This is a genomic window from Buchnera aphidicola (Cinara cf. splendens/pseudotsugae 3390), assembly GCF_900698845.1.
GTDB lineage: Bacteria > Pseudomonadota > Gammaproteobacteria > Enterobacterales > Enterobacteriaceae > Buchnera_F > Buchnera_F aphidicola_AM.
Genome location: NZ_LR217692.1, coordinates 403701 through 444777 on the forward strand (window position 1 = coordinate 403701; position 41077 = coordinate 444777).

A 41077-nucleotide genomic window follows, 5' to 3' on the forward strand; every position below is an offset into this window, starting at 1 on the left:
ATTTTTTTGACTTTTATCAATCAAAGATCGTACTTGTTGAATTTTTTTTAAAACATACGTCAAAAATTTTTGACCACCAAAACCGGGATTTACAGCCATTACTAAAATTAAATCTAATTCATCAATCACATAATCTAAAAAATGCAATGAAGTAGATGGATTTAAAGCTAAACCAACACCACAATCTATTTTTTTGATTAGTTGTATAGTTCTATCTAAATGATTAGTAGATTCGGGATGAATCGTAATAAACTGTACGTTTAAATTTGCAAATGAAGAAATCAACGAGTCAACCGGAGAAGCCATTAAATGAACATCAAAAAATACTTTCATTCCGCTATTTTTTATTGATTTTAATATCATAGATCCCATTGTGAGATTAGAAACATAATGATTATCCATAACATCAAAATGAATTAAATTACATCCTGCTTTAAGAACTTCCTGTATTTCTTTTCCTAATCGACAAAAATTTGCAGACAAAATAGATGGAACCACTACAACACGTTTCATGAATTTCCTTAATCATTACTATTCTTATATTTAAATAAACAATTCTATTTTATAAATAAAAAATAAAATTTATTTATATCAATTAAAATAAAAGTTTTATATTATATAAACAATACTAATTATTAAAATTAATGCTTATCTTCTTGAAATTTTTTTATAAATCGTAATATACTAGTGTTTTCAATAGAAGAAAACAATTGTACTTTTCCAATAGAAACAGGAAGAATTAATCGTATCTTTCCAGATAATACTTTTTTATCTCGTAACATAAATTCAAGATAATCCTGTGGCAACATACCTTTGGGACCTTTAATTGGTAAACCTATTCTATAAAAAATAGTTTTTATTCTAGAGAAATAATCTTTATGTAACATATTTAATTGAACAGATAAATATGCTGAAATTACAATACCTACAGAAACTGCTTCTCCATGTAACCATTTACCATATCCAATATACGCTTCAATAGCGTGTGCAAAACTATGTCCTAAATTTAAAAACAATCGTAAATTACTTTCTTTTTCATCAGCTTCAATAACCAAAGCTTTTAATTCACAACATTTTTTTATACAATATAATAAAGTGTCTTTTTGTAATTGTAATATTTTAAAACAATTTTTTTCTAGCCATATGAAAAATTCATGGTCAAAAATAATAGCGTATTTAATAATCTCTGCCATTCCAGAAATTATATGTTCTCTTGGTAGAGTTGATAAAAACTCAATATCAATCAGCACTCCTTTAGGTTGCCAAAAAGAACCAATCATATTCTTACCTAATATATGATTAACTCCTGTTTTTCCTCCAATAGAAGCATCTACTTGAGCCAATAAAGTAGTCGGTACTTGAAAAAAATTAACTCCCCTTTGATAAATAGAAGCAACAAAACCAGTAATATCTCCTACTACCCCTCCTCCTATTGCAATTAATATTACATCTCTTCCATATAATTTTTTTAGTAAAAAAGATATAATATTTTCAACTTCTTTTAAATTTTTATAACACTCACCATCTGGAATACTAAAAATAGGTATATTTTTTATATTTTTATTAATACTATAATATTTATTTTTTAAAATTACATTTTTAATAGTATTATTTGTAATAATAACACTATTTGTATTATTCAAAAAAATAGTCGATATAAAAAAATTTTTTAATATATTGAAACCAATGCTGATATCATAACTACTATTCATTAAATTAACATGCACTTTATCTACCATACTTACCAACCTATATTACACTTAAAAAAAAATAAAATTTAATTGATTTTGTTAAAACCATAAAAAAATCGCATGATATTCGAAGCTATACATGGAATATCATTATTAACTGTATCAACAATAAAATCAGACATCTTTTTATATATTGGATTACGAATAACTGATAATGATCGTAATATATTCTCATTATTATTACTGTTTAAAGATAGCAAAGGTCTTTTTTTATCCATATTAGTTCGTATTAATTGTTCTTTTATTGAAGTGCGTAAATATATAACAACACCTCTAGATTGTAATAAATCCCTAGATTTTAATGAAAGTATTGATCCACCTCCTGTAGATAGTATTATACCGGTTTTATTCGTTAACTCATTAATAATTTTTTCTTCTCGTATACGAAATTCAGATTCTCCTTCTACTTCAAACACCCAATCTATATCTACACCAGTTCTTTTTTCAATTTCAAAATCAGAATCATAAAAAAACATGTCTAGAGCTTGGGATAAATAGCGACCTACAGTACTTTTTCCAGCTCCCATAGGCCCAATCAAAAAAATATTTTTTTTTTTATCGCTATTCATGGTAGTTCCCTTCAATAATAAATGTTATTCAAAACCAAAAATTTATACTAAATAAATATTTTTAATAATAAAATACCACATTATATTACGAAGTAATATAAAAAATAAGCATAATATATATCATGTGGATTATAAGAATATAATAAAAAAACTTGATTTTAAAAATACTTTTTAATATGATTGTACTATCATAAATAATTATTTATATACAATCTCAAGGTGAGATGTCCGAGTGGTTTAAGGAGCACGCCTGGAAAGCGTGTATACAATAAAATGTATCAAGGGTTCGAATCCCTTTCTCACCATATACACACACATTTATATCAATTTTTAAAATAATCAAAAAAACATAAAATTATATTTATATTAATAATAGGAGTGTTGGCCATAAACATGATTTGTTATATCTTCTACTCGGGAAATTTCAGAAAAATGTTTCATTAATTGTTTTTCTATACCTAACTTTAATGTAGAGCTAATCATAGAACAACCATTACATCCACCTGAAAATTGTAAAAAAACAACTCCATCACTACTAATATTTATCAAATTGACAGAACCACCATGCAATAACAATGTAGGATTAACTTGAGCAAATAAAAATTTTTGTACATCGTTTTCTAATTGAGAACTATGACGAAATTTTTGTGCTGATTTTGCATAAGGAGCCTTTAAAGTAATTTGTGATCCTAATTCATTTTTAATAAGATCTATACTAGAATTTTTCAAAAAAGGAACCATAGATTTATGAATATAAATATAAAATTCATTAAAAGAAATTTTTTGATCATTTATTGAATCAATATCTTGAAGCTCACAATACGACATGCCACATTCAGCATGTGTAGTTCCTGGAGAATTAATAAAAATTCTAATATTTGTTTCTACTTTTTTTTTGGACAACAAACTAATTATATATTGTTTAGCTGAATCTGATATTGTAATCATAGAATTATTCTGCATAATATGTTATTGTATAATGAACAAAAAGATATATATATAAATCCTATTATATATAAATATATATAAATATACATCCTAAAATTTTTACCCACACTATCTAATGATCAGAATATTCAAAAACTATATGAATAAAAATAAAAAAAAAGTACATTTTTCTGTTTTTGGAACAGGAAAAATTCATTTAATATTATTACATGGATGGGGATTACATTCCATAGTATGGAACAAAATTATTCCAATATTAAAACCACATTTTACATTACATACATTTGATTTACCTGGATTTGGAAAAAATATAAATTCTCCTATAATGACATTTAAACAAATATCTAATTATTTATTAAAGAAAAAAAAAAGAAAAGTTATATGGATCGGATGGTCTATGGGAGGATTACTTGCACACTATTTAAGTCTACAATATCCACATAATACGCTAGCAACTATTTATGTAGCATCATCACCATATTTTATACAAGAAAAAAAATGGCCAGGAGTACCTATAAGTACGTTATACTCTATAAAAAAGAGTATTTTGTCATGTTATAATAATTTTTTAAAAAATTTTATTTTAATACATGTTATTAATACACACCAATACAAAATTTCTAAACTTATAATAAAAGAAAAATTTTCCAAAAAATATCCTAATCCAAAAAAAAAAGCTATTGAAATAGGATATAACTGGTTAACCAAAATTGATTACAGAAAAAAAATATTATGCCCAAAAATTCCAACATTGAGAATATATGGAGAATTAGATAATCTCATACCAAAAGAAACATATAAAAAAATAGAAAATCTATACCAAAAAAAAGACTCTATTATTATAAAAGGAGCTAAACATGCACCCTTTTTATCTCATCCCAAAATTTTTAGTAAAATTATATATAATTTTATCAAAAATAATGTCTAATAGAATTGAACTACCATATACCAACAATATAAATAAAAATATTATTTATTTTTGATAAAAAAATCAAAAAGGAATATCTTCATCATCAAAATCAATTTTTGATGTTGTATCTACTAAATGTGATTTATTTTTAAATTCAGAAGAAATATCTTTAGAAATAGTATTAACATTCATAGATGTAGACAAACCGTCTTCATGTGACACACCTTGTATCTCATTAACAGATGATGATACACTAGTTGTATTTCGTGAACCTAACATTTGCATAGAACCGGTGACACTAACTATTATTTCCGTAGTATAACGATCTAATCCATTTTGATCTTTCCATTTTCGAGTCTGTAAAGATCCTTCTATGTAAACTTGTGATCCTTTTTTTAAATATTGACCAGCAATTTCAGCAATTTTACCAAACAAAACTACTCTATGCCATTCAGTTTTCTCTTTGGTTTCACCAGTATTTTTGTCTTTCCATATATCTGAAGTAGCAATAGTAATATTTACTACAGTTCCACCATTAGGCATATATCGTACATCTGGATGTTGTCCTAAGTAACCAATTAAAATAACTTTGTTTACGCCTCTACTTGCCATAAATTTAACCTAATATGATTTATATCAAAATATAATTATTTAAAATTATACCATAAAAAAAAATAATTTTATTACAATAAATACTTTTATTGAACTAAACTTACACAAAAAAATAATTTTTTAAAAATAACCAATTAAAATAAACGAAACTACATTTTCAAAATTTAATTTTTTAACTTTATATAAATATATTTTTAGATTAAAATAATGATATTTTATTAAAAATATAAAAAAATACCTTTTACCATATAAAAATTATAAAAAACAACATGCAAAAAAAAAATGTACATAAATTTTCTGTTGCACCCATGTTAAAATATACTGACAGACATTGTCTATTTTTTTACAGACAATTAACTAAAAAAACTTTTTTATATACAGAAATGATTACTACTTATGAATTAATAAATAAAAAAAATTTATTTTCAAAAAAACAGGTAATGAATAACGCTCCTATCGCAATTCAATTAGCCGGAAATAACTATATACATTTTAAAAAATGTGCCAAAATAGCATACTTCATGGGATTTAATGAAATAAATTTAAATATTGGTTGTCCTTCACAACACGCTCAATCTGGTAAATTTGGAGTATATTTAATGAATACTCCCAACATAGTGTATCATTGTATAAAAACTATATATTTTACTGTACCAATACCTATAAGTGTAAAAATCAGAATCGGAACTAATAAAAATAATAATTATCAATTTCTTAAAAATTTTATTCAACAAGTATCAAAAAACCAATACTGCATTAAATTTATTATACACGCAAGAATTGCTGATTTACAACTAAATAGTCCTAAAAAGAACAGAAATGTACCTAAATTAAACTATCAATATGTTTATCAAATAAAAAAAGATTTTCCTCATTTAAGGATTATTTTAAACGGAGGAATAAAATCTATTCTGGAAATACAAAAACATTTAAAACATGTAGATGGTATTATGATGGGTCGAGAAATCTATAAAAATCCACTATTATTATGTAAAATAGATAAAGAAATTTTCTCTCGTAAAAAAAAATTCAATTTCAAAAAATTTTTAAAAAAAATGCTCCAGTATACTGAAAAAGAAGTAAAAAAAAACACCAAAATTCTTCACATAATGAAACACATGTTAAATATTTTTTATAAACAACCATATTCAAAAAAATGGAAACAATACATTTTAAAAAAAATACATCATAAAAATGATGCACACAATTTATTTACTAAAATAGATAAAATATTTAATAAAAAAAATCATAATATAATTGATAATTAACAATTATAAATACAAAAAACATTTTATTTAATATATATAATATTTCAAAAAAAGATCATCAAAAAAACTCTTTTATTTTATATGTTCTATATATTCTTTTATTTTTAAATTTTTAATAAAATTAAATATTTAAAATATATAATTATTATCTAAATATTAAAAACAAAATTTTTTAAAAAAACAGAATTTAATATGAAATTATTATTAAAACAACAATTCAAAACATATTTTTAAAAATTTATATAAGAGAATAAATTATTTATGATAGAATCAATAAAAAATAAAAATGAATTCAAAACACCTCCTCATTCATTAGAAGCTGAACAATCTGTATTGGGAGGATTAATGCTAGATAACCAACAATGGGATGTAATTTCTGAATATATTGTCACTGAAGATTTTTATAGTCAACAACATCAATTAATTTTTTGCGAAATGAAATTTCTAATAGAAAAAGGCTCTCCAATTGATTTAATTACGCTCTCCGAGTCATTAGAGCAAAAAGGAGAACTGAACAATGTTGGAAGATTTTCTTATTTAGCAGAAATTTCAAAAAATACACCTAGCATTACTAATATTATTTCTTATGCAGAAATAATACGAGAAAGAGCAATAATACGTGAAATTGTTTCTACAGCACATAATATTGCATATGCAGGATATCATCCCAAAGGACGTACAAGTCTTGAACTACTAGATTATGCTGAGTCTAGTGTATTTAAAATTTCTGAAACACGTTCTGCGGGTAAAGAAGGACCTAAAAATATAGAAAAAATTTTAGATACTACTATTCAATCCATTGAAAAATTGTTAAAAAAACCAAATGATGGAATAACTGGATTAAATACCGGATATCATGATTTAAATAAAAAAACATTTGGATTACAAAAATCAGATCTTATTATTATCGCTGCTCGACCATCTATGGGTAAAACTACATTTGCTATGAATTTATGTGAAAATACAGCAATGTTGTATGAAAAACCAATTTTAATATTCAGTTTAGAAATGCCGGGAGAACAAATCATGATTCGTATGTTAGCTTCTCTATCACGAGTTAATCAATCTAAAATTCGAACTGGACAATTAAGTGATGAAGAATGGAGCAGAATATCGAGCACTATAAATATTTTATTAAAAAAGAAAAACATTTATATAGATGATTCATCTGGATTAACACCTAATGAGGTACGATCTCGCTCAAGAAAAATATATCGAGAAAACAACGGATTAAGTTTAATCATGATAGATTATCTTCAGTTAATTAAAATACCTGCGTTATCTGGTAATAGAACACTAGAAATAGCTGAAATTTCAAGAACATTAAAATCTTTAGCAAAAGAATTAAATATTCCAATTATTGCTCTATCACAATTAAATCGATCTCTAGAACAGAGATCCGATAAAAGACCTGTTAATTCAGATTTAAGAGAGTCTGGTTCTTTAGAACAAGATGCTGATCTAATTCTTTTTATTTATAGAGATGAACTCTATCATGAAAATAGCGAATTTAAAGGTATTGCTGAAATTATTATAGGTAAACAAAGAAATGGCCCTACTGGAACTGTACGATTAACATTTAATGGGAAATGGTCACGTTTTGATAATTATACTAATCAAAAATATCACAATTAAATTAAAAAAACAATACTTAAAATAAATTTCATTAAAAATTATTATAAATAACAATTAATATTTTTTATTAAAAAATTCAAAAAAAATAAATTATTAAATATAAAAAATCAACCATAATCACTAATAATTTTTGTAAAAATATTATTAAAATAATAATTTTATATATCAAAATATCATATACATAAAAAATTATGTATTAACAGTACATTAAACACACTAAAGATAGTAATCTTTACCACATAAAAATTTTTATAGAAAATATCAGATAAATATGTTATATATAACATATATTATATTAACTTAAATTATTTATTTAAAAATAAATATACTAACAAAATTTTTCTGATATAATTTATGATTATCATATGTTTTGACTATGGAATAAAAACTATTGGAGTTGCTATAGCTGAAACAAGAATAAAATCTTCTACTCCTATAAAATCTATAATTAATAAAAAAAACACATTATGGAATAAAATTAATGATATAATCCAATATTGGAAACCTAAAAATATAGTTATTGGATATCCATATTGTATAAAAAAAAACATAAACAAAAAAATCAAAAAATTCAGTTATATTTGTAAAAAAAAATTCAATAAACATGTTTTTTTATATAATGAAAACTATTCATCAAAAGAAGCTCAGTTGTTTTTAAAGAAAAAAAAAAAAAAAAAATATTTGTATACACTCCATTTCAGCTAAAATAATTTTAGATAGTTGGTTACACGAAAATTATTTTTTTAGTTAAAAATCATACATAAAAAAATACATATTTATGTTAATCATTAAAAAAAATATTCTCAAAAAACATTATTTTACTTATGATAGACGTTATGAACAAAAAAAATACACATACATTACCGTCAATTAGCTTATATATTCATATACCATGGTGTATCAAAAAATGTCCATATTGTGATTTTCATTCATATCCACGATCAAACAAAATTTCAGAAAAAAAATATATCAAGCATGTTCTTTATGATTTAAAAAATGATCAAAAAATAATTTCAAATCGAATTATTAAATCAATTTTTATTGGTGGAGGAACACCTAGTTTATTAAAAAGTACTTCAATACTATATTTGTTATCTAAAATAAAAAAATTACTGTCCGTTTCTAAAAATACAGAAATTTCTATAGAAATTAATCCCGATATAGATAAAACAAAAAAAATATTAGAGTATTATCAAGCAGGTGTTAACAGATTTTCAATAGGAATTCAAACGTTCAATTCGTTTTTACTAAAAAAAATAAATAGAAAATACAATAACAAAAAAACAATGGAATTGATTAATTCTACTGAAAATTTATCTAATAGAAATCTAAATATAGATTTAATGTACGGTCTTCCAGAACAAACAGTTCAAAACGTTTTAGATGATCTGTACCAGACTATTCTTATACAACCTGAACACATATCTTGGTATCAGCTTAATATTGAGCCAAATACTAAATTTTATGCACAAAATATATCGCTACCATCACTTCATACTATTAAAATTATGACCATACAAGGAAAAGAATTACTTCACAAGTATGGATATATACAATATGAAATATCTTCTTATTCTAAGAAAATAAAATATCAATGCCAACATAATCTTAATTACTGGAATTTTGGCGACTATATTGGCATTGGATGCGGAGCTCATGGAAAAATAACTCAATTAAACCAGAAAATCATCAGAACCATAAAAACTAAAAATGATACCATATACATGATCGGAAATTATCTTAAAAAAAAATATATTGTTCCAAAAAAAGATATTCCTATAGAATTTTTTTTAAACAAATTTAGACTGCTAAAACCTATACGATATAAAGAATTTGAAAAAAAAACTTATATTAAAATCATAAAAATTAAAGAAAAAATAACTGTTGCTAAAAAAAAAGGATTTCTTCAAGAAAATATGAATTCATGGATAGTTACTTCGAAAGGGAGAAATCAGTTAAATTCATTATTGTCAATATTTTTAGAGTAAAATTCCACTGTATCAAATAATCATTCAACCTGTAAATTTATATTTATAATCAAAAATTTTATTATTTAATAATATAGCTCTTTTTTCAAATTTTGTTTGTATATACGTACTAAACAAAGTAAAAATAGTATTTTTTCCTAACAAACATTTAAATTTGGGATTTTGTGACATTAAATAATATATTTTAGAAGAATAAAGTAAACAGTCTGTAATAATATGTATAAAACCACCGAAAATAATTTTTTTTTCTATTAATTTAATAAAAAAATTATTAATTAATCTTCTTTTATGATGTTTATTTTTAAACCAAGGATCAGGAAAAAAAATTTGCATCATACTAATAGTATTATCTGGAATCATATAGAATAAAACTTCTTCAATATTATGAAATATAATACGTATATTAGATGCTTGAAATATATTAGCGTACCGTATGGCTGAAAAAATACTTCTAGGATACACTTCCACTCCAATAAAATTTATATGCGGATTACTAATAGCTTTTTCCACAAATAATTTACCATCACCAAAACCAACATCTATAATGTATGGTTGATCATTAAAAAAAAAAACAGAATAATCTAAAAAGAAATATTTATTAAAATCAATACCATAAATTTTCCAATATTTTAATATATATTCTTTTTTTTTTTGACTAATACTTCTTCTTATTACATAACTTTTAATTAAAGACAAATTATTTGTATTTTTTTTATTATTTTTATCAAATACATTATTTATTAAAATAGTCATTTTATCTCCAATAAAATAAATAAATTTATATAAAATATCCGTTAAACAAAAATTTTTAAAAAAAATTATTTTTAAAATTTATATATAAATCATTAACTACATTTAAAAAATTTAATTAGGATCAGTATGTTTTTTTCACAAAAAATACTAAATTGGTTTCATATTTACGGAAGGAAAAGTTTACCGTGGCATAAAAAAAATATTTATCAAATCTGGATATCTGAAATTATGTTACAACAAACTCAAGTGAAAACTGTAATTCCTTATTTTAAAAAATTTATAAAAAAATTTCCTACTATAAAATCTTTAGCTAGTTCTAGTATAAATGAAATTTTACATTTATGGAGTGGTTTGGGATATTACCAAAGAGCTCATCGTATACATAAAACAGCAATACTAATTTGCAAAAATTATCATGGAATTTTTCCGAATAATATTCATGAAATAAATAAATTACCTGGAATTGGAAAATCTACAGCAGGAGCAATATTATCTTTTGCATACAATTTTGGATATGCCGTTTTAGATGGTAATGTAAAACGTGTATTAATACGATATCATTCTATTGATATAAATAATATCAAGAAAGAAAAACTAAATAAAAAACTATGGAATTTAATCTATCAACATCTTCCCGTTCATCAATCTAGTAAATTCAACCAAGCTATGATGGACATTGGATCATTTATTTGTACTAGCAAAAAACCTAATTGTTTAATATGTCCTTTAAATTATTCGTGTCAATACTATATTCATGATATGCACTTTACAAAAGAAAAAACTAAAAAAAAAAATAAAATAGGAATATTATTTACAATAATACAATATAAAAATTTTTATTTTTTAATTCAATTAAAAAACACATCCATATGGAAAAAACTTTTTTATTTTCCTTTAACATCATTTCTAATATCAAAAGAAAAATGGGAACAAGCAAAAAAAAATTCAAATACAGTAATTCATCCATTTATACATTACATCAGCAATATCAAATTACATATTTTTACGCAAATAATAAAGATCAAAAAAAAAAAAACATATAATAATATAATACAAAAAAAAATATGGTATAATATTTTTAATCCTCAAAAAATTGGCATTCCTTCCCCAATAAGAAAAATATTTACTTCATTACAAAAACCAGTAAAAAAAAATATGAAAAAAAAATATAAACGCATAATTTTTTGTTTTTTTTTAAAGAAAGAAGAAGAAGGATTAGAATATCCATTTTTCCCAGGAAAAACAGGACAAAAAATTTATCAAGAAATTTCTAAAAAAGCATGGTCTTTTTGGTTGATTCAGCAAACTAAAATCATAAATGAAAAAAAATTAAATATGTTTTTAGAAAAAGATAGAGCTTATATAAAAAGAAAAATGAAAAAATTTTTATTTCATAACAAAAAAAATTAATATTTAAGAATCAATGTTTATATTTAATAAATATTAAATTTTATATAATTTAAAAAAATAAAATCAATTTTAAAAAATATTTTTAATATCGTATTTTGTTTTTTTTGCATGTATAATTAACTGTTTTAATAAAAATAAATTTTCTTTTTTAGCGCGTGATTGTAAATTTTTAATATTATTAATATATTTATGAATAAAAACAGAATTAAATTTACATTGACAATATTTTTTCCAATAATTTTTTTCTTTATCATTTAATAAATAAATAAAATTACGCGCTTTTATACGAAAAAAAATTTCTCCAATTCGATTATCAATAAATTTAGGATACCAATTTATCCATTTTAATGGAAATCGCTTATGTAGCAACAAAAATAACAACTTATCTTCTGAAAAAAAGAAATTATTATATAACATTAAATCTACGTCATGAACAATTTTTTTCGGAGTTTCATAAGAAAAGAAAGATATAATCCAATTTTTAATTGATGTATTATTTTTTAATAAAAAAAAATTTTTTTGACATCGAATATAATTTATTTGAAACCTATTGCAATCACATGGAGAAAGAGAGTTATAAGAAAATAAAAGAGGTGATTTATTCAAATAAATAACTTTAATTCCACAATCAAATAAATTTTTTATAGTAATTTTATGAGATTTAATATGTTTATAAAAATAAAATATTTTTTTCAAACATATTGATAAATCAATTAAAATAAAAGAATTTGGATGATTTGGATGAGATCCTACAATCATAACACAACCTAAATTACTATTTCTAGAGCCAAAATAGCTAGATAAATAAAAAAAAGGTTTGTTATAATTTCTAAAAATAAATGATAATATATATTTTTTATGAGATATTTCATATAAAAATAAAAAAAATTTTTTATTTTTTTTATATAAATGTTTTGCCACTAAAATAGTTGCTAAAACATCTGAACAAGCATCATGAGTATTTAAATGTGTAATTTTGTTTATTTTTGTAATATCAAATAATTTAAAACTAACCATTCCTTTAGCATCACTAGGCCAAATCATGATGTTAGGGTGAAAAACATAAAATGCACGTAAAATATTTAATATATCCCAAGTAAAATTACCATTTTTCCAACTCCATTCATATGGATCAAGTAAATTTCTATAGAAAAGATTACGAGTAATCAGGTTATCAAAACTAATATTATTATATCCTACAATACATATATTTTTTTGGGAAAAAATTTTATAAATTTTTTTAGCAAAAAAATATTCATTAACACCATGTTTTTGAGTATATTGTGGTAATATTTTAGTAATTAAAACAGATTCAGGATCAGGCAAATAGTCTAGAGGAGGATAGCAAAAAAAAAGATTTTTTTTACCAAAATGTTTAAATTCACTATCTACTTCTATACTGCAAAACTGAGAAATCTTATCTAAAGATACATTTTTTCCAAAAGTTTCATAGTCATAAAATACTAAAGTTTTTTTAAAAATATAATCATTACTGTTTTTTTTACACATAAAATATATATTTTAAAAGATAAAGTATATGAGTATATATATATAAAATATAAAATTAATATTTATTTTGCAAATCATATTCATAGATTCTCCCCTGACTGGACTCGAACCAGTGACATACGGATTAACAGTCCGCCGTTCTACCAACTGAACTACAGAGGAATATGTTTAATATATATCATACGAAAAATTATATGTCAATTAATAATATTAATATTTGTTTATATAATATTTAAAATATCAAAAAACAGTTAACTTTAAAAAAAAATATAGATTAGTGCTTTGAATTGTTCTATAATATGTTATTAAAATTAATTTTTTAAAATATAAATACTTTTTATAGGCCCTTTAGCTCAGTGGTTAGAGCACACGACTCATAATCGTTTGGTCGCTGGTTCAAATCCAGCAAGGGCCATATCTTGTAAAAATTTAAATTTAATGCAAACAATTTTTAAAATATTTAAATTGTGTTTATATGTCTGGATATTAATAATATTATATATATATAAATTTTATTTTTTTATTTGGAATAATTGATAATTGAGCAATTTTATCACCAGGATTAATATAAAAATTTTTTTTACTACAATTCCATAAAGACACTTTTATTTCAAAAAAATCAAAAAAATCCACAAAATTAAATGGATTTCCTATTATTATATGATATTTATTATTCATTCTAGTGATAGGTTCAATAACAACACGAGTTTTTTTATCCGAAAGGTGTATAAACAGTCCTGTTGAAATTAATGTTGTTTTTTTAGAAACAAGACACATCTTGTGTTCAAGATGAGCTCTTAAAAAAAAACCTGATAAACCATTACATAAATATTCAGGAAAATTAAAATTTTTTTTGATACTTGGATCTATGAATTTAACATTTATCATCAATACATTTATACACATAAAACAAAACCTACAATTTAAAAAATTTTTATATCGATAAAATTGATACTTGAATTTCAGTAGAAATATTTTTATAAGGAGAAAATATAATAGTATGAACACCTAAATATCGTAATAATCCGTTTGGTAATTTTATTTCATTTTTAGAAACTAAAAAACCGATTTCTGATAAAGTTTTTGTAATATCTTTTACACCAATAGAACCAAATATTTTATTTTTTTTACTAGATTTCATAAAAAAAACAATAGAACCCATCAGCTTCATAGCATCAACTCTTTTAATAGCTTGATTTATCTTTTTAGATTCTTTTTTTTCAGCATACATTCTATTTTGTTCAAAAATTTTAATATTTTTCTCAGTCGCTAACAATGCTTTTGAAGTAGGTATTAAATAATTTCTAGCGTATCCTTTTTTTACAGAAATTAATTGACCTTTTTTTCCTATGTTATTGATAGTATTTAATAAAATAATTTTCATGTAGTATAAACACCTTGAGTATCATTTAAAATCATCATAAAAGAATACTATTTTTATATTCTAATGATGTTGATCAGTATACGGAATCAAGCTAATAAATCGTGCTCTTTTAATTGCGCGAGATAGTTGTCTTTGATACTTTGCTTTTGTTCCTGTAATACGACTCGGAACTATTTTTCCGTTCTCAGTAATATAATTTTTTAAAGTCTCTATATCTTTATAATCTATATATTTAACTCTTTCTGCAGTAAAACGACAAAATTTTCTACGACGAAAATAACGAACCATAATATGTATACCTTTATACTGTATAAAAACAAAACACAATTTTTATTATTAATTTTATATTTTAAAATTAAATGTGATTATTATTAACAAAATACTTTTTATGATTATTTTTAGTAGATATCACTTCTTTTTTTTTATTTTCTTGATTGCGTAAGATAGGAGACATATCTGTGTGTGCTTTATTGCATACAAGAATTAAATTACGAATAATTTTAGAATTAAATTTAAAATGATTTTCTAAATATTTCATACATTCAATAGATACTTCAATATTCATCAGAACATAATTTGCTTTTTGTAATTTATTTATAGAATATGATAAAACACGCTGTCCCCAATTTTCTGAACGATGTATAGTTCCAGATTTAGACAATATAATCTTAGTATAAAAATCAATAACATGCAAAATTTTTTCATTTTTATCTGGATAAATCATCAGAATAATTTCATAGTGACGCACAAATAAAACTCCTTTTTAATATATAAACAACCATTTTTAAATATTTTTTTAAAAAAATAGTTTTTTTTAAAATATCTTTTTTATATAAAATATAAAATACAATACTCTTTTCACATTAAAAATATTCCATTATATTAACATAATTATATTCATGAAAAATATAGTTTTTTAAAAAAAGTTGCATTTAATGTTCATCAACTGATAAAACAACATTTTATTTTTAATATACAAATAATATTTTTATACTATTTTTTATTTAAATTATATAACAATATTTTTTGAATTTTCTTCATTAATACATCTATTTTATTATCTGGTATTAAAGTAATATCTGTCCAATTATTCAACCAAGTTAATTGACGCTTAACTAATTGATAAGTAGATTTAAGTGTGCTATTAATCATTTCTTGATATGTACATTTATTTTGTATATATAGCCACATCTGTTTATAACCAATGCTATTAATAGACGGAAGAGAAAGATTTAAATTTTTATTTTCATACAAATTACGTACCTCTTGTTCAAAACCACGCTCTAACATATAGTAAAATCTTTGTGCTATTTTTTTATATAAAATTCTTTTCTTACAAGGAACTAATCCGAATTGAAAAATTTTATAAGGTAATTTTTTATTAACAGAATTAATTAATGTACTTCGAGGACAACCACCTGAAACAAAAAAGATTTCAACAGCGCGCAAAACTCGCTGAATATCATTCATATGAATTTGTTCACTAGAAAGTGGATCGATTTTTTTTAAAACATCAAACAATTTTTTTTTCTCTCCCAGACATATATTGTTAAAAATATAATTTCTAATAATAGGATTAGATGGTGGTAAATCAGAAAATCCGTCGAGTAATGTTTTAAAATAAAACATAGTCCCTCCTACTAAAAGAGGAATTTTTCCTAACTTTAAAATATTTTCTATTTCTTTTACAGCATCTCTGTAAAAATCAGCGGATGAATAAATTTCTTGAGGTTTTAAAATATTAATTAATCGATATGTATTTTTTTGTAAATCTTTTTCAAGTGGTTTATCAGTTCCAATATTTAACCCCTTATATATCAATTTAGAATCCACACTTAATAACTCTATAATAGAAAAATTTTTTTTTATTTGAAGAGCAATTGCACTCTTACCTATAGCCGTCGGACCCATCAAAAAAAATATCATTGGTTTATTATTCATTATTTTTTATCAATTGTAAAAATATATACCCTTTATAGTTTATACATAGAATATAAAAAAATTTTTTATATATAATATATATTATCATATATATAATTATATTTATATATCAAAACGGAACAGTATAAAAAATTTTTAATATTGATTTAATAATCAAATTACATCCATTTTTTATAAATACTCAGTAATCCTTGAGTAGAACTATCATATAAATTATTAAATTTTTCTTTTAATAAATCACTAAATATATCATTAGTCACTAGTTTTCCTAGTTCAACACCCCATTGATCAAAACTAAAAATATTCAAAATAACTCCTTGAACAAATACCTTATGTTCATACAAAGATATCAAAGAACCTAAATTACATGGCGTCAAATTCTTTAACATAATTGAATTAGTTGGTTTGTTTCCAGGACAATATTTATACGATGTATGTGAACTACAATTTAAATTATTTAAATTAATATTATTATCTATGTTATTTTTGTTACCAAAAGCTAAAGATCTGGTTTGTGCTAAAAAATTTGATAATAATTTTTTATGATGATCATTAATAGAGTTGTGACTCACAGCTGGAATAATGAAATCACATGGAATAAGAGTTGTACCTTGATGCAATAGTTGAAAAAAAGAATGTTGACCATTAGTACCACATTGACCCCAAATAATTGGACTAGTATTCCACGTAACCAAATTACCGCTACGATCTATTGATTTTCCATTAGATTCCATATAGCTTTGTTGTAAATATTCAGGAAATGCGTGCATGTATTCATCATAAGGAAATATAGCTTCTGTTTCTGTTTTAAAAAAATTAGTGTACCACAAACTAATCAAAGCTAAAATAACTGGAATGTTTTGTGATAACTCTTTATTTAAAAAATGTTGATCCATTATATACGCTCCGTACAATAATAATTCAAAATTTTTAAATCCAACAGATAAAGCAATAGATAAACCAGAAGAAGACCATAAAGAATAACGACCTCCTACCCACTCCCAAAATTTAAAAATATTTTCATTAATAATACCAAAATTTAATGCTGCGTTTGTATTTTCACATAATGCAAAAAAATGTAGATCAAGATATTGTAAACAGTTAGTATGAAAAAGACACCAATTTTTTAAATAATTAGCATTACTTATAGTTTCATCTGTAGTAAAAGATTTTGAAGCAATTAAAAAGATAGTAGTTTCTAAATTAATTTTTTTTAATATTTCAACAATATTAGTACCATCAATATTAGAAATAAAATGAATTTTTAGATGGTTTTTATAAAATTTTAACGACTCAGTTACCATGTAAGGACCGAGATATGAACCACCAATTCCAACATTAACTACATCAGAAATACTTTTTCCTGTATATCCTTTCCAACGACCTTGAATAATAGAATCAGAAAAATCTTTTATTTTTTTTAATTCTCTTTTTATATTTATCATAATATTTGTATTGTCTACAATTATCGTATTACTAAATTTACTGCGCAGAGCCGTATGTAAAACAGGTCTATTTTCCGTTCTATTAATTCTATGCCCTGTAAACATACTTTGTATAGCATCACTTAAAAAACATTCTTTAGCTAGCATTAATAAAAGTTGTAAAGTTTGATTAGTTATGCGATTTTTGGAAAAATCTACTAAAATATTATCTTGAAATAAAATAGAATAATTATGGAATCTGTTTTTATCTGTATTAAATAGATCATTTATATGAATATTTTTAATATCATGAAAATGATTAGTTAGTTGCTTCCAAGAAAATGTTTTAGTTGGATTGATATTTTTCATTCTATCCCTTATATTATTTAAATTATTATATATCAATATAGTATACATTTAATGTATACATAATTTATTAAATTATTCAAATATAAATATCGTATATCTTTAAATTATTAAAAAAGATGTATGTTGTTAATTAACGTACTAAAAGTTTTATAAAAAAATATGAAAAACAGCAAAAAAAACGAAAAATTAATCTGGATTGATTTAGAGATGACGGGATTAAATCCTAAAATTCATAAAATCATTGAAATTTCTACTATTATTACAGACAAGTATTTAAATATTTTAGAAATAGGACCTAACATTATAATTTTTCAAAAAAAAAAATTTTTGAAAAAAATGAATGATGAAATATTTTGTATACATAAAAATAACGAATTAATTAAAAATATAAACATTAGCAAGGAAAACGAAAAGAGCGCTGAAAAAAAAACCTTATTATTTTTGAAAAAATGGATTAAAAAAAAAATTTCCCCTATGTGTGGAAGCACGATATCAACAGATAGAGCTTTTTTATTATATCATATGCCAAAATTAGAATCATATTTTCATTACAGAAACTTAGATGTTAGTTCAATTAATGAACTAGCTCAACGCTGGAAACCTAATATTTTAAAAAAAATAAAAAAAAAAAAAATTCATCGAGCGCAGGAAGATTTAATAGAATCAATAATAGAATTAAAAATATATAAAAAATATCTATTTTTTATGTAAAAATAGATATTTTAAAATATATAAAGTATTGTAAATTCTATTTTTATTTAAATAATTCTTGCAAAAAAAAACAATGTTTTATATAATTAAAATATAATATATTGCGGGAATAGCTCAGCTGGTAGAGCACAACCTTGCCAAGGTTGCGGTCGCGAGTTCAAATCTCGTTTCCCGCTCAAAAAAATTTCATAATTTTTGTAAAAAATACAAAAATACGTTATTAATATTTATTTTTTATGTATAAAGATAAAATATTGTATAAATAAATATTGAACACAGCTAAAAAAATCAAAATTTCTTCCAAAAATCATATATTTTTATTAATATCAAAAAACCCTTTAATTTTAAATTTCTGATAAATTAAAACGTTTCTGAAATCTTTGTATTCGACCTTTTGTATTCATACTTCTCTGTTTTCCTGTATAAAATGGATGACATTGTGAACACAAATCAAGTAACATATCTTTCTTTTTAGTAGAAAAAACTGGAATTGTATAACCACACGAACAAATAGCAAAAATTTTTTTGTATTCAGGATGAATATTTTTTTTCATCACATATTCTCCAAAGAAAAATGTAGTATACTATCTAAAGATACCTTTAAATGCAATAATATATTGCATAACATAAAAAAAATCAAAAGTTAATTATTCTAAATATTACATATATTATATGTAATATTTTTTAAAATCAATATTAATTGTATAAAATATTTATTAATTTCATAAAAATAACCTTATACATGTAAAATATATATAACTATATTTAATAAGAGATTATGTTATTTATGACTACAATACTAAGTGTTCGCGTACATGGAAAAGTAGTAATTGGTGGTGATGGACAAGCTACTTTTGGACATACTGTAATGAAAAGTAATGTAAAAAAAGTTCGTTCAATTTATAAAGATCAAGTAATTGCGGGTTTTGCTGGAGGAACAGCAGATGCATTCACATTGTTTGAGTTATTTGAAAAAAAGTTAGAAAAATACCAAGGACAATTACAAAGATCTGCTATAGAATTAGCTAAAGATTGGAGAACTGATAGATTATTGAGAAAATTAGAAGCATTACTAGCTGTAGCTGATAAAAAAAATTCTCTTATTATTACTGGAACAGGAGATGTAATACAACCAGAAAATGATGTTATGGCCATCGGTTCAGGCGGAGCATTCGCACAAGCAGCTGCATATGCTTTAATTAAAAATACAAATTTGAGTGCTTCTACTATAGTAAAAAAAGCCTTAAAAATTGCTGCAAATATTTGTATATATACTAATCAATCATTTACCATAAAAGAAATATCTTCAGAAACATAATAAGGAAATATACATGTCAGCAATGACTCCTCGCAAGATTGTACAAGAATTAAATAAACATATTATTGGACAAGAGAATGCTAAACGTGCTGTTGCTATTGCGTTAAGGAACCGTTGGAGAAGAATGCAGTTAAACTCAGAACTACGCCATGAAATAACACCAAAAAATATTCTAATGATTGGTCCGACAGGAGTAGGAAAAACAGAAATTGCTCGTAGACTAGCAAAATTAGCTAATGCTCCTTTTATTAAAGTGGAAGCTACTAAATTCACTGAAGTTGGTTATGTAGGAAAAGAAGTAGATTCAATCATACGGGATTTAACAGAATTAGCAATAAAAATGATTAGAACACAAAATATAAAAAAGAATAAAAAATATGCAAAAAAACGCGCTGAAGAAAAAATTTTAAAAATTTTAGTACCTATGCCAGATGGTAATAAATGGAACGATGAAAAATCTACAGAAAAACCTAAAGATACAATAAAAATATTTAAAAAAAAATTACGTAAAGGTGAACTAGATAACAAGGAAATAGAAATACAAATCACTTCAGTTCCTTTAGGAATAGAAATTATGTCTCCTCCAGGAATGGAAGAATTAACAAATCAACTACAATCTTTGTTCCAAAACTTAGGAGGCAAGAAAAAAAATCTACGTAAACTTAAGATAAAAGATGCAATGAAATTAATTGTTGAAGAAGAAGCTGCTAAATTAATTAATTTAGAAGAATTAAAAGAAAAAGCAATATATTCTGTAGAACAAAACAGTATAGTATTTATTGATGAAATTGATAAAATATGCAAACATCGATCTTCTACATCTAATTCAGATGTATCACGAGAAGGTGTTCAAAGGGACCTTTTACCATTAATTGAAGGATGTACTGTATCTACAAAACACGGTTTTGTAAAAACAGATCACATACTATTCATAGCTTCTGGTGCGTTTCAAACATCCACTCCTTCTGATTTAATCCCAGAATTACAAGGTAGATTACCAATTCGTGTAGAACTAAATGCATTAACAATAGATGATTTTGAAAGAATCCTTACTGAACCAAATGCATCTATTACTGCTCAATACATTGCTCTAATAAAAACTGAAGGAGTGGATATTGTTTTCACTAAACAAGGAATCCATAAAATTGCTGAAGCATCATGGAAAATCAATGAATCAATGGAAAATATTGGAGCTCGTCGATTGTATACAGTATTAGAAAAGCTAATAGAAGATATTTCGTTTAATTCTAACGAACAATTTGGAAAAAAAATTTATATTGATGAAAACTATGTTAGTCTACATTTAGACAAATTAATGGAAAATCAAGATTTAAGTAAATTTATTTTATAAAAAATACGATAATAAGTATCGTTGAAAATATTAATTAGTAACTGCTATATTTTATAAAAATTGCCTATCTAAAAATTTATGATAGGCAATTATAAAACACTACGTGTAGCAAGTTACTACATATTAATATTAAAAAAATACAACAATTAAATACATGAAATAAAATTAACATTACTCTAAATCATTTATTTTTTCTAAAAAAGATCTCAGTTTATTTTTCCATTTAATCCTTTCTTCTTGTATTATAATATTTTTTTCTTCTATACGTTTTTTTAAAGAATAAAGATTTTTTAATTTTTCTTTTAAGTTTTTATTTTTTAATTTTAAATTTTTAATTTTTTTTTTTAAAGATAAAATACAATCTACTGATTTTTGTACTTTTATTTCTAAATTAGAGAATATTTCTAAAACCATGATGATACCATTTAAATACAAAATATTTATTAATATAATAAAAAATACATAATATATTAATTATAATAAAATTTATAAGGTATAGATATACAGTATAATATATATAATAATTTTAAAAAAACAATTTTTAATATTTATATTTCAAAAAATATCATTAATTATATTATATAAAAATAATCGTTTTATTTAATAAATTTAACAATTATTTTTAATAATCATTACATCAAATTAATGATTATTATAAAAAATTTATTAAATAAAACAGTTATTTTTATATTCTTCTAAACCTAATGTAATATAATAAATTTGTTATTATAGAACATACATAATGAAATATTCTGATATGAATCAATGGCTAAATGTTAAAATTATAAAATTAAAAAAATGGAAAAATAACTTATTTTCACTTATTATACGTGCTCCTATTAATTCATTTAAAGCAGGACAATTTACAAAATTATCATATATTAATAAAAATAATCAAAGAATCCAACGAGCATATTCTTTTTTAAATCCACCTAGTGATCAAAATTTAGAATTCTATATTTTACTAATCAAGAAAGGAAAATTAACACCATATTTATATGATATATACAATTATGAAATTTTCATAGCAAAAAATTCATTTGGTTTTTTTACTGTGGAAGAATTACCTAAAAAAGAAAATATTTGGATGATGGCTACTGGAACAGCATTAGGTCCATATTGTTCTATATTACAACAAGAAAATATATTAAAAAAATTCAAAAAGATAATCCTAATATACGCTGTTAAATATAGTATAGATTTAAATTATCTAAATATATTTAATAAAATCCAAAAAAAATATAATAATAAAATTATTATACAAATAATATTAAGTAGAGAAAAAAATAAAAAATATCTATTTGGACGTATACCTGATTTAATCCATTCGGGAAAATTAGAACAATGCGTTCAAGAACCATTAAACAAAAAAAAATCTCATATAATGTTATGTGGTAATCCAAATATGATAAAAGATACACAAAAAATATTGTTTTCTTTAAAAAAAATGAAAAAACATTTTAGAAGAAAACCAGGACATATAACAAGCGAAAATTATTGGTAAAATTTTTATATTAGTATATAAATTATATATATAAATATAGTACAATTTTTTCGGAATTGATTCCCATTAAAAAAGGAATCAATTCCAAATACATGCAGTAATACATTAAATAATTTTAATTTATATTAATTAAAATATTTATATAATTAACGCACAAAAAATGAATATCTTATTTCTGGATCAGAATTTTTACTAATAATCATAGCAGCACGAACACCATATTGATTAATTTCATCAATATTTTCTGAATAAGAAGACTGTAGATCTGCTGTTTTAGTAACTGCTACTTTATACATATCAGGACCAATTTTATCAATTTCATACGCAAAACGTACATTATCAGATACTCGATATTCAACTTCAGGATAACGAGAAATTAAATTATTCCATGCAGCTTCTAGCACTTCAGGATGTACATAAGTAGAAATTAATTGTTGCTCTTCATAATCTGTGACAGAAGTTTGAAATATATTCATTATATCTGGAGCTTGATTAGAAGGAATTCTGCTACCATTTAAAAAAACAGTTTTATTATGGATATTATCTAAAAATTTTTGCTCTAATCTACCAGTTTTAGTTAATTCTTTAAAAGATTGTTGTAATTTTTGTGAGAATAATTCAGTTTTAGCGGAAAAATTAACAGAATTCAATATATTCCAGTTTATATCAGAATTGTTAAAAATTTCTGGTAAGAAATCTGTAACTCCATCATCTAAACGGTAATATTGAGGTGTACTATGAAAATCAGAATTACTTATTGAATTATCAACATGTTCTTCAGATACAGAAGCATTAGGACAATTAAAAATACCATTATCAAAATCCATAGACGCACAATCAGAATTTTTACTAGAATCTATGATGTTTTCTTGATCATATTGATTATTAGGAGAAATATGCGCTATATACTCTTGATTAGCGTTATTAATAATTGTAATATCAACATTTTTGAAATCTTGATTTTTTAACACACTGTTATTATTAACTTGTTTTATAAGTTCTAAGTTAAAATTCACATTAGATCTTATTGAAGAAACTGATGACATAGCATTTCTATCCTTTTCTATTTATTAAACATAACATATTAATAAAATTAATTTATAAAAATGTTTTTTAAAAACTAAAAATCACAAAAAATAAAATAAATTATATTAAATTCTTGTTATAAAAAACTATAATATAAGAAAATATATTTAAATATATGTTTAAGAATTAAAATATTTATTATATATTTTTAATATTTCACAAAACAATAATCAAAAAATTTAATAATATATAAATTATACTTTATATTAAAAAATCAATAAAAATTTTTGCACATAAAAAATTTTTATATATAATCTTATGTTCCTTATATACTGCACAATATAGGAAAAGTCAAACAATAAATGCATTTCATGCAAAAAAAAATAAAAAAGTTAATTTTTTATAGAGAATTCATATAAAAATTTATGTAAATATAAAAAAATTATAATATTAAGTTTAACTAAAATGTAATCATACCGTCATATACATGCACAGCTTCTCCTGACATATATAAAGAATGTCCTGATAAACCACTCCAAGAAATTGTTAGTTGACCATACAATAGAGTAACAGTAACTTTATTAGATAATATTTTGTTTCTTATACCAACAGCAACAGCTGCACATGCTCCACTACCACAAGCATATGTTTCACCAACATGTCGTTCATATACTCGTAATAATATTTTTTTTTTAGATATTATTTGCATAAAACCAACATTAATACCTTCTGGAAAACAACTATGTGTAGATAATTCACCACCAATTTTTTTAACATCTACATTTTTTACATCATCTACTTGAATGATACAATGAGGATTACCAATAGTAACTACATAAATCAAATAATTTATTCCATAAATAATTATAGAATAACTTGATTGTTCAGAAGTACATAAAAAAGGAATATTCTTTGGAGTAAAAATAGGTTCACCCATATCTATTTTAAAAATATTATTTTTTACATGCTCTAAAAATAGATATCTATTTTTCGTGCTAACACAAATTTTTTTTTTACTAATTTTTTTCTTTAAAAATAAATAATATGCAATACATCTAGCTCCATTACCACATTGTTCAACTTCTACACCATTAGAATTAAAAATTCTATAATAAAAACTAGCTCGCGTACAAGTTGGACGCTGAAGAACTAAAAGTTGATCAAAACCAATACCTAAATACCTATCTGACCATTTTTTTATTAATTGTGGTGAAAAAAAAAATCATGTTGTGTAGAATCAATTAAAACAAAATCATTTCCTAAACCATGCATTTTCGAAAAAAAAACAACATTTTTTTTTAAAAACATATTAAAATTCCTCATTTAAAAAATAAATGTTATAATTAAATTTTTAAAAATTATTCATTAAAAATAATCTATATTAGGTATAATATGCGTGATATTTTATTTCATAAAAAAATCAAAAAAACACTGTTAAGAATAGAAGAAATTTTGAGTAAAAACAACAAGAAAATAGATATTGATTATTTATTATTAGATAATATGCTGGAAATTACATTTTTTAACAATAAAAAAATAATCATTACATCACAAATATTTCTAAAACAATTATGGATAGCTACATCTAGTCAAGGATATCACTTATTATATAAAAAAAGAACTTGGATATGTATACGTTCAAACCAAACAATAAATAAAATTTTAAAAAAAGAATTTTTAATACAGACTAATTACTTATTTAAGTTTAATACTTTAAATGATATTTAAAAAAAATTTTTTATTTCTTTATTATCGGCGAAAGAGGATTTGAACCTCTGACCCACTGGTCCCAAACCAGTTGCGCTACCAAGCTGCGCTATTCGCCGAATTATTTTAACTAATAAACAATTAATAAATAAAAAATATTCATAAAATTAATATTATATATAATGTATTTTTCATATATATGGGGTGGTCAATGGGATTTGAACCCATGACCGCTGGAATCACAATCCAGAGCTCTACCAACTAAGCTATGACCACCAAAAATTTTTATACAAAAATACACATAACTTGCGTCCGACAGGATTTGAACCTGAGACCTTTACTTTCGGAAAGTAATGCTCTATCCAAATTGAGCTACGGACGCAAAAAATTTATTATAAATAACAACAATGTATATACATAATATGTATTATTAAAATAAATTTTTATTATCTAATAAATATTATATATACACTAACTAAAAAAATCTAGTACTTTATCTTTATTTTTATAATAAAAATCATCTGTTATGATAAACTAATAAAAATTATTTTAATAACTTAATAAAAAAATATTATTTTGATCTTTTCATCATATCAAAAAATTCATCATTAGTTTTAGTCATAGATAGTTTATTAATTAAAAATTCCATAGCATCTATTTCACCCATAGGATGAATAATTTTCCGTAAAATCCACATTTTTTGTAGTTCTTCAGGAATAGTTAATAATTCTTCTCTTCGTGTTCCAGAGCGATTATAATCGATAGCAGGAAATACTCTTTTTTCTGCTATTTTTCTAGATAAAGGCAGTTCCATATTACCAGTACCTTTAAATTCTTCATAAATTACTTCATCCATTTTAGAGCCAGTATCAACTAAAGCTGTAGCAATAATCGTTAAGCTACCTCCTTCTTTTACATTTCTAGCCGCTCCAAAAAACCTTTTAGGTCTATGTAAAGCGTTAGCATCTACTCCTCCTGTTAACACTTTTCCGGATGCTGGAACAACAGTATTATACGCTCTGGCTAATCGAGTAATTGAATCTAATAGAATAACAACATCTTTTTTATGTTCTACTAATCTTTTTGCCCGTTCAATTACCATTTCAGATACTTGGACATGTCTAGAAGCTGGTTCATCGAAAGTAGAGGCTACCACTTCACCTTTAACCAACCTTTGCATTTCAGTTACTTCTTCTGGTCGTTCATCTATCAGAAGAACCATTAAAACACAATCTGGATGATTATAAGCAATGCTTTGAGCAATATTTTGCAACAACATAGTTTTTCCAGCTTTAGGAGGAGCTACAATTAAACCTCTTTGCCCACGACCTATAGGAGAAGATAAATCCAATACTCTAGCAGTTAAATCTTCTTTAGAACCATTACCTCTTTCCATTTTTAATCTAGAATTAGCATGTAAAGGAGTTAAATTTTCAAACAAAATTTTACTACGCGCGTTTTCAGGTTTATCATAATTTATAGTATTAACTTTTAATAAAGCAAAATAACGCTCCCCTTCTTTGGGAGGTCTAATTTTACCTGAAATAGTATCTCCGGTTCTTAAGTTAAAACGACGAATTTGACTAGGAGATACATAAATATCATCGGGTCCAGCTAAATAAGAACTATCTGAAGACCTTAAAAAACCAAAACCATCCTGTAAAATTTCTAAAACACCATCTCCAAATATATCTTCTCCACTTTTTGAATGCTGTTTTAATATAGAAAAAATTATATCTTGTTTACGTGTACGTGCTAAATTTTCAAGACCTATCTTTTTACCTACAATAATAAGTTTTGATACTGATGTATTTTTTAATTCGGTAAGATTCATAATAGGAAATTTTTCAATCCATTTAAAAAAATATAAAATATTAATGTACAATAATAAATGTATAATAAATATATATATAATAATGTATGTATGATTCGGTATTTTGAAAAACACAAATATATAGTTCATTAAAAATAATCAAATTATTTTTTTGTTATACTTAATAATCAAAAACAATACTAATAAAATAAAAAATTTTAATGTGACAATTTTTCATCCAAAAAGTTTTTTAGTTCCATTTTTGATATAACACCTATTTTAGTTCCTATGATTTTATTTTTATTAAATAATAATAATGTTGGAATACCTCTAATAGAATATTTTATCGGTATTTTTTTATTCATATCAATATTAATTTTTCCTACAACAATTCGTTCAAAATAATCTTCAGCAATATCTTCTAATACAGGTGATAAAATTTTGCACGGACCACACCAATCTGCCCAAAAATCTACTAAAACACATTTTTCTGAAAAAAATACTTCTTTTTTAAAATTCTTATCCGTTAATTCAATAATTTTGGTTATTTTCATAAAAACCCCAATACATATATTAGATAAAAATCAATATTTTTAATATTATTGATAGTATTTTTATAATAATAATTTTACTAATATAGAAAATATTATTTTAAGTCAGATATTATGTAATTTTTATTACATAGTTTTTTATTACAATCCATATGATATTTAACCCAGTAAATTTCTTTTTTTGGCAATTCAAATAAAAAACGACTCGGTTGTAAATTACTAAAAACACCAAATTTTTTCTTGTTTTTACAAAAACTAAGTAATAATTGTGTTTTTGCACGAGTCATTCCCACATACATCAAACGACGTTCTTCTGTAATATTATTATCTATAATACTTTTTTGATGTGGAAAAGTTCCTTCTTCCATTCCAATAATACAAACAACTGAAAATTCTAGTCCTTTAGAAGCATGTATAGTCATTAAATGTAATTTATCATTTTCTAAATCAGTACGATCGGTATCTAAATGTTCAAAATCACCACACAGAAAATGTATTAATACATCCTCTAATTTTAGAGGTATGGTTGTACTATTACCTACTAATGTTTTATACAACCATTGTGAAAAAAAAACTATATCCTGTATACGTCTTTCAGATATAGTAACGTTATTGTAATAATTAACAACCCAATCAAAATAATTAACATCACTAATTATATAATCTAAAATATTTTCTGGTTTATGTGATAAAAATGAGGATAAATGTAAAATCCATACTATAAAATTATTTAATTTTAATACAACATTTGTTTTTAATTGAACAATCATACGTTTATCTGTACTTGCAGCAAATAAACTAATTTGATTTTCCTTAGCAAAAATTTTTAACTTAGATAAAGTAATTAATCCTATTTTTCGACGCGGAACATTAATAATTCGCAAAAAAGCCAAATCATCTGTATGATTAACAATTAATCTTAAATAAGCTAATAAATCCTTAATTTCCAAAGAACTGAAAAAAGAATGCCCTGCATGAACAATATACGGAATATTTCGATATATTAATTCTGATTCGACAACCTTTACTTGATAATTGCTACGATATAAAATTGCATAATCATTATATTGGTTTTTATAATTATATTTATGTTCTTGAATATATTGAATCATTTGTTGTGCTTCATGAATTTCGTTAAAAGACATAAACACAAAAATTTTATTTCCGTAATCTAAAGTAGAAAATAATTTTTTATTAAAAAAATTAATATTATTGGAAATTAATATATTAGCTGCATGCAATATACATCCAGAAGAACGATAATTTTGTTCCAGTTTAATTACGTCTAAAGAAGGAAAATCTTGTTTCAGTAAATAAAAAATTTTTTGTTGAGCTCCTCTCCATGAATAAATGGATTGATCATTATCACCAACAACTGTTAAATTAGCGTTATAACCACATAATAACTTCATTAATTGATATTGACTAAGATTAATGTCTTGATATTCATCTACTAACAAATATTGAACTTTTTTTTGCCAATTCAATCTTACATAAGTATTATTTTGTAGCAACACAGTAGGTAAAAAAATCAAATCACTAAAATCTAGTATATTGTGTTGTTTTAAAAACAAATCATATTTTTCATATAAAAAAACATATGTCCTTTCTAAAGAAGAATTAATTTTCTTGTAAGCTAATTTAGGAGTTAATAACTTATTTTTCCAATTAGAAATTTGATAAAGTAATTTCTTTAAAAAAAAAACATCATTTTTAATATTAGTATCAGTTAAACTTTTTAAAAGACGCAACTGTTCATCTTCATCAAACAATGTAAAATTTTTTTTTAAACCTAAAATTTTATATTCACTACGAATAATCTGTAGACCTAATGCATGAAAAGTAGATACTGTGACATCTTTAATTTGTTTAACAGTTAATTTTTTACATAAACGATATTTAATTTCTTTAGCTGCTTTATTAGTAAATGTTATTGCAAAAATTTTTTTAGGATCATATTGATATATAGTAATTAATGTTATAACTTTATTAATTATAACACTAGTTTTACCTGATCCTGCTCCAGCTAAAATTAAACACGGATTATCAATTATATGAATAGCTTTATTTTGAAATTTATTTAACATCATAAATATAATGTCTTGAAAATAAGATTTTAAAATTTGTTTTTTATTATTTAATAAATAAAAAATTAAATTTATACATCTTGTTAAAATATTTAAAGATTATAATACATAGTCAAAAAACTATTTAATTATTGTAGACTTCATAATATTCATATATAGACGTAATTTTCTTCCTATTTTTTCAATAGCATGATTACTAACTATATCATTAACATATTGTAATTCTTGATTGCTGATAGATCGATTCTCAACAGATTCTCCTAAATCATCACTACGAATAGTACGCATGAATTTATTTAATATAGGAAGTGCTCGTTCAGAAAATAAATAACTACCATATTCTGCTGTATCAGAAATAACTAAATTCATTTCATACAATCTTTTTCTCGAAATTGTATTAGTAATTAATGGTAATTCATGTAAAGATTCATAATATGCTGAAGCTGGAGTTATCCCTGTTTCTACCATAACTTCAAATGATAATTCTACACCAGCTTTTAACATGGCAACCATTAACACGCATTTATCAAAATATTCATAATCTAGAATTTTTCTTCCAGAATATACATCAGCATTTTCAAAATTAGATTTTTTTAAGTCTTTCCTCCATTGGATTAATTTTTTATCTCCATTTTTCCAATCTAACATCATATTTTCCGAAAAATCACCGGAAATAATATTATCCATATGTAAACAAAACAATGGTTTTAGTATATTTTTTAGTTGTAAAGATAATTGATGTGCGCGAATTTTAGCTGGATTAGACAAACGATCTAACAATAATTTTATTCCACCCTCTTTCATACATTCTGCTAATTTTTCCCATCCAAATTGCAACAAAGTAGCAGAATAATCAGAACTATATCCTTTTTCTATAAGATGTTCATAGCAGGCAAGAGAACAAGCTTGTAGCATACCACATAAAATAGTTTGCTCTCCCATTAAATCAGATTTTACTTCAGCAATAAAAGAAGACTGTAATACTCCAGCACGATGCGCACCTAAACCAAAAGCCCATGCCTTTGCAATATTCAAACCTTTGTTTTGTGAATCATTTTTTTTATGTACAGCAATTAATGTTGGGACACCAAATCCTCTTAAAAATTCTTGTCGTACTTCAGTACCAGGACACTTAGGAGCTACCATAATGACAGTAATATCTGATCGAATATTTTCTCCTTCTTCAACAATATTAAATCCGTGAGAATAACCCAAAACAGAATTTTTTTTCATTAAAGATTGTAATTTTTTAATAACTCGGGAATGTTGTTTATCAGGTGTTAGATTAATTACTAGATCTGCATTAGGAATTAATTTTTTATATGTATCTACAAAAAAATTTTCCTTAATAGCATTTTTCCAAGAATTAGATTTATTTAATATAGAAGATTTTCTAAGAGCAAAAGAAATATTATATCCAGAATCTCGTAAATTAAGTCCTTGATTTAATCCTTGAGCACCACATCCTACTATAACAATTTTTTTATTTTGTAATACTTTTTTTGTCTGTAAAAATTCATGTCTACCCAGTAAAAAACCAGTATGTAAATCTATTAATTTTTCTCTAAAAGAGAGAGAATTAAAAAAATTATTCATGCATATGCTCCGATTTTAAAAAAATAAAACTATACGCGTTACAGTTATTGTATACATACTACGCATACATATATATAATATTTTTATCTATATAAAAATATGGTTTTAATAAAATTAGAATTAATATATTTTTTTCAAATTTCTTACTGCTCCAGTATCAGCGCTGGTAGCAAACATACTGTACATTCGTAAAGAATCTGAAATATTTCGTACACGATTTTTAGGTGTATAAGATTTTTTTCCTCTTTTTTCTTCTAGAATTCTTCGACGCTTTATTTCCTGTACAGAAATTTGTAAAGTTATACTGCGTTGTAAAATATTGATGTTAATTATATCTCCGTTATATATTAAAGCGATTAATCCCTTTGTAGCTGCTTCAGGAGAAATATGACCTATAGAAATACCAGATGTTCCGCCAGAAAAACGACCATCAGTAATTAATGCACACTTTTTATCCAATCCTATAGATTTTAAATATGTAGTAGGATAAAGCATTTCTTGCATTCCTGGTCCTCCACGAGGTCCTTCATATCGGATAACTACTACATCTCCAGAACAAATTTCATAATTTAAAATAGCATGAACAGCTTCATCTTGACTTTCATATACTTTAGCTGTTCCTGAAAATATCATGTTTTTTTTATCAATTGCAGCTGTTTTTACTATACAACCATGAAGTGCTAAATTACCAGTTAATACAGCTAATCCTCCATCTTGACTATATGCGTATTTTTTAGATCGAATACAACCATGGATGCGATCTGTGTCTAATTTAGACCATCGAAATGATTGTGAAAAAGGAACTATAGTTTTAACACCCTGAGGACCAGATGAATAAAAACGAAATATGTCTTTATTAGACATATTCAATATATCATACTTTTCAATGGTTTCCTTTAATGTTAATCCTAATATATTAAATACTGATGTTTTTAATAAATTAATTTTATTTAATTCAGACAAAATACCAATTACTCCTCCAGAACGATGTAAATCTTCCATATGATATTTAGTAGTACTAGGAGAAATTTTACATAAATGGGGAACTATTCTAGATAAGTGATCAATATCTGTCATTGAAAAATCAATTTTTGCTTCATGAGCCATAGCTAATAAATGTAATACAGTATTAGTAGATCCACCCATAGCAATATCTAAAATCATAGCGTTTTTTAAAGTAGAACGCGTTACTAGATTTCTAGGTAATAAACTGCTGTTATTGCATTGATAATAATCTTTTGTATTTTTAACAATAATTTTACCGGCTTGTAAAAATAAATCTTTTCTATCAACATGAGTAGCCAAAATCGTCCCATTTCCAGGTAACGACAAACCAATAGCTTCAGTTAAACAATTCATAGAATTAGCAGTAAACATTCCTGAACATGAACCACATGTTGGGCAAGCAAAATGTTCAATTTTAGATAAAATATGTGGTGAAGTATTTTTATTGGCTCCGTGGGTAATAGCATCAACTAAATCAATTTTTATAATATGATCATCAACTGTTATTTTCCCTGATTCCATAGGTCCTCCAGAAATAAAAACAGAGGGAATATTCAATCGTAAAGAAGCCAGTAACATACCTGGTGTAATCTTATCACAATTTGAGATACATACCATAGAATCAACACAATGCGCGTTAATCATATATTCAATAGAATCTGCTATTAATTCTCTAGAGGGTAGCGAATAAAGCATACCGGAATGCCCCATAGCAATCCCATCGTCAATAGCAATAGTATTAAATTCTTTAGGAATTCCTCCGTGTTTATAAATCTGACTGGACACTAATTTACCCAATTCACGTAAATGTATGTGACCCGGGACAAATTCAGTAAATGAATTAACTACTGCAATAATTGGTTTACCAAAATCTTTATCTTGTACACCGGTTGCGCGCCATAATGCTCTTGCTCCGGCCATATTTTTACCGTTAATAGTTGTTGATGAACGATATTTTGGCATGGAATAAACTCTTTTTGCATAAAATTTAAAAAAATATAATATTTTTATTTACAAAATACTTTTATAAACATATATTTTATATATAAAATATTATTTATTAAAAATTGTATTTAATTATTAAAAAATTTTTTACTTATGATAGGTCAATCTTGGTAAGATACATATATGAAAAATAAATAAAATAATTAATGTTAATATATTTTATAACAATTTAAGTTATTTTCACAGGGGCGGAGGGATTCGAACCCACAACTTTCGGTTTTGGAGACCAATGCTCTACCATATTGAACTACGCCCCTAAAATAGATTTTTAAAAAATATAAAAATTTTATTTCTAAAATATTATACCTGAGAGATACAAAAAATACAACTATCCAAAATAGTTAATATATTTTAAAAAATATTACTAATTATTATATTGCATATTTAATTTTTAAATAATTTTTTTATTTCATAATTTATAATTTATACATAAAAAAATTAAAAAAAGTTAATATTTATTATTAAAAAATCAATTAATACAAACTATATACATATTCATTAAATGAGGTTGTAAAATGAAATTTCCTATTTATTTAGATTATGCAGCTACTACTCCTGTGGATCCCATAGTAAAAAAAAAAATGAATAAATATTATTCTTTAAATGATATTTTTGGAAACCCAGCATCTAGATCACATGAATTTGGATGGAAAGCAGAAGAAGCTGTTGATATAGCTAGACATGAAATTGCTAATTTGATTCACTCAGACGCTAGAGAAATAATTTTTACTTCAGGAGCTACTGAATCAAATAATCTAGCTATTAAAGGAATTTATGAATTTCATAAAAAAAAGGAAACACACATTATCACCAGTCAGATAGAACACAAATCAGTATTGGACAGTTGTCGGTATTTGGAATATCAAGGATGTCAAGTAACATACTTGAAACCAAATAAATATGGTGTTATTAGCATCTCTCAAATTCAAAAATCTATTAGTCGTAACACTTTATTAATTTCTATTATGCACATAAATAATGAAATTGGATCAATTCAAAATATTGAAGAAATCGGTCATTTTTGTAGACGTAAAAATATCTTTTTTCATGTAGATGCTACGCAAAGCATTGGAAAAATAGACATAAATACTCAAAAAATACCTATCGATTTATTATCTTTTTCTGCTCATAAAATATATGGACCAAAAGGAATTGGAGCATTATATATTTGTAGACAACCCAGAATTAGACTGTCTCCTCAAATGCATGGAGGTGGACATGAAAGAGGATTTCGTTCTGGAACATTACCTGTTCATCAAATTGTAGGTTTTGGAAAAGCATGCAAAATTTTAAAAAAAAGAATGAAAACAGATATGTCGCACGCAAAATACTTACGTGATATGTTATGGAATGGTTTATCTAACATTCAAGAAATTTATTTAAATAGTAATTTTAATTATGTAACCAACAACATAATTAATATTAGTTTTAACTTTATTGAAGGTGAATCATTATTAATGGCTTTAAAAAATTTAGCAGTATCTTCTGGATCTGCGTGTACATCAGCAAGTCTAGAACCATCTTATGTTTTACGAGCTATAGGAATAAAAGATGAATTAGCTCATAGCTCTATTAGATTCTCTATAGGGCGCTTTACAACTTCAGAAGAAATTAAATATGCTATAATAGCAATTAAACATGCAGTTTTTAAGTTAAGAAAACTATCACCTCTTTGGGAAATGTTTCAATCAGGTATTGATATGAAAAAAATTATTTGGAATTAATACTTTTACATAGGAAAATTTTAAATTATGGCTTACAGTAAAAAAGTATTAGATCATTATGAAAATCCTAGAAATGTTGGATCATTTCCAGAAAAAGAAGAAAACATTGGAACTAGTTTAGTTGGAGCGCCTGCTTGTGGAGATGTAATGAAATTACAAATCAAAGTAAACCAAGAAAATATAATAGAAGATGCTTGTTTTAAAACATATGGATGCGGTTCTGCTATTGCTGCAAGTTCTTTGATGACTGAGTGGGTTAAGGGGAAAACGCTACAAGAAGCTAACGAAATAAAAAACACTGATATAGCAAAAGAACTAGATTTACCTCCAGTTAAAATTCATTGTTCAATTTTAGCAGAAGATGCAATTAAAGGAGCTATTGCTAATTATCATAAAAAATATAAAAAATAAAAAATATCTAATTTATTAAAAATACGTAGTGCTGAAAATAAATATGCTATATTCAGCACTAGAAAATAAATTCAATGGCATATAACAATTATTATTATGTTTCGTATATTTATATACTTAATATTTTAAAATCATAACTCATTTTTTACAGGTTACTAATGAATTACTTTAATTTATTTAAACTGTCACAAAAATTTAATATTGATAAAAAAAAATTAATAAAAAATTTTTATAAACTACAAAAAAAATATCATCCAGATATGCAAAAAAAAAAAAAAATGAGCACAGAAAATCAATTATTAATATCTATTAAAATTAATCAAGGATTTAATATACTAAAAAACCGATTTACTAGAGCTAGATATTTATTAAAATTAAAAACCAAAAAAATTTTATCACCGAAAGATAACAATTATTATCAAGAAAAAACATTAAAAAAACAATTTAAGTTGCATGAAAAAATACAAAAAATAAAAAAAAAATCAAATTCATATATTCATATTGATAAATTCATAAAAAAATTAAAAATTAAATTAATATTATATTTTTCACGATTTAATCAAAAAATTAAAGAAAAAAAAATAAATTATGCAAGCCAAATTTTTTATCGTATATCATTTATATATAAAATTATAAAGAAAGCTCAAAATTTTAAAAATAAATTAATTAAGGAAAATGAAATACAGTCATGAAAAAAAAAAAAATTATCATAGGAATAGATTTCGGAACTACATGTTGTTTAGTATCCACAGTAATAAATAATAAAATAATAGTTTTGGATATATTCAATAAAAAAAAATTTTTTCCTACAATTGTACATTTTAAAAAAAATAGTACTGCTATAGGTTGGAAAGCTCAAAAATTCTTAAGTACAGACGTTGAAAATACCATTACATCTATAAAAAGATTCATTGGAATTTCATATTCTGAATTAAAAAAAAAAAAATAAATATTCCGTATAAAATATCCACTAATAAAGATAAAGAATTAGTTTTTCATACAAATATAGGAAAAATGACTGTTTCTGATATTATTCAAAAAATTTTTACTTATATAAAAAATAAAATAGAAAAAAATTTTAAAAAATCTATTTGTGGAACTATCATAACAGTTCCAGCTTATTTCAATAATATACAGAAAAAAACAATCCGAAAATCTGCAAAAGTAATTAATTTAAAACTATTACGATTATTAAACGAACCAACTGCAGCTGCTATTGCTTACGGTTTAGAAAAAAAAAGAAAAGGATTTATTTGCGTATATGATATAGGTGGAGGAACATTCGATGTATCTATTTTAAAAATATCAGAAGGAATTTTTGAAGTTCTTGCAACTAATGGTGATTGTCACTTAGGAGGAGATGATTTTGATAATTTATTAGCTCATTTTTTATACTCTAAAATGAAAAAAAAAACCAAAATTACTGATGTTTTGTTTAAAGAATTGCTTATTATTGCTGAAAAAGTTAAAATTCAATTAAGTAAAAAATCATCTGTTACAATTAAATTTTTACATTCAAAAATAAATTGTTCAATTTTAGAATTTAATGTATTAATTTATCCTTATATTAAGAAAACACTAAATATATTAAAACAAGCATTACAAGATGCTAATGTTAAAAAATCAAATATAAAAGATATAATTTTAGTTGGTGGATCCACTTATATTCCATTAATTCGTAAAAAAATTCACAATTTTTTTAAAAAGAAAACTTTACAATTACTTAATCCAGTAGAAGTAGTTGCTCATGGAGCAGGATTACAAGCAAATTTTTTATATCACAAAAAAAACAAAAGTATTCAATCAATATTATTATTAGATATAGTCTCTATTTCTATAGGAATTGAATTATTAGGTGGAATTATGGAAAAAATGATAATAAAAGGATCAAAAATACCAACTGAAGTAGTAAAAATATTTACTACATTTAAAGACAACCAGACAGGATTTTGCATAAATATTTTTCAAGGAGAAAGTAAATACGTAAAAAATTGTACACTACTTAAAAAATTTAAAATTCAAAAATTGCCGCCTAAAAAAGCAGGAGAAATAAAAATAATGATTGCATTTCGTATAGATGCAGATAATTTATTATCTGTAACAGCGCAGGAACAAATATCTAAAATTAAACATAGAATCCAAATGGACACTGTATATCACAAAAAAAATATCAATAAAAAAATTAATACACATTAAATTATTAAAACTACTCAAAAAAAGATATAAAAAAATCAAAAGATTTTTTATAATAAACGTAATAATTATATTACATTAATCATGTTAATTATGGAGAGACGGTATGCCAAAAGTAATCTTTTATCCTCATAAATTTATACTACCGAAAGGACTATCAGTACAAGGAAAAACTGGAGAAACAATTCTTGACATAGCTTTATTTAATAAAATTAAAATGGAACATGCATGTGAAAAATCATGTGCATGTTGTACATGTCACTGCATTATCAGAAAAGGTTTTTCCTCTTTATCGCCGTGTCAAGAAAATGAAGAAGATTTATTAGATAAAGCATGGGGTTTAGAAAAATATAGCCGATTAGGGTGTCAAGCTCGTTTAGGAAAAGAAAGTATAGAAGTAGAAATACCATTATATCATGTAAATCATGTCAATGAATAAATTAAATTATCTTCAATTTTTTTTATGAATATAAGGATTAACACTATTTTTAAAAAATAACTTTATGGGTGTATTCTGGATTTGTAAGTTTCTTTGAAAAAAATGCATTAAATATTTTTTATATGTTAACGGTATATATTGTATTTGTGTACCGTGAATAATAATAAATATTGGATTTTTATTTCCAAAATGTGCATATTTTAATCGTATTACTTTTCCAGTTATACCCGAAGGTAAAGGATGTTGTAAAACTGCTTTATTTAAAATTCTTGTTAAGTATGATGTACTGAAATTTTTTAAAGATTCTTTATAAATAATATTTATTTGATTTAAAATTTTATTTAATCCTATTTTATATAATGCAGATACATAAATAATAGAAATATTTTTAATAAATTGTAAACGATTATAAATAAAATTTTTAATCTTTGTTTTTTGGTGAGGTGGTATTAAATCCCATTTATTAAGTACAATAAAAAAAGATTTTCCAGATTTAATAGTACTATTTATTATAGATAAATCTTGCGCGCATACTCCTATAGAAGAGTCTATTACTATACCTACTATTTGATTCAATTGAATAGATTTAATAGAATTTTTTTCAGATAAATACTCTAAAAAAGTATTTTTTTTATTTGTTTTTTTAATTCCTGCAGTGTCTGTAAAAATATATTCAATATTTTTAATATATAATGAATCTTTTATAATATCTCTTGTTGTTCCTGGAATAGAACTAGTAATCATTCTATTTTTATTTAATAAACCATTAATTATACTGGACTTACCTGAATTAGGTTTTCCTAAAAAACAAATACTTACACAAACTTTAGGTTGTGATGAATCATATAAAATTTTTTGATTGTAATCATTTTTAAAAAATTTTTTATAAAACGTCCATATTTTTTTAAAAAAATCAGATATTCCGATACGGTGTAGTATAGAAATTTTACATATTGTTTTAATTCCAAAATCATAAAAATCAATTATATTACTATGTAAATTTTCTCTATCAATTTTATTTATTAATAAAAAAATTGGTTTGTTTGTTTTTCTGATTTTTTCTAGTATAAAAAAATCTAAATTGTTTATTCCTGTGTACGCGTCAACTACAAAAATCAAAAAATTCGATTCACGTACTGCTATTTTTGTCTGTTTATACGACTCTATTTGTATAAATTCTTTTCTTTCTACATATTCAATACCTGATGTGTCAATAATACAAAATTGACGATTTTTAAGAAAAAAAAAACCATAATTTCTATCTCTTGTAGTCTGTACAGTATCACTTACAAGAGAAGAATTTTCTCGTGTTAAAAAATTAAATATACTAGATTTTCCTACATTTGATCTACCCACCAAAGTTATTTTTAGGGTCATTACTGCGATCTCTTTTTTAACAGAATAAATTTTTTGTATTGTTGAAAAAAATCGTTCCATTCACTATTATTAACTGTTCTAATAATATCTAGAGCAGAAGAAAAATCTTTTTTCTTAACATAAATTTTTACTAAATTTAGTTTGATATATAAAATCAAATTTTCTTCTTGAGTAATAAACAAAGTTTTTTTTAAAATATTAATAGCTTGCGTATATTTTTTTTGTGAAAAAAATTGTTTAGATAAATTAATACCAACTAATATAGAATATATATTTTTATTATTGTTAAAAAATTTTTGTTTAGTACTAATTAAGTCAACTTTCTTTTTTTGCAAATTATCTGCTATTTCTTTAAATTCTTCAATATTTTTATTATTGTTTTTTAATTTATAATTTCTTCCCATTACAATTGTACAGATTGATAATGAAAATAAACCCACACAAAAAAACAAGTAAAAATACTTTTTTAAAAAAATCATAAATTTATTTTTTTTCATATATATTAACACTAATTTTCTCAAGAATAAGTCATTTTTAAGTTATCAAAAATAATAACACATTTTTTTTATTTTTCCAAATGTTTTTAAGATATTTTAAAATACATTTTCTTTTTTTTTAAATCATGGTTTTCTAATTTTATTTTTTTTTTGATTTGGTTTTATGTTTTACATGATTTATTTATACATTTGTTTTATTTATGTGTCTATATGTTTTTGTTTTTTTATTTATATAAATATATATATAAATATATAAATATATATATAAATATATAAATATATAAATATATA

Annotated in this window: 40 protein-coding genes, 8 tRNA genes and 2 pseudogenes (1 of these 50 running past the window's edge); 21 read left to right on the forward strand and 29 right to left on the reverse strand. The window is 23.6% G+C overall.

What is annotated here, in order from left to right:
- The 3 genes from rpe to aroK form a co-directional block, all read right to left on the reverse strand.
- Nucleotides 1–513, reverse strand: partial view of a ribulose-phosphate 3-epimerase gene (gene rpe / locus BUCISPPS3390_RS01825; RefSeq protein ID WP_154060938.1) — the 5' portion only. The gene continues 156 nt to the left of window position 1, outside the view; only the first 513 of its 669 coding nucleotides appear in the window; its start codon is at nucleotides 511–513; its stop codon lies beyond the left edge, outside the window.
- 128 nt (nucleotides 514–641) lie between these two features.
- On the reverse strand, nucleotides 642–1739 hold the full coding sequence (aroB, locus tag BUCISPPS3390_RS01830; RefSeq protein ID WP_154060939.1) for a 3-dehydroquinate synthase: 1098 nt from the start codon (nucleotides 1737–1739) through the stop codon (nucleotides 642–644).
- 38 nt (nucleotides 1740–1777) lie between these two features.
- Complete coding sequence (gene aroK, locus BUCISPPS3390_RS01835) at nucleotides 1778–2320, reverse strand: shikimate kinase AroK (protein WP_154060940.1); 543 nt, start codon at nucleotides 2318–2320, stop codon at nucleotides 1778–1780.
- Between the two features lie 218 nt (nucleotides 2321–2538).
- Here aroK and BUCISPPS3390_RS01840 point away from each other — a divergent pair.
- A tRNA-Ser gene (locus BUCISPPS3390_RS01840) sits at nucleotides 2539–2625 on the forward strand.
- A 61-nt stretch (nucleotides 2626–2686) separates the two neighbouring features.
- Here the strand turns inward: BUCISPPS3390_RS01840 and BUCISPPS3390_RS01845 are convergent.
- Nucleotides 2687–3268 carry an NfuA family Fe-S biogenesis protein gene (locus tag BUCISPPS3390_RS01845; protein WP_154060941.1) on the reverse strand — a complete coding sequence of 194 codons (582 nt, stop codon included), beginning with the start codon at nucleotides 3266–3268 and terminating at the stop codon, nucleotides 2687–2689.
- A gap of 139 nt (nucleotides 3269–3407) precedes the next feature.
- On the opposite strand from BUCISPPS3390_RS01845, the gene BUCISPPS3390_RS01850 reads away from it, so the two are divergent.
- Nucleotides 3408–4196: an alpha/beta fold hydrolase gene (locus BUCISPPS3390_RS01850; RefSeq protein ID WP_172599034.1), complete on the forward strand. Its 789-nt coding sequence runs from the start codon at nucleotides 3408–3410 to the stop codon at nucleotides 4194–4196.
- A gap of 63 nt (nucleotides 4197–4259) precedes the next feature.
- On the opposite strand, the gene ssb is transcribed toward BUCISPPS3390_RS01850, so the two are convergent.
- Nucleotides 4260–4790: a single-stranded DNA-binding protein gene (ssb, locus tag BUCISPPS3390_RS01855; RefSeq protein WP_154060943.1), complete on the reverse strand. Its 531-nt coding sequence runs from the start codon at nucleotides 4788–4790 to the stop codon at nucleotides 4260–4262.
- Nucleotides 4791–5059: 269 nt separating this feature from the next.
- On the opposite strand from ssb, the gene dusA reads away from it, so the two are divergent.
- The 4 genes from dusA to hemW all read left to right on the forward strand — a co-directional run bounded on the left by dusA (nucleotide 5060) and on the right by hemW (nucleotide 9681).
- Nucleotides 5060–6058, forward strand: coding sequence for a tRNA dihydrouridine(20/20a) synthase DusA (gene dusA, locus BUCISPPS3390_RS01860; RefSeq protein WP_154060944.1), 999 nt, complete (start codon nucleotides 5060–5062; stop codon nucleotides 6056–6058).
- 261 nt (nucleotides 6059–6319) lie between these two features.
- A complete protein-coding gene (gene dnaB, locus BUCISPPS3390_RS01865) occupies nucleotides 6320–7693 on the forward strand; it encodes a replicative DNA helicase (protein WP_154060945.1) in 1374 nt (457 codons plus the stop codon).
- A gap of 354 nt (nucleotides 7694–8047) precedes the next feature.
- Entirely contained in the window at nucleotides 8048–8398 is a 351-nt protein-coding gene (gene ruvX, locus BUCISPPS3390_RS01870; RefSeq protein ID WP_154060946.1) for a Holliday junction resolvase RuvX, read from the forward strand.
- 131 nt (nucleotides 8399–8529) lie between these two features.
- Nucleotides 8530–9681, forward strand: coding sequence for a radical SAM family heme chaperone HemW (hemW, locus tag BUCISPPS3390_RS01875; protein ID WP_154060947.1), 1152 nt, complete (start codon nucleotides 8530–8532; stop codon nucleotides 9679–9681).
- A 24-nt stretch (nucleotides 9682–9705) separates the two neighbouring features.
- On the opposite strand, the gene trmB is transcribed toward hemW, so the two are convergent.
- The gene (gene trmB / locus BUCISPPS3390_RS01880) at nucleotides 9706–10434 is read right to left on the reverse strand and encodes a tRNA (guanosine(46)-N7)-methyltransferase TrmB (protein ID WP_154060948.1); all 729 of its coding nucleotides are present in this window, start codon (nucleotides 10432–10434) and stop codon (nucleotides 9706–9708) included.
- A 126-nt stretch (nucleotides 10435–10560) separates the two neighbouring features.
- On the opposite strand from trmB, the pseudogene mutY reads away from it, so the two are divergent.
- A pseudogene (gene mutY, locus BUCISPPS3390_RS01885) lies at nucleotides 10561–11580 on the forward strand (A/G-specific adenine glycosylase); the annotation flags it as partial.
- 9 nt (nucleotides 11581–11589) lie between these two features.
- A complete protein-coding gene (locus BUCISPPS3390_RS02155) occupies nucleotides 11590–11844 on the forward strand; it encodes an oxidative damage protection protein (protein ID WP_331877458.1) in 255 nt (84 codons plus the stop codon).
- Between the two features lie 69 nt (nucleotides 11845–11913).
- Here the strand turns inward: BUCISPPS3390_RS02155 and sbcB are convergent, their stop codons facing one another.
- Together sbcB and BUCISPPS3390_RS01895 are read right to left on the reverse strand one after the other, a co-directional pair.
- Complete coding sequence (gene sbcB / locus BUCISPPS3390_RS01890; protein ID WP_154060950.1) at nucleotides 11914–13353, reverse strand: exodeoxyribonuclease I; 1440 nt, start codon at nucleotides 13351–13353, stop codon at nucleotides 11914–11916.
- 89 nt (nucleotides 13354–13442) lie between these two features.
- A tRNA-Asn gene (locus BUCISPPS3390_RS01895) sits at nucleotides 13443–13515 on the reverse strand.
- A 180-nt stretch (nucleotides 13516–13695) separates the two neighbouring features.
- On the opposite strand from BUCISPPS3390_RS01895, the gene BUCISPPS3390_RS01900 reads away from it, so the two are divergent.
- Nucleotides 13696–13768: transfer RNA gene (locus BUCISPPS3390_RS01900), tRNA-Ile, on the forward strand.
- Between the two features lie 80 nt (nucleotides 13769–13848).
- On the opposite strand, the gene BUCISPPS3390_RS01905 is transcribed toward BUCISPPS3390_RS01900, so the two are convergent.
- The 6 genes from BUCISPPS3390_RS01905 to pgi all read right to left on the reverse strand — a co-directional run bounded on the left by BUCISPPS3390_RS01905 (nucleotide 13849) and on the right by pgi (nucleotide 18471).
- Entirely contained in the window at nucleotides 13849–14259 is a 411-nt protein-coding gene (locus BUCISPPS3390_RS01905) for a dUTP diphosphatase (RefSeq protein ID WP_154060951.1), read from the reverse strand.
- Nucleotides 14260–14287: 28 nt separating this feature from the next.
- A complete protein-coding gene (rplI, locus tag BUCISPPS3390_RS01910) occupies nucleotides 14288–14737 on the reverse strand; it encodes a 50S ribosomal protein L9 (protein WP_154060952.1) in 450 nt (149 codons plus the stop codon).
- 60 nt (nucleotides 14738–14797) lie between these two features.
- The gene (rpsR, locus tag BUCISPPS3390_RS01915) at nucleotides 14798–15025 is read right to left on the reverse strand and encodes a 30S ribosomal protein S18 (protein ID WP_154060953.1); all 228 of its coding nucleotides are present in this window, start codon (nucleotides 15023–15025) and stop codon (nucleotides 14798–14800) included.
- 67 nt (nucleotides 15026–15092) lie between these two features.
- Nucleotides 15093–15485, reverse strand: a complete 393-nt coding sequence (rpsF, locus tag BUCISPPS3390_RS01920) for a 30S ribosomal protein S6 (RefSeq protein ID WP_154060954.1) — start codon at nucleotides 15483–15485, stop codon at nucleotides 15093–15095.
- A gap of 245 nt (nucleotides 15486–15730) precedes the next feature.
- On the reverse strand, nucleotides 15731–16648 hold the full coding sequence (gene miaA, locus BUCISPPS3390_RS01925) for a tRNA (adenosine(37)-N6)-dimethylallyltransferase MiaA (protein ID WP_232036970.1): 918 nt from the start codon (nucleotides 16646–16648) through the stop codon (nucleotides 15731–15733).
- A gap of 188 nt (nucleotides 16649–16836) precedes the next feature.
- Complete coding sequence (gene pgi / locus BUCISPPS3390_RS01930) at nucleotides 16837–18471, reverse strand: glucose-6-phosphate isomerase (protein ID WP_154060956.1); 1635 nt, start codon at nucleotides 18469–18471, stop codon at nucleotides 16837–16839.
- Nucleotides 18472–18630: 159 nt separating this feature from the next.
- Between pgi and orn the strand changes: the two genes are divergently transcribed.
- Together orn and BUCISPPS3390_RS01940 are read left to right on the forward strand one after the other, a co-directional pair.
- A complete protein-coding gene (orn, locus tag BUCISPPS3390_RS01935) occupies nucleotides 18631–19182 on the forward strand; it encodes an oligoribonuclease (protein ID WP_154060957.1) in 552 nt (183 codons plus the stop codon).
- 103 nt (nucleotides 19183–19285) lie between these two features.
- A tRNA-Gly gene (locus BUCISPPS3390_RS01940) sits at nucleotides 19286–19358 on the forward strand.
- Nucleotides 19359–19526: 168 nt separating this feature from the next.
- Here BUCISPPS3390_RS01940 and rpmE read toward each other — a convergent pair.
- Nucleotides 19527–19736: a 50S ribosomal protein L31 gene (gene rpmE, locus BUCISPPS3390_RS01945; RefSeq protein ID WP_154049046.1), complete on the reverse strand. Its 210-nt coding sequence runs from the start codon at nucleotides 19734–19736 to the stop codon at nucleotides 19527–19529.
- A 233-nt stretch (nucleotides 19737–19969) separates the two neighbouring features.
- Here rpmE and hslV point away from each other — a divergent pair, with 233 nt between their 5' ends.
- Nucleotides 19970–20500: an ATP-dependent protease subunit HslV gene (hslV, locus tag BUCISPPS3390_RS01950; protein WP_154060958.1), complete on the forward strand. Its 531-nt coding sequence runs from the start codon at nucleotides 19970–19972 to the stop codon at nucleotides 20498–20500.
- 13 nt (nucleotides 20501–20513) lie between these two features.
- The gene (hslU, locus tag BUCISPPS3390_RS01955) at nucleotides 20514–21851 is read left to right on the forward strand and encodes an HslU--HslV peptidase ATPase subunit (protein ID WP_154060959.1); all 1338 of its coding nucleotides are present in this window, start codon (nucleotides 20514–20516) and stop codon (nucleotides 21849–21851) included.
- Nucleotides 21852–22022: 171 nt separating this feature from the next.
- On the opposite strand, the gene zapB is transcribed toward hslU, so the two are convergent.
- Nucleotides 22023–22265 carry a cell division protein ZapB gene (gene zapB / locus BUCISPPS3390_RS01960; protein WP_154060960.1) on the reverse strand — a complete coding sequence of 81 codons (243 nt, stop codon included), beginning with the start codon at nucleotides 22263–22265 and terminating at the stop codon, nucleotides 22023–22025.
- 328 nt (nucleotides 22266–22593) lie between these two features.
- Here zapB and BUCISPPS3390_RS01965 point away from each other — a divergent pair, with 328 nt between their 5' ends.
- The gene (locus tag BUCISPPS3390_RS01965; protein ID WP_232036971.1) at nucleotides 22594–23355 is read left to right on the forward strand and encodes a ferredoxin--NADP(+) reductase; all 762 of its coding nucleotides are present in this window, start codon (nucleotides 22594–22596) and stop codon (nucleotides 23353–23355) included.
- Nucleotides 23356–23501: 146 nt separating this feature from the next.
- On the opposite strand, the gene BUCISPPS3390_RS01970 is transcribed toward BUCISPPS3390_RS01965, so the two are convergent.
- Together BUCISPPS3390_RS01970 and dapF are read right to left on the reverse strand one after the other, a co-directional pair.
- On the reverse strand, nucleotides 23502–24401 hold the full coding sequence (locus BUCISPPS3390_RS01970; protein WP_154060961.1) for a hypothetical protein: 900 nt from the start codon (nucleotides 24399–24401) through the stop codon (nucleotides 23502–23504).
- 440 nt (nucleotides 24402–24841) lie between these two features.
- A pseudogene (gene dapF, locus BUCISPPS3390_RS01975) lies at nucleotides 24842–25689 on the reverse strand (diaminopimelate epimerase).
- Between the two features lie 84 nt (nucleotides 25690–25773).
- Between dapF and cyaY the strand changes: the two are divergent.
- A complete protein-coding gene (cyaY, locus tag BUCISPPS3390_RS01980) occupies nucleotides 25774–26109 on the forward strand; it encodes an iron donor protein CyaY (protein ID WP_154060962.1) in 336 nt (111 codons plus the stop codon).
- Between the two features lie 24 nt (nucleotides 26110–26133).
- Here the strand turns inward: cyaY and BUCISPPS3390_RS01985 are convergent.
- The 9 genes from BUCISPPS3390_RS01985 to BUCISPPS3390_RS02025 form a co-directional block, all read right to left on the reverse strand.
- Nucleotides 26134–26207 (reverse strand) — tRNA-Pro (locus BUCISPPS3390_RS01985).
- Between the two features lie 81 nt (nucleotides 26208–26288).
- A tRNA-His gene (locus BUCISPPS3390_RS01990) sits at nucleotides 26289–26364 on the reverse strand.
- Nucleotides 26365–26395: 31 nt separating this feature from the next.
- Nucleotides 26396–26470, reverse strand: a tRNA-Arg gene (locus BUCISPPS3390_RS01995).
- Nucleotides 26471–26659: 189 nt separating this feature from the next.
- The gene (gene rho / locus BUCISPPS3390_RS02000) at nucleotides 26660–27922 is read right to left on the reverse strand and encodes a transcription termination factor Rho (protein ID WP_154060963.1); all 1263 of its coding nucleotides are present in this window, start codon (nucleotides 27920–27922) and stop codon (nucleotides 26660–26662) included.
- 197 nt (nucleotides 27923–28119) lie between these two features.
- Complete coding sequence (trxA, locus tag BUCISPPS3390_RS02005) at nucleotides 28120–28455, reverse strand: thioredoxin (RefSeq protein WP_154060964.1); 336 nt, start codon at nucleotides 28453–28455, stop codon at nucleotides 28120–28122.
- Between the two features lie 92 nt (nucleotides 28456–28547).
- Nucleotides 28548–30542, reverse strand: a complete 1995-nt coding sequence (locus BUCISPPS3390_RS02010) for a UvrD-helicase domain-containing protein (RefSeq protein ID WP_154060965.1) — start codon at nucleotides 30540–30542, stop codon at nucleotides 28548–28550.
- A 117-nt stretch (nucleotides 30543–30659) separates the two neighbouring features.
- Nucleotides 30660–32135: a ketol-acid reductoisomerase gene (gene ilvC / locus BUCISPPS3390_RS02015; protein WP_154060966.1), complete on the reverse strand. Its 1476-nt coding sequence runs from the start codon at nucleotides 32133–32135 to the stop codon at nucleotides 30660–30662.
- A gap of 120 nt (nucleotides 32136–32255) precedes the next feature.
- Nucleotides 32256–34103 carry a dihydroxy-acid dehydratase gene (gene ilvD, locus BUCISPPS3390_RS02020; protein ID WP_154060967.1) on the reverse strand — a complete coding sequence of 616 codons (1848 nt, stop codon included), beginning with the start codon at nucleotides 34101–34103 and terminating at the stop codon, nucleotides 32256–32258.
- A gap of 225 nt (nucleotides 34104–34328) precedes the next feature.
- Nucleotides 34329–34402, reverse strand: a tRNA-Trp gene (locus BUCISPPS3390_RS02025).
- A gap of 258 nt (nucleotides 34403–34660) precedes the next feature.
- Between BUCISPPS3390_RS02025 and BUCISPPS3390_RS02030 the strand changes: the two genes are divergently transcribed.
- The 6 genes from BUCISPPS3390_RS02030 (at nucleotide 34661) to fdx (ending at nucleotide 38912) form a co-directional block, all read left to right on the forward strand.
- On the forward strand, nucleotides 34661–35869 hold the full coding sequence (locus tag BUCISPPS3390_RS02030) for an IscS subfamily cysteine desulfurase (protein ID WP_154060968.1): 1209 nt from the start codon (nucleotides 34661–34663) through the stop codon (nucleotides 35867–35869).
- 27 nt (nucleotides 35870–35896) lie between these two features.
- Nucleotides 35897–36280, forward strand: a complete 384-nt coding sequence (iscU, locus tag BUCISPPS3390_RS02035) for a Fe-S cluster assembly scaffold IscU (protein ID WP_154060969.1) — start codon at nucleotides 35897–35899, stop codon at nucleotides 36278–36280.
- A gap of 158 nt (nucleotides 36281–36438) precedes the next feature.
- Nucleotides 36439–36972, forward strand: coding sequence for a Fe-S protein assembly co-chaperone HscB (gene hscB, locus BUCISPPS3390_RS02040; protein ID WP_154060970.1), 534 nt, complete (start codon nucleotides 36439–36441; stop codon nucleotides 36970–36972).
- Nucleotides 36969–37229: an Hsp70 family protein gene (locus BUCISPPS3390_RS02140; RefSeq protein WP_154060971.1), complete on the forward strand. Its 261-nt coding sequence runs from the start codon at nucleotides 36969–36971 to the stop codon at nucleotides 37227–37229. Before hscB ends, BUCISPPS3390_RS02140 begins: the two co-directional genes overlap by 4 nt.
- 14 nt (nucleotides 37230–37243) lie before the next feature.
- Nucleotides 37244–38476, forward strand: coding sequence for an Hsp70 family protein (locus BUCISPPS3390_RS02050; protein ID WP_269471945.1), 1233 nt, complete (start codon nucleotides 37244–37246; stop codon nucleotides 38474–38476).
- A gap of 103 nt (nucleotides 38477–38579) precedes the next feature.
- Nucleotides 38580–38912: an ISC system 2Fe-2S type ferredoxin gene (gene fdx, locus BUCISPPS3390_RS02055; RefSeq protein WP_154060973.1), complete on the forward strand. Its 333-nt coding sequence runs from the start codon at nucleotides 38580–38582 to the stop codon at nucleotides 38910–38912.
- A 12-nt stretch (nucleotides 38913–38924) separates the two neighbouring features.
- Here fdx and der read toward each other — a convergent pair whose 3' ends face one another.
- Together der and BUCISPPS3390_RS02065 are read right to left on the reverse strand one after the other, a co-directional pair.
- Entirely contained in the window at nucleotides 38925–40289 is a 1365-nt protein-coding gene (der, locus tag BUCISPPS3390_RS02060) for a ribosome biogenesis GTPase Der (protein WP_172599035.1), read from the reverse strand.
- A complete protein-coding gene (locus tag BUCISPPS3390_RS02065; protein WP_154060975.1) occupies nucleotides 40289–40786 on the reverse strand; it encodes a tetratricopeptide repeat protein in 498 nt (165 codons plus the stop codon). The genes der and BUCISPPS3390_RS02065 overlap by 1 nt, the downstream gene beginning before the upstream one ends.
- Between the last annotated feature and the right edge of the window lie 291 nt (nucleotides 40787–41077).

Coding starts and splice junctions, on each gene's coding strand:
- BUCISPPS3390_RS02155 (WP_331877458.1), top strand. CDS start 11,590: ATGAAAAAAAAATATAAACGCATAATTTTTTGTTTTTTTTTAAAGAAA.
- orn (WP_154060957.1), top strand. CDS start 18,631: ATGAAAAACAGCAAAAAAAACGAAAAATTAATCTGGATTGATTTAGAG.
- zapB (WP_154060960.1), bottom strand. CDS start 22,265: ATGGTTTTAGAAATATTCTCTAATTTAGAAATAAAAGTACAAAAATCA.
- BUCISPPS3390_RS01970 (WP_154060961.1), bottom strand. CDS start 24,401: ATGTCATCAGTTTCTTCAATAAGATCTAATGTGAATTTTAACTTAGAA.
- BUCISPPS3390_RS01965 (WP_232036971.1), top strand. CDS start 22,594: ATGAAATATTCTGATATGAATCAATGGCTAAATGTTAAAATTATAAAA.
- ilvD (WP_154060967.1), bottom strand. CDS start 34,103: ATGCCAAAATATCGTTCATCAACAACTATTAACGGTAAAAATATGGCC.
- BUCISPPS3390_RS02140 (WP_154060971.1), top strand. CDS start 36,969: ATGAAAAAAAAAAAAATTATCATAGGAATAGATTTCGGAACTACATGT.
- hslV (WP_154060958.1), top strand. CDS start 19,970: ATGACTACAATACTAAGTGTTCGCGTACATGGAAAAGTAGTAATTGGT.
- miaA (WP_232036970.1), bottom strand. CDS start 16,648: ATGGGTCCGACGGCTATAGGTAAGAGTGCAATTGCTCTTCAAATAAAA.
- trxA (WP_154060964.1), bottom strand. CDS start 28,455: ATGAAAATAACCAAAATTATTGAATTAACGGATAAGAATTTTAAAAAA.
- ilvC (WP_154060966.1), bottom strand. CDS start 32,135: ATGAATAATTTTTTTAATTCTCTCTCTTTTAGAGAAAAATTAATAGAT.
- BUCISPPS3390_RS02030 (WP_154060968.1), top strand. CDS start 34,661: ATGAAATTTCCTATTTATTTAGATTATGCAGCTACTACTCCTGTGGAT.
- iscU (WP_154060969.1), top strand. CDS start 35,897: ATGGCTTACAGTAAAAAAGTATTAGATCATTATGAAAATCCTAGAAAT.
- BUCISPPS3390_RS02010 (WP_154060965.1), bottom strand. CDS start 30,542: ATGATGTTAAATAAATTTCAAAATAAAGCTATTCATATAATTGATAAT.
- pgi (WP_154060956.1), bottom strand. CDS start 18,471: ATGAAAAATATCAATCCAACTAAAACATTTTCTTGGAAGCAACTAACT.
- fdx (WP_154060973.1), top strand. CDS start 38,580: ATGCCAAAAGTAATCTTTTATCCTCATAAATTTATACTACCGAAAGGA.
- BUCISPPS3390_RS01905 (WP_154060951.1), bottom strand. CDS start 14,259: ATGTGTATAAATGTATTGATGATAAATGTTAAATTCATAGATCCAAGT.
- BUCISPPS3390_RS01850 (WP_172599034.1), top strand. CDS start 3,408: ATGAATAAAAATAAAAAAAAAGTACATTTTTCTGTTTTTGGAACAGGA.
- rho (WP_154060963.1), bottom strand. CDS start 27,922: ATGAATCTTACCGAATTAAAAAATACATCAGTATCAAAACTTATTATT.
- hslU (WP_154060959.1), top strand. CDS start 20,514: ATGTCAGCAATGACTCCTCGCAAGATTGTACAAGAATTAAATAAACAT.
- dusA (WP_154060944.1), top strand. CDS start 5,060: ATGCAAAAAAAAAATGTACATAAATTTTCTGTTGCACCCATGTTAAAA.
- hscB (WP_154060970.1), top strand. CDS start 36,439: ATGAATTACTTTAATTTATTTAAACTGTCACAAAAATTTAATATTGAT.
- ruvX (WP_154060946.1), top strand. CDS start 8,048: ATGATTATCATATGTTTTGACTATGGAATAAAAACTATTGGAGTTGCT.
- dnaB (WP_154060945.1), top strand. CDS start 6,320: ATGATAGAATCAATAAAAAATAAAAATGAATTCAAAACACCTCCTCAT.
- rplI (WP_154060952.1), bottom strand. CDS start 14,737: ATGAAAATTATTTTATTAAATACTATCAATAACATAGGAAAAAAAGGT.
- sbcB (WP_154060950.1), bottom strand. CDS start 13,353: ATGTGTAAAAAAAACAGTAATGATTATATTTTTAAAAAAACTTTAGTA.
- ssb (WP_154060943.1), bottom strand. CDS start 4,790: ATGGCAAGTAGAGGCGTAAACAAAGTTATTTTAATTGGTTACTTAGGA.
- hemW (WP_154060947.1), top strand. CDS start 8,530: ATGAACAAAAAAAATACACATACATTACCGTCAATTAGCTTATATATT.
- BUCISPPS3390_RS01845 (WP_154060941.1), bottom strand. CDS start 3,268: ATGATTACAATATCAGATTCAGCTAAACAATATATAATTAGTTTGTTG.
- trmB (WP_154060948.1), bottom strand. CDS start 10,434: ATGACTATTTTAATAAATAATGTATTTGATAAAAATAATAAAAAAAAT.
- aroK (WP_154060940.1), bottom strand. CDS start 2,320: ATGAATAGCGATAAAAAAAAAAATATTTTTTTGATTGGGCCTATGGGA.
- rpmE (WP_154049046.1), bottom strand. CDS start 19,736: ATGAAAAAAAATATTCATCCTGAATACAAAAAAATTTTTGCTATTTGT.
- aroB (WP_154060939.1), bottom strand. CDS start 1,739: ATGGTAGATAAAGTGCATGTTAATTTAATGAATAGTAGTTATGATATC.
- der (WP_172599035.1), bottom strand. CDS start 40,289: ATGACCCTAAAAATAACTTTGGTGGGTAGATCAAATGTAGGAAAATCT.
- rpsR (WP_154060953.1), bottom strand. CDS start 15,025: ATGGTTCGTTATTTTCGTCGTAGAAAATTTTGTCGTTTTACTGCAGAA.
- BUCISPPS3390_RS02065 (WP_154060975.1), bottom strand. CDS start 40,786: ATGAAAAAAAATAAATTTATGATTTTTTTAAAAAAGTATTTTTACTTG.
- cyaY (WP_154060962.1), top strand. CDS start 25,774: ATGCGTGATATTTTATTTCATAAAAAAATCAAAAAAACACTGTTAAGA.